Raw genomic sequence first — 57671 nt, forward strand, 5'->3', positions numbered from 1 at the left:
CAGCACTTTGCATCAAAGGGTATTGATTTGCAAACACCGCTAAGACGCAATATGACAGATAATAGACCTAAGTCTGATGTTAATCGATTGATGCGTTATCGACGTAATATTGAGACTGTTATTGGTCAATTGTCTGACTGCTTTAATATACAGAAAGTACGTGCTAGAGATTTATGGCATTTGTCTCATCGTTTAACGCGTAAGATTCTGGCGCATAATTTCTGTTTTCTTTTAAAAAAAAAACTTGGTAACCCGCCTCTTCAGTTTGAATTGCTAATAAAGTGTTGAGAGTGGGGTAACTGGGAATATTTTTTAGTGAGGTATTAATTATGAACTGGCAACTACTTAGTATGATATGGGGTATGGCAGCGACTGTTCTGATTGGGGTATTCATGATTGCTGCTTTGGTGATTGGCTTTGATGATATTCCTCATATTATTAGTGCTGCTGTAGCAGGAGCGGTGATAGCTATTCCGATTTCGGTGGTGGTGACTAAGAAAGTCAATCGTATTAGCTAATTTGAAGATTTCATATCTTTATTCATTAATCTTTATTCATTAATGGGCAAGTTATGAATGGGATATTCCATGAGCTTAGCTTGTCGGTAAAACTGTCAGTCTAAGGGTTTTATAATTAAACAAAAATAAAGCAATCCCTAAAATAAAAAGCCAACTTTAGAAGTTGGCTTTTTATTTTTTTTCAATCTAAGACGTTACATAATCATCGCATCTTGCTGAATCTGCATGGTGTCTTTATATCGTTTTAGTTTAAAATATAAAAATACACCAAACACTATATTAAGCAAGCCCGTTACCATGAATAGCTGAGGTAGGGAGAGCTTTAGTAAGTTTAGGATGACAATGGCGAAAATGGCTGAGGCCACCATAAAGATGGCATTAAAAATATTGTTAGCGCCAATTACGCGTGCTCTATGACTAATAGGCGAGTAAGCCTGCATAGCGGCATACAGAGGTACAATATAAAGTCCTCCACTAAATCCGAGGAAGAAAAGATCAGCGAAAACGCGCCAGCTGCCACTTACCTGAGACAACTCACTAATGCCTAGTAATGAGCTTGAATTAATGTTTAGAGCAGAAAGTGAAAAGTATAAGTCAATAGCAAACAGACTTAACCCAGCAATACCAAAAGGCAACAGTTTAAAGCTGACTTGATTTTTGGTTAAGGTTTTACACAGTAAAGAGCCTGCTGAGACGCCGACGGAGAATAGGGTTAATAAAAAGATAACAACCGATTCGTTGCCATTTAATATAACTTTACTAAACTCAGGCGTTTGAGTAATAAAAGTAGCGCCATAGAACCAAAACCAACTGTTACCAAGAACGATAAAGAATAATAGAGGCAAGGAGTATAGATACTTAATGGTGTCCATACTGGTGCTAAAGATATTCCAGTTGATTTTGATATCCGGCTCAACGGCTGGCATGTTGGGAATGAACTTACTAGAGAGTAGGCCTAACCCTGCAATGAGAAGTGCCATGGCACTGACCCAATACAAGTGATTGTCCATCTGGGTGAACATGCCTGCTATTATCATCCCCATTAAGATTGATAAAGAGGTGCCAGTTTGAAAAAGCGCATTGGCACCGACTAATTCATTTTTATGCATTGCCTGGGGTAGATAGGCGTATTTGATAGGACCAAAAAAAGTGGACTGAGCGCCCAATAAGAATAAGGCCACAAATAACAACCAGTATATTTCAAATATAAGACCAAATGCGGCAAATACCATGATGACGATTTCTAACACTTTGATATATAGTGTCAGCCTAGATTTTTCATATTTATCAGCCAATTGACCTGCTAAGGCTGAAAATAGGAAAAAAGGTAAAATAAATAACATGGCTGCTAAGTTATTCAGTAAACTAACTGATGCCCCTATTTTTGCAGCAGCACTATAGGTCAATAACAGTAATAAAGCTTGTTTAAAAAAGTTGTCGTTAAAAGCACCCAAGAATTGAGTGAAGAACATTGGGGTAAAACGACGACTACGGAATAGTGTAAATTGTGATGCCATAAATCGGCTTCCTAATATAATGTTAATGCCATTTGATTATTATGGTTTTTTACAGCTGGATTAAACATAGCCAAGTTTGATTTGACGCCAAGCTTGGCTATGCATTTTTTAAGTAAGCATTCTAAAATATGCTTAGATACTAAGTATAATAGCCACAATTTATCACAACTAAATTAAATTTGTTCTTTGGCTGGTTAAAATCGCATTTGCAGAGACACAATTAAAACGTTAGTCTTTCGCTAATAGAACTACTATAGCAAGTTGATATGGATAAGAGAGCAGCAATGCCGAATTTAGACGCTACCTTGTTGTTGGCTAAGCAGTCAACTGACACTCAGTTATCTTCTTATGGTCATTTCGTTGACAGTCGCTGCGGTGGTCGAAAGTTACCTTTCCGCTATTCTAAACTTGCATGTGGGTTGTCAGTATGTTTGATGGCTCAAGCTATTATGGCTACAGCAGCCCATGCTATTGAGCCTACTAAGCCTGAAGGGTTGACCAATGACAACCAGCCGTATAACCCCAACTTAGGTAAAGCACAAATTCAGTCGCAAGAAGAGTTAGAAGAAGCACTTATTGCGCTTAAATTAAAAAGAGCAGTCGAGCAGGGGATGATTGATCCCAGTGTGCTTGAAGACTACCAACGCGAAACGTTAAATTCTCCTGTACCCCGGCCTGAAACGCAGAGTCAGGTTGACAGGGTAGTTAATAGTCAAACTCCTGCGCCTCAAAAAGAGATTGAGAGTAGTGAAGCTATCTTTAAGAGAGTCTTCTCTGATAGTAGCTTGCAAACAAATAACAATGCCGGTAACAGTTTGGCTAATGCACCAGTTATGCAGTCTCCGCAGCAGATTGAACAAGCCTTATCGCAAATTACCCCTCAAGTTTCTCGCGATTTTAATAAACCAGTGGCTCGCTTAGATGCCACTGAGCCTCCTTTAGGCTTTGACTCTGAGTTAGATGCTTCAGCGCAGATTAATCCTTCTAACAAAAAAACTTTGGGCATAACCGATGAGGGGGCTACGGAGGAGCAGTTAGAGGGAACCAAGCCGGTATATGAGGCAAAAGACGTTACGGTAAATCCTGATAGCAAACAGGCGAAGGCTGCGGAAAATGCTGCGCATCAAGCGGTTAAAAACACGGCTATCGGTAAAGTTGATAACCAAGTTAAAAACTCTAATGCAGAAAGCGCCGATGAAATGGTGGCTGAGGTACAACAAAACGGTGCTGCAGAGGCCGGTATTAACCCCGAGGACTATTTGCCAGAGTATCAACACGATCCTAATCAGGATTTAACGGCTACCGTCTTTGAGGAACAGTATCAAGACGATGATGACTCTAGAGCCAAGCCTGGATTCTTTAAAGGTCTATATAACCGTTTCTTTAATGATGGTTATGCTGCATTGCCAAAAATTAAGGCCAAAATTTATTTACAGCAATCACCTACCTCAGAAGGGGATGTGCCACGGTTAATTAGAGTTAGTAATGGGACCCAACCTGCCACGAACATTAAAGCGGCGATGGAGAACATTACTGTCGAATCCATCTCCGACTTCACAGCGGTTACCCCGAAGCTGCATCAAGAAGCTTTAAATGCAGCTCAAGCCGTGGGTTATTATGACATTGAGCTAAGCTTTAAGCGGGTTAATTCTGATGAGGTGGCAGTGATTATCGAACATCTAGGTGATCCTGTAAGAATAAATACGTCCCCCATTATTGATATACGGGGCGGAGGCGAAGATCTGGCAGAGTTTAAAGCGATTCAAGAAGACTCACCGCTTAAAGAAGGTGAGATTTTTAACCACGGCGAGTATAAACAAACGAAACAAAGAATTGAAACCACAAAAGATCAATTTGGTTTCTTTGATGGACAGTGGCTGAATAAATCGGTAGATATTATCTTACCCGATAACACTGCAGATGTGGATTTGGTATACGATACTGGGGAGCGTTATCATTTTGATAAAGTAGTATTTTTCACCATTGATAAAGAGACCGGTCAGCTCACCACAGATCCTGACAAACTGCCTGTTAAAGCAGAGCTGTTACATCAATTACACAGGTTTGAGGTCGGTGATGACTTCTATGCCCCTGATGTTACAAGATTTACCAACGATCTATCTGCCACCCGCTACTTCAATTCAGTAAACGTTGAAACCATTAGACCCAATTCCAGTGGGGCTACCTTAGGTTTTGAAAACGATGGTGACGAAGATCTCCTAACAAACGGTGATGAAGCTCAACTAAATACCCAAGCCAATGGACAGGGTTCAGGCCCCATACAGTATGATGAAAATGGTGAACCTTTAGATACTCAGGCCATGAATAACCCTAACTGGGAAGATGAGTTTGCCCCCATTGAATATAAAGTGGATCAAGAGACCTCAGCCAAGCTTGAGAATATCACTGCAAAAGCAGAGCGATTATCTAGATTGCCAGATGATAGGGTGTTAGATGAAACTGAAGAGAAGGCAAAAAGCTTGTTGGGTAAAATATCCAATGCCGTTAGTGATGTAGTGAAGCAAGTTTTCCCAGATGAAAAAGACCCTTATGCCGATACCAGTGCTCTGCCTGATGATCTGAGTAAGACGGTGTTGGCAAATCGTAAAACCCCACAAGATGTGGCACAAAGCAAGTCAGTACCTCTTTATGTCTTCGTTACCGCTGATAAGCCTAGAGATGTGGATTTGGGTATTGGTTATGGTACCGATACCGGTGTACGAGCTGTGGCTCGTATGGAGCATAACTTGATTAATCGTGATGGTTATCAAGCGGGTATTAGTGTGGGGGCCTCGAAGATTAACAAGTCAGTGAACCTGCACGCCAGCCGTCCTTGGAAACACCCTTTGGATGACACTCTTAATGCCAACATTAGTTATGAGCAAGAAACCATTAACCAAGGTGAGGGTAACTTAGATTTAGAAACCAATACCATTAAAGGCGGTTTGACACGCAATATTCGTAATGAAGAGGGCTGGAATAGAACTTATTCTGTACGCTATCGCCAAGACGAGTTAGAAAGTGGTGTTACTGGACCTGATCGCGAAAACTTACCGGTTCCTTTTAACCGAGAAGGGGCACAGTTCAATCAAGAAGCTTTCTTACTAGGTTATCAGATAGACAAGACGGTGACCGACAATGCCACTAACCCGACCAAAGGTTGGCGTCAATACTACTCAATTGAAGCTGGCTCTGACAGCGTACTATCTGATACAGATATGGCCATTGCTAGAGCAGGCGTGAGTGGGGTATATAGCTTTGGTGAACAAAATAAACACCAAGTGGTAGCCAGTCTAGATGGCGGATATATTTGGGCCCATGACTTTGAAGATGTGCCTTATAAGCTGCGCTTCTTCGCTGGTGGCGATCGTAGTATTCGCGGTTATGATTACAATAGTTTGTCTGCCACCGAAAAAGGATACTTGGTAGGGGGTCAGGTGTTGGCCGTCGGTAGTACTGAGTACAACTATGAGTTTAAGCCTGGCTTAAGAGGGGCGGTGTTTGCCGATGTGGGTAACGCCTATGATACTAACTTTGAAGCTGATACCAAGCTAGGTTTGGGCTTTGGGGTACGTTGGGCCTCACCGGTAGGCATGGTCCGAGTTGACTTGGCAGCAGGGGTTCTAGAAGACAGTATCCCAGTGCGCCTGCATTTCTTCATTGGGTCGCCCCTCCAGTAATAGCATGATTGCGATGAAGATTAAGATAAAGAGTGAGATAAATGATTGAGGGAAATAAAGCGGCTTATGCTGTTGCCGTTATATTCAATATCATTTACTATGACTCGACTTTGATTCTCTTGTGAAAACAGGCCATTCTAATCCTAAATACGAGAGGTTGTTGTTAAGTTTAATAGAGGTTAATTGCTGATAAATTAAACAGTTTTAACTATTAGCGATTAACCCTGAGCTAACTATTAACCTTTGTTTCAACTTCCCTTATTGATAACAAGCTACTTAACCCATGACCACTTCGCAAACCCCTGAGCCTAATCCAAAAAAAGACCCTACTCAGCATGATGCTGAGCGGGTTAAGCACCATTATCCTTTGTCATTTCTGATAAAGCTTCTGGCGTTACTGTTGATTTTGTTTTTAATCATATGTATTACTTTTTACATAATGGCAGGTACGGAGAGGGGTACTAAGTTCATACTCGAAAGAATTATTTCAGAAACTGGGGTTAAATTACAGTACTCAGAAGGTAATCTGCGTGACGGGCTTAAGGTGAAAGACATCACCATGAGTGCTTCAGAAGATGTAGATGTGCACTTCGTGAATACTTATGTCAAGATTGGCTGGCGTGCCTTATTTGCCAGAGAAGTGCATTTGCGCGATGCTGATATCGAAACCATTGTTATTGAAAACCGTTTACCGCCCTCAGGCGATCCGTTTCAATATAAAGAGTATGAATTGCCGGTTAACTTGCGCTTTGATAAAGCTCGTATTAACCGAATTATCTATAATCAAGCTGGTAGAGAACCTGTTGAAGTAACCGATATCAAAGCTGATGATTTGTACTGGGTAGGTACCCAAATTAAGTTAGGCCGAGGCAATCTACAATATAGCGATCTCGTAAAGATTGAGAATTTAAAAGGGATTGTGACTTTAGAAGGCAACTATCCGCTAGATTTATCTGGGTTAGTCACAGTTAAAAGCTTAGATAAAGTTTATATTGATCCTATTGAGGTTGAGGCTGTAGGTAGTGTCAAACGTACTTACGGTAAGCTGCGTAGTAAATATAATAATAGCAATGTCAGAGGGGTATTTACCGTTCAGGGCTTAGATGATAATGCTCCTTTTGAAGCCAAATTAAACTGGGATGAAATTGACCTGCCATATGCTGAAGGTCAAGACATACGCCTACAAAATGGGTTGGCGACTGCGTCAGGTGTACTCTCAGATATTGAGCTTCGCATCAATAGTAGACTATTAGCCAATGACATTCCTAGCGGTTATTACCAAGGCCGAGCCAATATCATTGATACCAGCAAAATGTTGGTACACCGCTTAACTGCTAAAACTCCAGAGGGCAATCTGTTGGCAGTTGGGGTGCTTGATTGGGAAGATAGCTTCACTACCAAGGCCATGCTTTATAGTAGGGACTATAAAGTACGTAGCTTATTGCCAGAAAGCGCCGCGCCTTATGCTCCAGAATATCTAAATGGCGAACTGGCAGTGGTCTATGATCTAAAAAATAAAGATGGCTTGATGCAGATTAATGCTAAGCTAAACCAAAGGGACGGCGAGCAGATTAAGGCTAAGGCTGTGAGAGGGGTTAAGCCCGACAACCCTAGATTCAATGCCCCGTGGTATGTTGATGCCAGCTGGCAAAATCTGCGCCGTAAAGATGTGCCTAATGTTGGCGATATAGATAGCCCAAGCGGTGTGGCCAATGTCATGTTACGTGATGATCGATTATGGGTTACCGCGGATGCTGAGATTATCAAATTAAATGTTGCTCCTGCTGGTGATTATAAAGTTAAGCTCAATAAGCGCAACAATAAGATTACGCTGCAAAACCTAAACTATGATGGGGTAATGGGCAATCTTGCCGGTAACGGTAATATTTTATTGGCCACCAATAAATCACCATTGACTTGGGATATAGACGCTAAGACTAAAGGGCTAAACCCTCAAGCCTTTAGTGACACCATTCCTGTGACTAAATTGGTGGGGGATATTAGTGCTTCAGGGAAGATGATAGATATTACCCGTCGCATTAATGGTAAGGTGGTTAAGGGGCAGCGTCATGCCTTTACTATCAAGTCTTCAGATTTATCGTCAACTTTAACTGCCCAAGTCACTGCTACAGACCCAAAAACTGGAAAGAGTACTTCTGAAAATCGCCGCGTCGATGTTATTGGCTATGGGGATGGTGTGGTTGATGTCTTAAATGGAACATTACAAAACTTCGATGCTAGATTTAATGGCAAGCTTGCCACTCAAGGAGTGCCCAAAGGTAATTTTATTGTTGATGCCAATGGGACTACTGAAAATATCAATATCAAAAACTTCAGTCATAAAGGAGAGGCAGGCGACATCACGGCCTCAGGTAACGTAAATTTACGTGACGGTATTGGGTGGAATGTCAAAGCCAATACCAATAAATTTAATGTTGGCTTCTTTGCGCCCCAGACAGAAGGTATTATTAGCGGAAATCTACAAACTTCTGGCAAATGGCGTAATAATCAAACCAAGCTTGGGGATCTACGTGACTTCAATGTGAAGTTCAATGGCTCAATTGACACTCCACAATTACCCCGTGGCAAGCTGACGGTTGATGCTGGAGGTAATGCTCAAGCCATTATCATCCGTAATTTAAGTCACGTTGGTGAGGCAGGTAGTCTAATCGCCAAAGGTAAGCTGGATGTTAGCAATGGCGTAGCTTGGAATGTCAATGCTGTCATGGATGATTTTAATCTGGGCTATTTTGTCAAAGATGTCCCAAGTAATATTACAGGCCGCGTGTCGAGTACAGGGCGATGGAAAGATTCAGTACAGCGTATTAGTATTGATCAAATGGCGCTACGAGGCGAGATTGATGGTGAGCCACTATTGGCTCAAGGCAGTCTAGACGCTACTTTGCATCTGCCCAAAGATATGAATCAGTATTTCGAAAGATTAAAAGCGACAGATGCCAGTGGCCAAGTTCAACAAGTTAAGAGTGTGGTTGAAACCTTAAACGCCAATAACTTGATGATGCAGTGGGGCGACAACCAAGTTGTGGCCAATGGTAATACAGAGCTTTTAGAAGCCAAAGTGAATATTCGTAATCTCAGCCAGATTAGTAAAGACTTCTCAGGCTCTGTCTTAGGCGGCTTTACTTTAATGCAGAATAAAGGCCAAGCCTTACCGACCATTTATGTCGATTTGACGGGTAATAAATTGGCGCTTCCAGGCGTGCTATTAGCACAAGGCATGATTAAAGGTAAAATTGTTGATTTAGCCAAACGACCAAGCACCTTAGTGGTTATGGCTGATGGTTTACAGGCCTCAGGCAGTAAATTTGAAAATATCTATGCTGTATTTGATGGTACTGAACAAGAGCATAGCTTAACTGTAAAAGGCGATACCAATAATGCCAATACGGATGTGGGTATCAAAGCCACCATTAAAGGAAGCTTAGATCGTAAAAAAGGTAGATGGCAGGGAGTGGTCGGTGACGGTGAGGTATCAACCGAATATGTCACGCTAGCCCAAAGCCAACCAGCGCAGCTAATCGCCTCTTTTGGAGGAAAAACGCCTGAAATTCAGTTGGCAGCTCACTGCTGGGAAGCTGTAGGTCAGATTGGTAAGCTTTGTCTGCGCGAGAATCTGATTGCCTCTGCTGATAGGGGTCAGGTTAACGTAGCCATTCAAAAAATCGACACTTCCTTATTTGCACCTATTATGCCCAAGGACCTTAGCTGGCAAGCCAGCCTAAATGGTAAAGCGGTTGTTGAATGGGGTAAGGGTGTTGAGCCAGTAATTAATGCCACCTTATATTCTGACAATGGTAAGTTAGGCTTAGTCCAAGAAGGTCAAGATGAAGCGATAACTGTGCCTTATAAGCGAGTGTCAGTCATTGTCAGATCCTTTGAAGAAGGCTTAAAGCTGCGCACTGATATTGATAATGGTAGTGGTGCTAGAGGCTACGCTGATGTTGTGATTGATCCTTATAATGAGAACAAGCCTATCTCAGGCGCCTTGGTGCTTAACGAGCTAAACTTGGCAATTTTGAAGCCTTTCTTCCCAGGTATGCGAAAACTTGCGGGTAATATCACTATGGCAGGGGGTCTAGGTGGAACGCTGACCAGTCCGGTATTCTATGGGGATGTTAACTTAAGAGATGCCACTGTGGCCATGTTGGACTTACCTGTGAACCTGACCAACATCAATGCTAAGGCCAAGATAAGAGGTCAAAGCGCTGCGCTTGAAGGTACTTTCTTAAGTGGTGAAGGCACTGGTGAACTATCAGGAACGGTGGATTGGAAACAAGAGCTACAAGCCAAGTTACGTGTTACCGGCGAAGGTTTGGTGCTCACTCAGCCTCCACTATTGTATGCAGAAATCAATCCAGACTTCAATATTATCGTCAAGCCGATGCAGAAGTATGTCAATATCGTAGGGGCAATCTCAGTACCTACTGCGACCATTAGACCGCCAGAGGCTAATGAAGAGGTAATCACTAAGTCTGAAGATGTTGTGGTATTAGACCGACAGTTAGTCAACAGAATCGAAGATGTATTGGCAATCTCCAAACCTTGGTCGATCAATGCCGATATTGGAGTGGATTTGGGTGAAAATGTTAACTTCCGCGGCTTTGGTGCAGTGTTGCCATTGGCGGGGGCGGTACATATCACCCAAAAAGGTCAAGGAGTAATGAATGCGTTAGGCGTAGTTCAAGTCAGTCGCCGTAGTACCGTTGATGTCTTTGGTCAAAACCTTGAGTTGAATTATGCTCAAATTCGATTTAATGGCGATGTGGTTAACCCTCGCTTAAGTATTGAAGCGGCTAAAGAGATTGAAGGCCGTACCGTGGGGTTACGTGTGAAAGGCAGAGTTTCAGAACCTAACATTGTGGTCTTTAACAATGCAGGTTTGACTCAGCAGCAAGCCATGAATGCGCTGGTTACAGGACGCATCTCTAATCCAGGTGCCACTCAGATTAGTGAAGAGGGCTTTAAATCAGAGGTTACCAATAACTTGGCTGCAGCTGGTCTAAGCTTAGGGTTAACAGGGACTCGAAGCCTGACCAATACTATTGGAGATGCCTTTGGCTTAGAGCGTCTGACCATTGATGCTTCCGGTACAGAAAGCGATACTAACGTTAACGTTACTGGGTATATCACCCCAGATTTATATATCCGTTATGGGGTAGGCGTGTTCAATGCGCAAAGCAGCTTGTCATTACGTTACCAGTTGACGCGTCGTATCTATATCGAAGCCACATCAGCGGTAGAAAACGCAGTGGACGTTGTTTATAGCTTTAATTTCTAATAGAAATGAGGGGCATAAAAATAAGGGGTGACTTTTTAAGGTCACCCCTTATTTTTTGCAGTTTTATTTGTTTATTTAGTTAAGATGAGTCTATTGTTTCGGGTTAGACGCAGACGGTACTCTTCGCCTTCATGCTGAATTCTCACTTCTTTAGTTAAGGCAAATAAATGCTCTGACTGTAACATAGGAAGTTGATTGTCACGAAGATGAAGTGCTCGAGAAATGATAGTGGCCATAAGCTTATTCCTTAGTTAGAAGTTATTTGATTTCTACAGCTGAAGATAGACTGGTAGAAATATGTCTAATTGATAATGATTATCATTAACTTTGATTATTATTATTTATTACCAACAAAATTGCAAGAGTTTTATCAAAATAAATTTATACTATGATATTAATGCTGGCTAATACTGATATAGACATTAGTCTGCTGCCCCTAATAAATAACTTTTAATGAGTAACCAACTAAGGATGTAATTGTGACAAATATCGATGTGGCTGTGGCGGTAATTCACTTTGGGGAGCAATACTTATTGGGGTTTCGTAATGCTAAGCAGCATCAAGGTAACCGTTATGAGTTCATCGGAGGCAAAATTGAAGCCAACGAAAGCGCTAAACAAGCTCTTATTCGTGAGGTCCTTGAGGAGATAGGGTTAGATATAGGCACCCATAGTGTGATAAATCCTTTGGGAGTACTACGTCATCATTATGCAGATGTTGAGGTGCCTAGTAACTCAAAGAGGGTTTGTCTGCATGTGTTTCGAGTCGCATTAAGTGAGCAGCAGTTCATAGAGTTTGCTGATCAAAAGAAGGGCTGTGAAAGTCAACAGCTACAGTGGGTGAGTTTAGAGGATTTAATTGATCATAAATACCCGCTGCCTGATGCCAATAAAACCATATTACAGTGGTTGAGGTTACCCAATACAATAGCGATTACGCAAGAAGTTGGCACTGTGTTCGCAGTTGAGGATAGTGCAATTGGTGTTGCAAGTAGTATAGCTGGTGTTGCATGTAGTACAGCTAGTATTGATAGTAGTACAGCCTGTAAAGACCAAAGCACTGGCAAAGATCAGCAGTCACAGCAATGGCTAAACTATTATCAGCAAAAGCTGCCTAGGCAGGCCTGTGTCTATGTCAGATTAAAGCAATCAAGCCTAGCTCAACGTAAAGACCAAGTATTAGCCCTGCTGGCCATTCGACCAGATATCAAGTTAATCATAGATTACGAACTGGCCAATCATTTACATGAATTTAGCGGAGCAGCTATAGCGGATCAAATTATCGCTCAGCATTTAACTCAACAGGCGTGCGCCGATAAGGGTATTAAGCTGTTATCTGCATTGCCATTAACCGTAAGTGCTCACAGTGAAGCCAGTATTCAACAGGCGAATAAATTGGCACAATATAGGTTAAACCTTAATTTATCACCGGTGGTAGGCGTTTTTGTTTCCCCTGTGCAAGCAACAAATACCCATCCTGAAGCGACGGCTTTGGGCTGGGAGGGATTCTCTTATCTGGCTCAAGGTAGTGAAGTGCCGGTCATTGCTTTGGGAGGCATGGCACCAGAAGATATAGAACAAGTAAGAAATTATCAGGGTGACAAAGTAGCAGGAATACGTAAGTTTTTAACGTAACCTCACCAAAAAATCAAAATAGAACGAGGGATTTACAAACCGTAGCGTAATACTACATTTTTTGGATAGTAAAGACTGTGGCCCAGTAATATGATGTTGATATCAACTAATAAAGCATAAAAAGTTTTGCATATTATCGGCATAACTTAATGGAAGCTCAGCCAGTAGGGATTAAGCTACTGGCTCAATATGGCTTTTATCAAATTACTTATAGCTTTATATACAACTTATAACTCTCGATACTATTATGAATCAATTTAAGCACGATATCCCAGATAGAACCTTTATGAAAGCTTTGCTCAAGCACACAGGTATTGCTTTGGCTTTACTTGTTCCTTTGGCGGCTTATTCTACTTTTTCGCATGCAGAAACAGGTAAGTCTAGCCCGAGCTCATCTATTAGTGTTACAGCGCCTACTTCTGTAGACCGTGTAGATTTAAATAAGTATGCAGGGCAGTGGTATGAAATAGCCCGTATGCCTATGTATTTTCAACGTAATTGTGCGTCAGATGTAACGGCAACGTATAACTTAAACAAAGATGAGGCGGGCAAGTTGACCTCAGTTGATGTTATTAACCAGTGTCGTAAGCAAGATGGCTCGATGATGAAAGCTGAGGGTTTGGCTAAGCCGGCAAATGATGCTGGCAGTGAGCTCAAAGTTACCTTTGTGCCCAGCTGGCTAAGATGGTTGCCTGTGGGTAAAGCAGATTACTGGATTTTACAGCTTGATGACAATTATCAAAGCGCATTAGTAGGTACTCCAGATAACAAGTACCTATGGGTGTTATCACGTAAGCCTACTTTATCTGAAACTGTATTTGAAGACTATAAGAAGATAGCAAAAATGCAGGGTTATGATATTAATAAGTTAGAGATTACAGCTCACACTAATACGCCAAAGACTGTAGTCAGTAAATAAAGTTAAGCTGGATTTAGCAAAATTTGTGATTAATCCAGCTGTTAGTAACGATTGCTAGCTGACGCACTGGCTAAAATTTCCAATATGATTTAAAATCTCCCTGAATATACTAATAGATAAGTCGGCTTAAATCTGCTTTTGGTTGCCTTAAGCAGATTTAGCCCATAGCTACAGTATCCCTTTTTCATTTAGCGATTATATTGATTTCACTAACCCCTTCACTTCATTTACCCAAAGGATAATTATTGTGAGTAATGCTAATACGCGCCGTGAGTTACATAAAGTTCATTTAGCCAAATACCAACAACAAGAGAATCAGGCTTATGAGCTAGTGAACCAACTGCATAATCTTTATAACGATAAAGACGTAAAAGTTAATTTGTTTGGTGAAACACTTAATGGACTGTCAACAGCGGATCTATTAACTAAAGTTCAGAAAACAGCTGAGCGTAACGATGGTCACGCATTAAGCCTTGATGATATCGTTGCTACTGTTAAAGAAGTGGTAGACAACCAAGATATCAAAACTGCAGTAGTAGATGCAGGTCAATTACTAAAAAATAAAGTAAGCGTTGCTGATGCTCTAGCTAAAGCTGATAAATCAACCCCTGCTGCCAGTGAAGCAACTGACGTTGTACTTTATGGTTTTGGTCGTATCGGGCGTATTTTAACTCGCTTATTATTAGAAGAAGCGGCTACTGACAAAGGTTTGCAATTAAAAGCTTTTGTGGTTCGCCCAGGTAAAGACGGTGATATCGCCAAACGTGCTTCATTGTTAGAGCGTGACTCAGTCCATGGTACTTTTGCAGGCTCAATCGTAGTTGACGAAGAAAACCAAGGAATTATCGTTAATGGTCGCTTCATCCAGGTTATCTATGCCAACGATCCAAGCGAAATTGATTACACAAGCTATGGTATCAACGATGCTATCGTTATCGATAACACAGGTATCTGGAAAGATGAAGAGGGCCTAGGCAAGCACCTAAAAGCCAAAGGTGTGAAAAAAGTGTTATTAACTGCGCCTTCAAAAGGTGAGATTAAAAACATTGTGTACGGCGTAAACAATGATACTATCGGCGATGATAATATTGTAAGTGCTGCTAGCTGTACTACTAACGCCATCACTCCTTCATTAAAAGTACTTAATGATGAGTTTGGTATCGTAAACGGTCACGTTGAAACCATTCACGCTTTCACTAATGACCAGAACTTAATTGATAACTACCACAAATCAGATCGTCGTGGTCGCAGTGCGGTACTGAACATGGTTATCACCAGCACAGGCGCTGCTAAAGCTGTGGGTAAAGCTTTACCAGAGTTAAATGGTAAATTAACGGGTAATGCCATTCGTGTACCAACACCAAACGTTAGTATGGCTATCTTAAACTTGAACCTTGAAAAAGCACCTGAAAGCGCTGATGCGTTGAATGCTTTCTTCAAGAAAGTTTCTGAAAGTGATGCTTGGCAATCACAAATCGCTTATACTGACTCAACTGAAGCGGTATCAACAGACTTCGTGGGTACTAAGCAGGTAGGTATTGTTGACGCACAAGCTACTATCGTGACTGACAACCATGCCACAGTTTATATTTGGTACGATAATGAAGTAGGCTACAGCACTCAGGTATTAAGAGTAGCAGCACAAATGGCTGGTATTCATTACACCAACATCACAGCGTAATTTTCGCTTAGCTGTAGTGGGCTATAAAAGCTGTCTTTTATAGCCCTAAGCATAGAATGTCATAAGTTGTAATGGACATAATGCGGTTGTAAATACTCGGTTAAATTTTTGAGCACGCCAATAGGCTAATATAAAAAAGCACTTATTGAATGCGGACAAAAACAACATAATGACTGAGGCGATTTGCAACGATACCCGATAATCGTTATGGTTATCGGGTATTTTCATTAAAGTAACCATCGATATTAACTCTATGTAATCATAGATAATGCTGTAGAATACTGCGGTATAAAAGCGACACTATTTTTTAAAAATTTATTTTTCTAAAATATTATTTCTCTAAAGTACTATATATCTAAAATATTTTTTCTTTAAAACATTATATTTCTAAGAAGCAAACCTTCTACAATAGCTATCAGTAGAAGACTGCAATTAGCCAATTTTCGTTAGACCAATTTAAAAGAAGTTAAGGGAGCAAGCCCAATGCGATTTATTGATGAAGCAATTGTTACTGTCAAAGCAGGCGATGGTGGTAACGGCATTGTGAGCTTTCGCCGTGAAAAATATGTGCCTCGTGGCGGACCAGATGGCGGTGATGGGGGTAAAGGAGGCGACGTTATTGTGGTTGCCGACGACAATACCAACACCCTAGTAGACTATCGTTATACCCGTCGTTATGATGCGGGCCGTGGTCAAAATGGCCAAAGTAAGAACTGCTCTGGTAAAGGCGCAGACAATATCTATCTGCGTGTGCCTATTGGTACCACCATTGTCAACAATGAAACTGGTGAAGTCGTAGGTGATTTGACTGAGATAGGTCAAGAAGTATTAGTAGCCAAAGGCGGAGACGGTGGCCTAGGCAATACTCACTTCAAAAGCTCTACCAACCAAGCACCACGTAAAGCCACCTCAGGATTTGAAGGTGAGTTAAAAGAGCTTAAGTTTGAACTAAAAGTTGTGGCCGATGTGGGCTTAATTGGACTGCCAAACGCAGGTAAATCTACTTTTATTCGACAAGTGTCTTCAGCTAAGCCAAAAGTTGCCGATTATCCTTTCACTACCTTAGTACCCAACTTAGGTGTGGTGGATGTTGGCCTACATCGCTCATTTGTTATGGCTGATATTCCAGGTTTAATTGAAGGGGCTTCAGAAGGGGCTGGCTTAGGTATCCGCTTCTTGAAGCATGTGGCACGTACCCGTCGTTTGCTACATATCCTAGATATTAAGCCCATTGATGGCAGTGACCCTGTAGAGAACGGTAGAGTGATTTTAAACGAGCTTGAGCGCTTCTCACCAGAGCTTGCTAATTTACCGCAGATTTTAATTTTGAACAAAATTGATCAGGTGCCCGACGCTGATGAGCTTGATGAGCTGTGCTTACATATTGTGGCAGAGCTAGGCTGGACCGGTGCAGTATTCAGAACCTCAACCCTAACCGGTGAGGGTGTGGATGATGTTAAATATCATCTGATGAATGAGATTGAGCGTGAAAAAGAGCGCGAAGAAGAAGATCCTTTATTTGCTGAAGAGCAAAGAGAAAGATTTGAGCGTCTTGAAGCTGAAGTACGACTCAACACAGAAGAGCAAAAAGAAGCCTATCGTGCGGCCCGTCGTGCGGCCCGTGAAGCTGCTTTCAATGCCGATAATGAAGATGATGATGACGATGGCGTAGAGGTCATTTACGCCCCTTAATACATACCCCTCATCCTCTGCAGTCTTTTTTATCGAATTGTGGGTTATATTTCGGTAATAAGGTAGAGGGTGAGAGGGTGCTTAAATCTTCAGCAGTTTTTTTATATTTTGTAATAGTTCAGAGTGTTAACCCAGCATATTACTATTCTATTCATTAGATTTTGGGAAGAATTATGAGTGCTAATAATAACCAGAAAAACTCTAAAGTCATTAAGCCAAAAAGCAGTATACCCAAGCCAATTGACTCAGACCCAGCAGACAGTCGATTTGTCACCAAGAATCGATCATTTAATCTAAAACGAGTCATTGTAAAAATTGGTTCATCTTTACTGACCAACAATGGTAAGGGACTAGATCGTACTGCAATCTATGAATGGGCCAGTCAGATTGCAAAGCTGCATAATGAAGGCAAAGAGGTGATCTTGGTCTCATCTGGTGCAGTGGCTGAGGGCTTAGTTAGAATGGGACTGGATGAACGTCCTAAGAAGTTAGAGGCGTTACAGGCCTGTGCGGCCATTGGGCAAATGGGGCTTATAGAGACTTGGTCATCAGCCCTAATCCAAAGCGGAGTCCGCAGCGCTCAGATCCTGTTGACCCATGATGATTTGTCCAATCGTGAACGCTATCTAAATACGGCTAATACTCTACACAAGCTTTTGTCATGGCGAGTACTACCTGTTATTAATGAGAACGATACCATAACCGTTGATGAGATTAAGTTTGGGGACAATGATACCTTAGGTGCAATGGCTGCGGCTATGGTAAGTGCCGATCTTTATATCATATTAACCGATCAAGACGGTGTGTTTACTGATAACCCTCGCGAAAACCCCAATGCAAAAATGATTCGTCAAGAGCGCGCCATGGCAGATTATTTGTTTGATATTGCGGGAGAAGGCGGTAAGCTTGGCAGTGGAGGTATGCTGACCAAGATTAGAGCTGGGAGATTGGCTGCTATGGGTGGCTGTCCAACGGTCATTGCTAATGGCAGTCTTGATAAAGTCATTACCCGTATTGTCGAAGGTGAAGCCGTAGGTACGCTACTGCAGACCAACCAAGCCGACAAAATCATTGCTCGTAAGCAGTGGCTGGCGGCGCATTTAAGAATGGCTGGGACTTTATTTATTGACTCAGGAGCTGTGAACGCTATTACCGTACAAGGTAAGAGTTTATTGCCGGTGGGCGTGGTGGATATTCATGGGGATTTCGATGAGGGCGATGTGGTTGCAGTAGTCGATGAGACCACCAAGGAGCGTATTGCAGTAGGTCAAGTAAACTTCTCTTCAGAGGAGGCCAGACGTGTGGCTCGTAAAAGAACCCAAAGCTTTGACAAGATTTTGGGAGAGTCTGAGGAACGTGTGGTAATGATACACCGTGATGACATGGCTATTTTAAATAAATAAGCGCATAAGATGTGGAGAGCTGTATAACCTGATACCATTGCTAGGTAATAAATACCATTGATAGGTAATAAACAGTTCCACCTATCCATTTTAATTATAATTTAGGACTTTAAAGAGATAATAATGTCTATAATGAATTCTGATTCTGTTAACAACCCTCACAACTTTGCTCCGCTGAAGAATGATCGCTTACTTAAAGCGTTACGTTTTGAAGAAGTGGACATGACGCCTGTATGGATGATGCGCCAAGCCGGTCGTTATCTTCCAGAATACAAGGCTACGCGAGCAGAAGCTGGGGATTTCATGAGTCTGTGTAAAGACACTGCGCGTGCGACAGAAGTTACGATGCAGCCTTTACGACGTTTTGATTTAGATGCGGCCATTTTATTTAGTGATATTTTAACCATTCCAGATGCCATGGGTTTAGGCCTGTATTTTGAAACTGGAGAAGGCCCAAAGTTTAAGCGTACATTGCGTACCGAAGCGGATTTTAACCAGCTTGAACCATTTAAGGCTACTGACTCTTTAAGTTATGTTATGGATGCCGTTACCAGTATCCGCAAAGAGTTAAATGGCTTGGTTCCTTTATTTGGATTCTCAGGTAGTGCTTGGACTTTAGCAACCTATATGATTGAAGGTGGTAGCTCAAAAGATTATCGCTATACCAAAGGGCTACTTTATAGTAAGCCTGAGTTTTTGCATCAAATCTTAGATCATGTTACTACGGCCATCATTGATTACTTAGATGCACAAATTGTGGCCGGCGCGCAGCTTGTACAGTTGTTTGATAGTTGGGGTGGGGCATTAGCACACCGCCAATTTGAGGAGTTTTCGCATAAGTACAATAAGCGTGTGGTTGCTGAGCTTAAACAGCGCCATCCTGAAGTCCCTGTGGTAGTATTTACCAAAGGCGGCGGGTTATGGTTAGATATCCAAGCAGATTCTGAAGCGGATTGCTTGGGCCTAGACTGGACCATGCCATTAGACAAAGCTAGAGCTATTTTAGCGGAAAGCAATAAGCAAATTGCGGTACAAGGTAACTTGGACCCAGCCACACTTTATGGTTCGCCAGAGTCGATCCGTCAAGCAGTAAAAAATATGCTTGATGATGCTTATGCTGGTGGAGTAAAAACAGGTTATATAGCTAACTTAGGCCATGGCATTACCCAGTGGGTAAATCCAGACAATGCTAAAGTATTTATTGATGCGGTACATGGCTATAAACTATAAATAGTACCGCTAGCTATAAATATAGCTTGCTTTAAAACTAAAGTGATAAAAAAATAGGCTTATTTATATAAGCCTATTTTATAATGAGTTATTTAATAGAGAATTGACCTAAAATAAATTTAACTAATTACTACTAATATAGTCAGCTTTAATACATTGAATAGCTGAAGCGGATAACGTAAACTTTATAAGTTGCATCATTGAATATAAAACAATGATTATATTTAATTGATCTATATTTAATTTATCTAAGTTAGATTAAGTAGTAAGAAGGACTTTATTTAATCGGCTTTTAATCAATCAGATAGGATGGGATATGTTACAAGCAGCCATTATTGGTGGAACGGGATACACAGGCGTTGAGCTTATAAGATTATTATCTTCTCACCCGAAAGTGACTATCAAATGGTTAACTTCAAGAACAGAAGCCGGCAAGCCTGTCGCTAGTATTTTTCCAAGCTTAAGAGGCATATCTGATTTAACTTATAGTGACTTAGGAGAAGGGACGTTAGAAGCCCTTACTTCTTGTGATGTGGTGTTTTTTGCAACCCCTCATGGTGTGGCCATGCAGCAAGCTGAAGCGTTAGTAGCAGCTGGTGTAAAGGTTATCGATTTGGCTGCTGACTTTAGACTACAATCATTACAGTCTTTTGAGCAGTGGTATAAACATAAGCATGCTTGCCCAGAGCTACTAAAACAAGCTGCTTATGGCTTGCCAGAGATTAACCGTGAAGCCATTAAGAATGCAAAGGTTATTGGCAATCCGGGCTGCTATCCAACCACTGCAATCTTAGGTTTAAAACCTATTATCGAAGCTCAAAACGCTAAGGGCGAAGCGGTTATAGAATCCCGAATCATTATTGATGCGAAGTCTGGTGTTTCAGGAGCAGGGCGTCAAGCCAAGCTGAATCTAAACTATGCTGAAACCACAGATAATTTTAATGCTTATGGGGTGACAGGTCACCGTCATCTACCTGAAATTGAGCAAGGGGTTCATCAGTTACTACAAAGTAGATTTACCCACAACATTCGTTTTCTACCTCACTTAGTGCCTATGATTCGAGGTATGTTTACTACCATTCACTTGGGGCTTACGGATGCTGGTTGTGAGCTGGATTTGCAGCAAATTTATGAGCAAGCCTATCAAAACGAGAAATTCATTGATGTTTTACCAGCGGGCGAGTTCCCTGACACACGCAGCGTAAGAGCAAGTAATAGACTTAGAATCGCAGTACATCAAGATAATAGCACTAAATCTGCCACTATTTTGGTGGTACAGGATAATTTGGTTAAAGGGGCAGCAGGGCAGGCGGTTCAATGTATGAACGTCATGTTCGGATTTGACGAGTCTTTGGGTTTAAATCATGTTCCTGTGGTTCCTTAATTAGATATTTATGAGACTTGGTTACTTAGGGTAAGGGTCTATATTTTTATCTTAATTATTTTTTAGTTATAAATTACTTTTAGAATCAAAGATTTAAGGGTTGCTTGATAGTGCGATAATCTTATTTATTTAAGTTTTATTAGTAATCTATGACATAAACATTACATTGAAGCTAATGTGTTGTTAGTTATTAGTTGGAGATTTAGGTATAATACCTTGCCTTAAATCAGCCTTAGAACATGGCGGCTTAACTAATTGCCGATTCACAAGATACGAGTCTAGAATACATGTCCACCGAAATCAGCAAACCCACTGTGAAAAATGTGAAGCGATCATCTCAAGCTGTGATGAGTCCGCTGATATTGGTATTATTTGCGAGCGCAGTATTATTGACTGGCGTTATAGCCACTGCCTTTGGCCATAAATTTGGTTATTATCGAGGCTATCAGGCATCGCAAAATGATACGAAACTTAAAGGTGAAGCACAGCAACTAACTGCTGAGGATATCAAAAAGCTTAAACAGAACGTTCAATCATTAACCAGCCAATTAAATACGGCAAAACAAGAACGTGATATTAGTCTTAATAACTTAGGGCAAATGCGTCAAGATATTCAAGAGTTAGAAGTTAAGAACTTACAACTGATTCAGCTAAATGAGGTTTATGCTGATAGGGTAATAGAGCAAGGTGGCTTACCGTTACAAGTGATAGGGGCGATGATGGAGCCATTACCAGAGAATGCCTTTGAGTATCGCTTTGATGTGGCAATGTTGGCCAAAGATGGTCATCAACATCGCCTAAAACCAACTTTAACTTTATTGGACGAAGACAGCTTGGTTGAGGTCCCTCTAGAGCCAAGTACTTATGATATTAAAGGTGTTGCTCGTATTAGAGGCCGTTTTGTGATGCCAAAAGGATTTAGACCTAAGCAGGCTAAGTTGACTCTTGAATCTAATGGGCAGGAAGTTGAACAGATTTATAATTGGCAATTGTCTAGTCCAGTAGAGAAGATGCCACTTTCATTGTCGGAGGTTCCAGAAACCGATCAGCGCCCTGTCAAAGCGGGTTAAGGTAATACAGAATAACTCACAGTTATTGTTGATTGAACCAAACTTTTTACCAAATAGATTATTATGAAAAAAAGTACCGATATCACTATCATCTCTCAGTATAATCCGCATAGCTCAGCAGATTGGCATCATCCCGCTACTCTGCCTATTTTGCATCCTATCAAAACCCTGCCTTCTAAATTAATAGATGATGAAGTGGAAGAGGATGGCGAAGTAGAGGTAATGGTTGCTGATCCTGAACTTGCTGAGCCACCCATGTATGCCGTGGTCATGTATAACGATGACTACACTCCAATGGAATTTGTAGTGTACATTCTACAATCTGAATTTCGCCATGATACTACTAGAGCGGTTGAGATTATGCTAAATATTCATAACCAAGGTCGCGGTATTGCGGGTATTTATCCAAAAGATATTGCCGAAACCAAAGCCAAAAAAGTCAATCAAACCGCTCGGAAGGAAGGTTACCCTTTATTAACCCAAATTGAACCTCATCAAAGTTAATATTTCAGCTTTAATCGTAAATAATTATCTCCCCTAAAATCTATTTCTTCAGGCCTATATTTTGGCCAACTCCCCGATAACTCATTGAAATAAAGGCCTAAATCTTTGTTTGTTTTGAGTATCCGCAATCAATAACTTAACTAATGCGACTTGATATTTAGGGCATGCAACCCTATTTAGTTAATATGTGGCTAAGATCTAAGTTACAAAAAAACTGTGATATAAACAATATCATATCCATAAACTACCCAAACTCCCTGTTAACTTGTTATAGTTAACTGGCTTTCATAAATACTCTTATAAAGATCTTAGCAAATAAAAAATTACAATATTGACAGGACACCTCTATGTTAAGTCGTCATCTCGAAGTTTCCTTGCGTCTAGCCATGACATTGGCCCGACAAAAGTCACACGAGTATCTAACAGTTGAGCACTTATTGCTTGCTTTGTTAGAAAATAATAATGCCGCCACTACTCTGAAAGCTTGTGGGGCAGATATTGCAAGCTTACGCTCAGATCTTGAAGCTTATATCGAAAAACACACGCCAACCTTAGATGCTGATTTAGAGCAAACGCCTCAGGCTACTCAAAGCTTTGATCGCATCCTACAGCGTGCTATTTTCCATGTACAATCTATTGGTTCAGGTAGATTGGTACAAGGTTCAGACATTCTAGTGTCTATGTTCTCAGAACATGACACTTATGCAGTATATTTACTAAAAAAACAGGGCGTTAGTCGTCTTGAATTGACCCAGTACTTATCTCATGGCAATGAGGGAGATGAAACTCGGGATTCAGGTCCTGAGTCTGAGGCTGGGGAAGGCAAAGGAGCGAGACTAAAAAAAGATCCGCTGACTGAATTTGCTCAAAACTTAAACAAAAGAGCGGCAGAAGGCAAGACAGATCCATTAATTGGTCGCAGCAGCGAAATTGAGCGCACAGCTCAAGTACTGTGTCGTCGCCGTAAAAACAACCCGTTGTTAGTAGGCGATCCTGGGGTTGGTAAAACCTCTATTGCCGAAGGCTTAGCTTGGCTAATTATTAATAATAAAGCTCCTAAGCCGCTACAAGGCTGTGTTATTTATAGTCTAGACATAGGCTCTTTAATAGCCGGTACTAAGTATCGTGGCGACTTTGAGAAGCGTATGAAAGCGCTGCTTGATGCCTTAAAAGCCAAGCCGAATGCTATATTATTCATTGATGAAATCCATATGATTATTGGAGCAGGGTCTTCAATGAGCAGCAATATGGATGTGTCAAACTTAATTAAGCCGGCGCTGGCCAATGGTGAATTAAGATGTATCGGTTCTACCACCTTTACTGAATATCGTCAGGTTTTTGAAAAGGATCATGCTTTATCGCGTCGTTTCCAGAAGATCGATGTGAACGAGCCGAGCATTGACGACAGTATCGAAATTTTACGTGGCCTAAAACCGCGTTATGAAGAATTCCATAATGTGGAATACACCGATGCTGCGTTAGTAAGTGCGGTTAAGCTATCTGCTAAGCATATTCATGAGCGCTTTTTACCCGATAAAGCCATTGACGTGATTGATGAGGCGGGTGCTTATAAGCGTTTAGGTATTACGCCGGAAGCGGATCAAGTGGAAGATGAAAATCAGCTAATTGATGAGCTTAACAATACCAAAAGCTCAGATTTCGAGTCTGATATTGAGGCTGAAATTGAATCGGACGAACGTAGTTTGGCTCAGGAATTAGAATCTAACCTTCATAAAGAAGAGTCATCAGAAGCTAAAACCTCGGACAACTCAGATAGCAGTGAAGAGTCGGAGAGCGAAGAGTCGAAGAAGGCTCGTCCTGCGCCAACGGTTATTGATGTAGAAGATATTGAAGCGATTATCTCTAAATTGGCTCGTATTCCACCTAAGTCTGTGTCTAATGATGACAAGTCATTGTTACAGCACTTAGAGCGTGATTTAAATCGTCTGGTATTCGGTCAAGATGAAGCCATTAAAACCTTATCTGATGCGATTAAATTATCAAGAGCCGGTCTGAAATCTTCAGACAAGCCGATTGGATCCTTTATGTTTGCTGGTCCAACAGGGGTTGGTAAAACGGAAGTTTCTAAACAGTTGGCTAATCTATTGGGTATTGAGCTGGTACGCTTTGATATGTCAGAGTATATGGAGGCGCATACAGCTTCACGCCTAATTGGTGCTCCGCCAGGTTATGTGGGCTTTGATCAAGGTGGCTTATTAACCGAAAAAATCAATCAGCATCCGCATTGTGTGTTGTTGCTAGATGAGATTGAGAAAGCTCACCCAGATGTCTTTAACTTGTTACTACAAGTGATGGATCATGGATCGCTAACCGATAACAATGGCCGCGTAGCTAGCTTCAAGCAAGTTATCTTGATTATGACCACCAACGTTGGGGCTGAAAACATTAGCCGTGCCTCAATGGGCTTTACGAAGCAAGATCATAGTAAAGACAACACTGAAGCGTTGAATAGAGTGTTTACTCCTGAATTCCGTAACCGCTTGGATGCGATTATTCAGTTTAACCCTCTAGATCCGTCAATTGTTATATCAGTGGTAGACAAGTTCTTAGTTGAGCTTCAAGCACAGCTGGATGACAAGCAAGTGGTATTAGAGATTGATGATGCGGTGCGTGAGTACTTAGCAGACAAAGGTTATGATCGTCTGATGGGAGCTCGCCCAATGCAGCGCTTGATTCAAAATGAAATCAAGAAACCACTGGCTAACATGGTGTTGTTCGGTGACTTATCAGAGGGCGGGGCAGTTCATGTCACCTTGAGTGATGAGCCCTTTGAAAGTCCGCTTGATAGCGATGATAAAGCTGCTGCTGAAGGTAGCCGTATCCTACTAACCGTGGTAGAAAAACACGGACAGCGTGGTGTTGAATACGCTGAAGGCTAGGTCTTGACAAGATGCTGCTGATATAATCGTTGTAATTTTATTGTGGTATTGCAAAAAAGAGGTTAGCCCAAGGTTGACCTCTTTTTTTATCCTAATATTAAGGTCTATAATGACCCTGAAATTTATAATTATATAAAGAGTATCCTTATGCAGTTATTTGACTCCGATCAACCGCAAAAAAGTGAAGCTGAAAAGCAAGCCATATTAGCACGAGTACAAATGCCTGAAGACTGGAAGTTGGCACTGGCAGATGAGCTGACCTCGCAGAATATGGATAATTTACGAGATTTTTTGAGGCAGGAGTATGGCTCTGGTAAAAGTATCTATCCTAAAGCCAGTCAAATGTTCAATGCATTTAATCTCACCCCATTGTCAGAGGTGAAAGTGGTGATTTTGGGACAGGATCCCTATCATGGACCAGGGCAAGCTATGGGTCTGTCATTTTCTGTGCCTAAGATGATTCCGATGCCACCCTCACTACGTAATATTGTGAAAGAAATGGCAGATGATATTGGTACCGTTCCGCCCAAGCATGGCGATTTAACCCATTGGGCAAAGCAAGGCGTACTGCTGTTAAATGCCTCTTTGACGGTGCAAGAGGGTAATGCCGGTAGCCACCAAGGCAAAGGTTGGGAGCAATTTACCGATGCGGTAATCGATGTGGTGAATGAGCAAACCTCAAATACGGTGTTTATCCTGTGGGGCAGTAAGGCTAAGCTTAAGGGCAAGTTCATTGATACTGAAAAGCATTTAATTTTATCGGCGGTACATCCCTCACCGTTAGCAGCCAATAGAGGCGGCTTCTTTGGCTCTAAGCCATTCTCAAAAGCCAATGAGTATCTGGTGCAACATGGCAAAAAGGCTATTGATTGGCAATTGCCACAATAATTTTTTGGGAGTTTTAAGCTTTGCTTTAATTTATGCTTATGCTTTGTTTTAATGTGCAACCTGTGTAATAAACGCTGATTAAAAGCCAGATAAATGATTGATATAAAAAGGTTACCACCCCAGACTAAGCCCAGTAGTTATAGCGACTATTTGGCCACTGCCGACTATTGGCCACTCAGTGACGTTGAGTTTATGCAAGCAGCTTTAGCTTTGGCCAAAAAAGGGGCAGCTAGAGAAGAGGTTCCTGTGGGGGCAGTGCTGGTGCATGAAGGCCGTATTATTGGAGAGGGTTTTAATCAGCCCATACTGAGCTGTGATCCCACTTCTCATGCCGAAATAGTGGCGCTTCGAGAAGCCTGTAGTGGCATACAAAACTATAGATTACCGGCGAATACGACGTTATATGTTACTTTAGAGCCTTGTACTATGTGCCTTGGAGCATTAATACATGCAAGGCTAGCAAGGCTAGTATTTGCCACACAAGAGCCGCGGGCAGGTATGGTGGGCAGTCAGTTGAACTTAACGAAAATGGATTTTTATAATCATAAGATCGAGGTAAGCTTTGGTTTATTGCAGCCGGATAGCCAAAAAATATTAAAATCTTTTTTTAAAGCAAGGCGCAATAAAAAAAAGAACAAATAGTTTAATAAAACAATTAGCTTAAATAAAAGCGGTTTTATAAGATAAATAGGGAATAGAGCTGCTGATAAAAATTAACGCTAATTTTGTGTATAAATCGTTAATATTATCTAGTGGTGTGCTTCTTTATTTGTTATAATCTTGCACTATTTGCGTTTACGGAGTTATTAATAGGTTTTTACTTAAGCTATTATCCAAAGCTTTACTCCCAATAACGCTAAAAATTGAGCATTTAATTGGCTAAAATAGCCAGTTATAATTAGTAAAAAAATAGCCAGTTTTAACTAGTAAAACTAGAGCTAGCTAATTTAGAACTAGCAAACTTAATGCAGCAGTAGGTGATAAAAAGATGAGCTTTCCTGTTATTACAATTGATGGCCCAAGTGGCGCAGGAAAAGGCACACTTTGTTTGAAGCTGGCTCAAGCATTAAATTATCGCTTGCTGGACTCCGGAGCGCTTTACCGTATTGTTGGCTTAAAAGCTTTTGAAGCGGGTTTGTTGGCGGAGCAAGAATTGACAGCGCTAGATGAAGATAATATTGCCACATTAACTGCGCAATTAGATATTGAATTTATCCCACGCGATAGTGGTGAAGTTGATATTGTAGTAGATGGTACTAGTGTCGCCGGCGAGATAAGAAATGAAACCGTGGGCGGTTATGCTTCACGAGTGGCTGCTTTACCCAAAGTAAGGGCAGCACTATTAGCGCTACAACAGAATATGGCTAATCACTCAGGTCTTATTGCTGATGGCCGAGATATGGGAACGGTAGTTTTTCCTAATGCAGATGCCAAAGTATATTTGACGGCCAGTGCAGAAGCTAGAGCTGAGCGCCGAGTAGCACAGCTGGAGCAAGCAGGACAGCATGCAGATTACGAAGCTATCTTAAATAGCATTAAACAGCGTGATGAGCGCGATGAAAAGCGCAGTGTTGCTCCTTCAAAGCCAGCTGAGGATGCTTTGTTATTAGACAGCTCCAAATTGGATGCTGAAGAAGTTTATATAAAAATTAAAAAATTCTGCCAAACCAAGGGTATTTGTTTTAGCGAATAAGCTAAAGTTAGCAAATTAGGCAGTAAACCAAATAGCCATTCACTGTAATGGATCGGTTTGGTTTTTCCCCTATAAATTAATCGTTTTTATCAAATGAGAATCAAAAGAGTAAAACCAGCGTCAATCTTTTATTCTCATTAACTTGAACCGTACTGTGCTGGACAGGATACGGCTATATTAAGGTAATCATAATGGAATCATTTGCTGAACTATTTGAAGCGAGTCTAGAAGAGCAGGGTCTTGATATTGAGCGTGGCTCAGTTATCAGCGGTGCTGTTGTAGCAATCGATAGCGATTGGATTACAGTTGACACTGGTTTAAAGTCTGAGGGTGTGGTAGCTCGTGAAGAGTTCTTAGACGAAAATGGCGAGCTTGAAGTAGCAGTGGGCGATAGCGTTGATGTTGTTGTTGAAGCTGTTGACAACGGTATGGGTCAAACCTTACTGTCACGTGAAAAAGCAAAACGTGTTGAGACATGGAATGCGCTTGAGAAATTATTTGAAGGCGATGAAATTGTTAAAGGTATCATCTCAAGCAAAGTAAAAGGTGGTTTTACTGTTGATGTTGGTTCAGTACGTGCTTTCTTACCAGGTTCATTAGTTGATGTTCGTCCAATCCGTGACACTACGCACCTTGAAGGCAAAGAACTAGAATTCAAAATTATTAAACTAGACCAGAAACGTAACAACGTAGTTGTTAGCCGTAAAGCGGTTATGGAAGCTGAAAACTCAGCTGAGCGTGAAGAGCTACTTAATAAGCTTGAAGAAGGTATCGAAGTTGAAGGTATCGTTAAAAACCTAACTGACTACGGTGCATTCGTAGACTTAGGTGGTATCGACGGTCTACTACACATTACTGATATGGCATGGCGCCGTATTAAGCACCCATCAGAAGTTGTTGAAGTGGGTCAAGATCTTAAAGTTAAAGTACTTAAGTTTGACCGTGAGCGCAACCGCGTAAGCCTAGGTCTAAAACAACTAGGTACAGATCCTTGGGATAACGTAAGCGGTACTTACCCAGTAGGTAGCATCGTTAAAGCTCGCGTAACTAACCTAACTGATTATGGTTGTTTCGCTGAGATCTCTGACGGTATCGAAGGTCTAGTACACGTTTCAGAAATGGATCACACTAACAAAAACATCCACCCATCTAAAGTAGTTCAGATTGGTGACGAAGTTGACGTTATGATCCTAGATATCGACGAAGAACGTCGTCGTATCAGCTTAGGTATCAAGCAAACTCTACCAAACCCATGGGAAGAGTTCGATAAGAAATATGACCGTGGCGATAAGTTAACTGGTACTATCAAGTCAATCACTGACTTCGGTATCTTTATCGGTCTTGACGGTGGTATCGACGGTCTAGTTCACCTATCTGATATCTCTTGGAACGAAGCTGGCGAAGAAGCTATCCGTAACTACAACAAAGGCGACACTGTTGAAGCTATGGTTCTATCAGTTGACGCTGAAGCGAATCGTATCAGCCTAGGTATCAAGCAGTTAAGCTCTGATCCATTCAACGAGTACCTAGTAGCTAACGACCGTGGTTCAATCGTTACTGGTACTGTTAAAGAAGTAGATGCTAAAGGTGCCGTAATCACCTTAGCTGACGAAGTTGAAGGTTACTTACGTGCCTCTGAAATCCAGCGTGACAAAGTTGAAGATGCTACTAAGCACTTGAACGAAGGCGACACTGTTGAAGCGAAAATCATCAGCGTTGATCGTAAGTCACGTGGTATTAGCTTATCAATCAAAGCTAAAGACGAAGCTGAAGAGCGTCAAGCTATTAAAGAGCTTGGTAGCACTCAAGCAGCTCCAGAAGCACAGCCAAAAACTATTGGTGACTTAATCAAAGAGCAAATGCAAGAAGACTAATCTTTGATAAATAACTAATAGCTATAAGCTGTTAAAAAAAAGGAGTACCTTCGGGTACTCCTTTTTTGTACTCAGTTTTTGGGAATTATTTGCTATTTTTTTATAAATTTGAATAATAGTTCCACAGATGCCGTAACTTATGATTTAATATCAATATGCTATGAGATGTGCTAATTTGTAAAGCATAAGGTATGTCTTAGTTTTGCAGTGCTATTTTGTAGTTCGCTAAAATAGCCATTATGATATAAGTGATGGTATTTGCTTATAAGGTTGTTAGACGACTTTATAAGGTTGTTAAAGGACTATATCTTTAAAGGTATTTCAACTAATAATTAAGGTCACAAGGATATGACAGAAGTTATAAATAAATCAGATTTAATTCAGGATGTTTCTGCGCGTTGCGACTATATCTCTGATACAGATGTCGATGAGGCAGTTAGAGAGATTATTGATCTGCTTTCTGAAAAACTAATTGAAAACAATCGCATTGAAGTTAGAGGGTTTGGAACTTTCTGTTTACATCATCGGGAGGCTAGACAGGGCCGTAATCCTAAGACAGGAGAGACGGTTATGGTGCCACAAAAATCCATTCCTCATTTTAAACCGGGCAAAGCGTTACGTGAAGGTGTTAATGATAAATGGATGTAAACGTAATAGGTTTAATGATATCCTGTAACTCTTACTTTTTAAATGTTAATTACATTAGGTGTTTGACTTGAAAGCTCGATTTAGACGATCATCACGCTTTACCCGTAACACTACTATTTTCTTGACTCTTATCGCCTCACTGCCATTAGTTGCTTATGCAGCTGGTGGCAGTTCCGCTGATATTGCTATCCAAACCTCTGCTTACAGTGTTCACGTTGTGCTACTGATAGCCTTCGTTGTACTGTCAGTATTTGTCTCTTTTGTCTGCTCGGTATCTGAAGCTGCGTTGTTAACTATGACGCCCTCTTATGTGGCCTCTATTGCAGAAGAGAATCCAAAAAAATCGGCGATGTTAAAAGAAGTCAAAATTGATAAAATTGACCAGTCAATTGCCGCTATTTTGACCCTAAACACAGTAGCCCATACAGTGGGCTCATTAGGGGCGGGTGCTCAGGCTACGATAGTCTTTGGTAGTCAGTGGTTTGGTGTGTTTTCGGTGGTGATGACACTGATTATATTAATTGGTTCGGAGATTATCCCCAAAACCTTGGGTACCGTGTACTGGCGTAGATTGTCTGGACCAGTTGCTTATTTTGTTAAGGGCACTATATTTTTATTATATCCGCTGATTTGGTTCTCAGAAAAGATTACTAAGCTCCTAACCCGAGGTAAGAAAGCTCACACTTTTAGTCGTAATGAATTTGCTGCTTTGGCCAGTGTGGGTGAGCAGTCGGGTCAAATAGATCCTTTAGAGTCGCGTATTATTAGAAACCTACTAGCCTTTGGGGCAATTAAGGTAGAGGATATTATGACGCCAAGATCGGTGATGCATGCCTTTGATCAGTCGATCACAGTTGCTGAACTATTGGCAAACCGACCTAAGCTGATGTTTTCTCGCTTGCCTATCTATGATGAAGATTTGGATAAAGTCACGGGTTTTGTTTTAAAGTCAGATATTTTATTGGCAAAAGCCAATAATCACATGGACAAGCCATTAGAAAGCTATAAGCGTGAAATCACCTTCGTATTCTCTAAGATGAAGTTGTTTGACTTACTAGACTTAATGCTAAATAGCCGTATTCATATTGCTATTACAGTGGGTGAGTATGGCGAGGTTAAAGGTTTAGTAACGTTAGAGGATGTATTAGAGACGCTGCTTGGCTTAGAGATTGTGGACGAAGTGGATAGAGTAGAGGATATGCAGGCCTTAGCTCGTCAAATGATGCAGCGCCGTTCAGCACGCTTAGGTATGTTAGTCGAAAATGATGATGACAATAATGAGCAATGATGGATGAGCAGAGATGAGTATAGATAAAACAACTCATTTTAATTTGTGACTAAATATTACAAGCCGTTAATAATCAACTAGGATAAGCCTACTTTAAATGTAGTAGTATAGATAACATAGGCTAAGACATTTACAACAACTATAGCGATAGTCTTCAGCTTAAATTCACGAATATTATATTAAGGAAATTATGATGAAGAGTTTATTTGGCTCTAGAAAGTCTTTAGCTGGTGCTTTAGCTCCAGTAGCTATGATTGCTGCAGTTAGCTTTGCGGCTACTTCCGCTCAAGCAGCAATCAATGAAGCTGCTGTTCAAAATTATGCTACTCAGATGAAGCAAGCAGCCAACAGCAAAAATGTCAGTAAGGTGTCAAGCTTAGTGGTAGATGAAGCTTTGATTTCACTATCACGTCGTGGCAAAACCACTAGCTTAGATAAATCAGCTTACTTAAAGCTTCTACAAGACAGCTGGTCTAAGTCTAGTAACTACAGTTATGATATTTCGATATCTAATATAGTGATCAGTGGCGAGCAGGCCAAGGCCGATGTTAAAACGGTAGAAACTTGGGTGAAAGATGGTGAGCAGCGCACTATGAGCACCACCTCACGGGCCACACTGAAATCTGACAATAACAATGCTGTACTTTTACGAGCAGTGTCACAAGTTACTATTGAATAACACAGCCTGATTGTTCGTTTTGAAAAAGTTTGTAATATTTACAAACTTTTTCGTTTTTTGTATTGATGAAAATGCTGATATACTCAAGCGTTGAGAAGCTGCCCACTAGTTAAGGTTATTAGTGATACCCGTTACTATTAAAAGCTACTATACTTTGCAGCAAGAAATTTTCTATCTCTTTTGAAAGTCTACTTTATAAATTATAAAACTGTTTATTCACTTATCACTCTGGGTTGTCATTGTCATGAATTTTAGAAATACCACTATTCAATTTTGTAAGCTACCTTTAGTTATTGCTATAGGCTCAGTTATTCTAGCTGGCTGTAACAGCACAGCACCAGTACAAGGTACACAACAGGTGATTCGTGTCCCCGTTGCACAAAATGAAGCGGTATCTAATGTTCCTGCTACCCGAGGATATAGCACCTCTTTATTAGATGATGAAAGCTTAGCAGAGTTAGAAAACTTACTAGAAGCCACCGATATGAAAATGGTGGAAGACGATAAGCTAGCCATTCAGCAATATGGTAACTTGTGGGATAGAATGCGTGCTGGATTCCGCATGAACCAAAACTATGGTTATGGTCAGCAGCAAAGAATTGATGCTCAGAAAAACTGGTTTATTAGCCGTCAAGAATATATCAATCGTCTAACGGCACGTGCGAGTCGTTATTTGTATCATACTGTGCGTGAAGCTGAGCGCCGTAACATTCCAACAGAGCTGGCTTTATTGCCTGTCATTGAAAGTTCTTACGACCCAACAGGAACCAGTAACGCAGCGGCTGCCGGCCTATGGCAGTTCATTCCAAGTACTGGCCGTATCTATGGTCTAACTCAAACCCCAACTTATGATGGTCGCCGCGATGTTATTGAATCGACACGTGCAGCTTATGACTTCTTAACCTCACTACACAACCAGTTCGGCAGTTGGGAGCTGGCTTTGGCGGCTTATAACGCTGGTCCAGGTCGGGTTCAAAAAGCCATTGATGCTAACCGTGCTAGAGGCTTGCCTACTGACTACTGGTCGCTTTCACTGCCTACTGAAACCATGCATTACGTACCTCGCTTCATGGCAGTGGCGCAAATTGTTAAAGATACCAATCAATACAGCATTTATTTACCGGCCATTGCCAACCGTCAGCATTTTAGAAGTGTACCAGTCAACTATGGCGTAAGTTTGATGGAGGTATCGCAGCTAACTGGGGTGAGTTATGATGAGTTAAAAGCTCTAAACCCCTCTTTGAGCAGTGGCCGAGTAGACAGTGCAGGACCAAACCGTGTCATTATTCCTAACCAAATTAACGTGGTAGTGGACTCTAAGCTAAGTAGTCTAAATGGCAGTGGCGGCACTATTATGGCTAGCAACACTAACAATAGCTCTCCTTATAGTATTCCTGATTCACAATATAAGGTACTGTCAAAGTCGCCTGACGGTTTAGCAGAGTTTGCGAGTAAGGCACGTGCTCCACAACAAACCAGTAGCTATATTGCGCCAACTCCTTCATTCTCACCAGGGGTGACTATAAGTGAGCCACCTATTAGTGCCAGTGAAAAGAAAAGAATTGAGTCGGAGCTTGCGGCATCAAATACGTTGCCAACTACTTCTGCTCAGTTGACTAAGAACGTTACCATTGTTCAAGAGCCGCCTTTATCGGCCGAAGAAAAAAGCTTTATTTCACAACAGATTCGTCAGCAGTCTCCAGAAGTGGGGGAAGTGGTCAGTTCAGTCGATGGTAATATCAAACTTGAAGCCATTCAGACTCAGCAGTCTATCTTAGAGGCGCGCGGCGAAGAGAAAAAAATCAGCTTTGATCGTCCAAGCTCTTCACAGCAGCAAACCACGCCACCAAAGCCAAGTGGTACCCGTAGCACCTATACTGTACAGCGTGGTGATACCTTGGTTAATATTGCCTCACGAGCAGGCTTAAACTGGCGTGATATTGCAGATTGGAACCAAATTAATCCTAACTCAACCTTATTGGCAGGCACCAGTTTATATCTTTACAATGCTAAGCCAATCAAACCATTAGATACAGCGGTAGCTAAACCCGATGCCACTCAAGCTGACGCTCAACCCAATACCTATATTGTACGTCCAGGCGATACTTTAATCGGTACTGCAAATCGTGTGGGCCTAAGCGTGTCACGTTTGGCAAGTTATAATGGTCTGCCAACCAACGCCCAGTTGCGTGCAGGTCAAAAGCTGTGGTTGATCCCAGGTATGGTAAAAACCAGTGAAGCTAGCAGCTCAAGCAGCTCTTCATCAGCTTATAGTGGTAAGACCCAGTCTTATACAGTGCAACGTGGAGAAGGTCTGATAGGGCTTGCGTCACGCTTTAATATTCCAGTGACTACATTGGCAGCAATGAATGACATGAGTCCAAATGAGCAGTTATTGGTAGGGCAGCGTCTAACAGTACCGGCAGACACAACCAGCTCAAGCTCATCAAGTAGCAATAAGAGCAGCTCTTCAAGTCGCTATAGCGGTGAAACCACTCGTTATACTGTAAAATCGGGTGAGACGCTAATTGGAATTGCCAACAGAATTGGGGTTCCTCATACCCAAATTGCTGAAATCAATAACTTCTCAGCGACCACTCAATTACAACGGGGTCAAAGCATTAAGTTACCGGTCGGTAAAGATCAAGTGGCTCGTAGCTTGAATAATCAGACCATAAAATATAAGGTTCAGGCAGGGGATTCATTAACCAACTTGGCTAACCAATACAATCTATCTGTTGCGGATCTCGCTAAGGCCAACAACCTAAGTGTCACCTCAAACTTGTTGATTGGTCAGGTTATTACCATTCCAGGTAGTGATTCAGCGGCCACGAGCAGCAGTGCAGCGAGCAGCAGTTCCTCTACCAAAAATACTCGCACCTCGAGCAGTTCTTCTAGCTCAAAAGCGAGTTATACTGGCACTTATAAAGTAAAAGCGGGAGATGGTTTAATCAACTTAGCCCGTGAGTATGGGGTGTCTACTGCAGAGTTGGCTGAGGCAAATAACATTAGTCCGACAGCAGGACTATTCGTTGGTCAAACTTTAAAAGTTCCAAGTAGCAAAGCCAACACCAGCAGCTCCTCTTCAGGATCTTCTTCTAGCTCTAACTCTAGCTCAAGTTCAGCAGCTGCAGTAACGACTAGTGGCAATTATACGGTGAAATCTGGTGATTCATTGACTCGTTTGGCCAATCAACATGGTATGAGTGTTAGTCAGCTAGCCAGTGCTAATGGCTTGCAAAACAATGCTCAGCTACAGGTCGGTCAAAAAATCACTATTCCTGCCACTACCACTAGCTATAAGGTCAAATCTGGTGATAGCTTAATTGGCTTAGCTAAGAAGTATGGTATTAGCCCAGAGAAATTGGCAGAGATGAACGGAATTAGCAGCACTGCCATGTTACAACTGGGTCAGACTCTTAAGGTACCTGTTCAATAACATAGACAGTAAGTTGCTTTTAGCAGTTAAGATATTAAGCTTTTAGCGACTACTGCTTAGTAATGCATTGTCCATAAAAAAAGAGCTCAGTTTGAAACTGGGCTCTTTTTTTGCTTTGTAATAGGCTAAATATAATTAGGACTAGATGCTTAGCTAAAGGGCTGGTTGCTAGGCTTGATAGCTAGCCTTAAACGGCCGGTTGAACTCCTAGAAGCCTAAACAGTTTGCATCTTCAAGGATTCTAAGTAGCTACGAATATTGGTTACATAGTCCATGCACTGCACATAGCGAGAGTTCTGACTGGCATGATCTGACATGTAAGCATATACATTTGACCAGCTATTTGGGTCTTTGCCGTCTTTCTCGATTTTTCGCTGAATGCTTTTTATGGCATTAGGGCCCATGTTATAAGAGGCTAAAGCAAACCATAAGCGATCTGGATTAGGCACATCTGCAAAGGTCTCTTTCATTTGCTCCAGATAACGAGCACCACCGCCAATGCTTTGATACGGGTCTACTCGGTCTGATACTCCCATAGCTTTAGCGGTATTATTGGTCAACATCATAAGACCCCGAACCCCAGTGGGTGAGATGGCATTGGCATCCAAATGCGACTCTTGATAACCCATGGCCACTAACAGCTGCCAGTCATGATTATAGGCGCTGGCTTGCTGCTGAAATGAGGACTTATAACTGGGCAAATTAGCGGTTAAAGTCTGTTCAAAATGCTTACGGTTATAATCATCTTTTAATAAAGTTTGATCATAAAAATTGGCAATTTTGGTGGTATTAATCAACTGACCATCATCACATAAGAAGTGACTGGCTTTTATTGCCAGAGGGTCAGTGCTGCTTCTAAAGCTCCAATTGGTCTTGGGATGAAGCCCATTGGCTACTAGGGTGCTGTCAAAGCCACAGCTAATATTAATAGAGGCTACACCAGATTCTGTGCTTAGCTTGGTGCTGGCTGTGGTAAGAGCCATATCCGCTTTACCTTCACGTACAGCAGCTAATGCTTCAGCATCGGAATCATATTGTTTTACTTGTATATCAACGCCTAAATCATGAGCGTAGGTGCGAGCAATATCATAGCCAAACCCATGTTCAAAGCGATCTGTTGAAAAATAGGTACTACTTCCTTTTACCGAAGCTAGGGTTAAAGTTTGTGAGGCCATAACGGTCTCATAGGCTTCTGCTTCAGTAGTAAATAACGCTGTGGTCAAACTCTTCGCTGGCAGAGATAATAGAGCGATGCCAGAGATTTGCGCTAGCATTTTGGTCTTAGCAAACTTCTTGTTCGCTGTAGGACGTTTGGAATTAGGTATACTGTGATATAGAGGGGTTAAAAATTGACGAGCACTTTTGGAACTGTTTGAAGGTGTAGTAAATACATAAGAAGCGATAGTTTTATTGTCTTTGCGATTTATCCAATTCGATAGTCGTTTCATGGATGACTCCGTTGTCCAACTATCCATACCGTGTAGAGCTTAATACACCATTGTACTAAAGTCTCTTTAAGCCACAGTCATGAGCAATATAGACGCTATATAAAGCTTGTAACCATAAATTAGCGATAAAGCTATCTAGGGCTATTAAGCATCAATAAAGGTGGGCAAAAACACAAATAGCCATTATTATTGATCCTATAGCGTTTGATTTATCAAAGACGATACTGGTGTGAATCTAAAACTTGTATCTTCCTTAAAAATCAAAAATATTGCTAACAAGACGAATTAAAGCACCCCTAAGCTAAATACCATAATTAATATTGCTTTATGATAAAACCCTCTAAATAAAAATTAGCAGCTGCATTAACTTGTCAAACTGCTAACTTCATAAGTATTGGGTTTATGACCTAGTATTGATGACATTTAAGTAAATAAATCTCTTTAGATATCATCCCCACTAGATGGATTTAAAATTTACTAAATCCGTTGTCATCTCTATTAGGTTTACTTTTAATTATTGATTTAGGCACTGACCATATAAGCTAGATTTAATTAACTTATGATCAATGCCGGCATTAATAATCACTAACTTGCTGAAACAAAGCCTCACTCAACATTTTATTTCCTGATAAGTGCTGTATTTTATAAAAAGTACTATATTTTATAAAAAGCACTTTATTTTATAAAAAGCACTTTATTTTATAAGAGCTACTATATCAAGATTAGTGCTGAGGTTTAGTTTTATTTAAACCAGTCAAAATTCGCACTTGCGATAGTTTGTTAAATTTGGCGGTCCTATCTTAATTATATGGTGCTATTAAGGGCTAAATTCAATATTAAATCATCATTTGTTGCTAAAAAAACCAAAACTTACCAACAATTGTTGACTTAATTAGAGGGCCGCATTTAGAAAGGCGATAATTATACTAAAAAATAGTCTTTGGGTATATATTATAATTTTAATCAGATTATTTTAATTTTTTAATATAACTACAAAAACCCTTTTAGTATAAAGCTTTACTAGGCAGGGTTTGGGTCATCGATAAAGCTAACTTGTATTCCTAAAGTGCTTGCAATCACCTCTCCAAGTGCTTGGATACCGCCCCTCTCTGTAGCATGATGACCACAGGCTAGATAATCAATTCCTAGTTCTCGGGCCGAGTGGGTGGTACGCTCTGAGATTTCTCCAGAGATATACAATTGACAGCCCATATTAGCAGCTTGTTCAATCATGTCTTGGGCCCCGCCAGTACAAATACCTACTTTTGAAATTACTGAGTTGCCAGCACTAATATGCATTGGGCTTCGCTGTAGTTTTTGATTAACTTTTTTAATAAAGTCATCAATGGCGATGGGGTCACACTGGGCGATATTACCTACGGGATGCTTCTCTTCTGGGTATAAAGCTCCGGTAATTTGCAAATCTAAAAGATCAGCTAGCACCGCATTGTTCCCAACGACTGGATGAGCATCCAGCGGAAGATGGTAGGCCAATAAAGAGATGTTGTTTTGGAGTAGGCTACGAATACGTTTGCCTTTCATTCCCGTTAGTGGCTCAGGCTCTCCTTTCCAAAAGTAGCCATGATGTACCAATAGAGCATCGGCATTTTGTTCGATAGCCGCTTCAATAAGGTTTTGGGTGGCGGTAACACCGGTAACAATCTTCTTGATAGGGGTGTCGGCATCTACTTGTAAGCCATTAGGACAGTAGTCTTTAAACTCTGTGGCTTTTAAGTAGTCATTGCACCACTGTTCGAGGGCTATTGGGCTTAGTTCGGTCATTACAAACTCCTTAACTAGAAATGATATGTTTAGAAATTCTGGGTTTAGAAATACTGGTTAATAAATTTTCTATCAAATGATAAAGGACTTAACTTGGAATTATTTTATAAAATAAGCCGTTTAAAATGGGCTTAGTAGGCTGTAAGTAACATGAATTGAACAATATAGCGCTTAAAAATAGAAAGGGATGTGCCAGTAATTGGCTAACAAATGTTAAACTAATACCATTTTAAGTGATTTTTAATTTTTTAAACTGTCTAAATATTCACCATTGCCTTAAAACGTAAAACACTGGCTACTGCTAAAATTATTTAAGCTAAAGTTATCTAAAATGTATTTGAGGTCTGGTGTTCGTGCCATTTGCACGCTTTGACATCGAGGAGTGATATGTCTGCATCATCAAAAACCAGTGTTGTCTGGAAGATTCTACCCTGGTTATTATTAATTGCTGTATTAGCAGCTTTTATTTGGGTTTATATTGAACAAAAAACCAGTCAACAACCCGCTTGGGAGCCTCCTCGTAGTGAGACTGGCTCCATTCCACTGAACACGGGTAGAGACTCTGATAAGCCTGAGCCTATTGTGTCATATCACAATGCGGTTGCGAAGGCATCACGCTCGGTGGTTAATATCTATACCACGCAGACCATTCAAAATCCTTATATGAATGATCCTATCTTGCGCCGCTTCTATGAGTTCCATGGCCAAAACCCGCATGCGGGTCAAGAAACCAACTTAGGCTCAGGGGTCATCGTCTCAAAAGATGGCTATATTGTAACCAATGCTCATGTGATTGCCAAAGCGGATGAGATCGTTGTGGCACTTAACGATGGTCGTAAGGCTGTGGCCAAAGTCGTGGGTACCGATCCTGATAGTGATTTGGCAGTGATTAAAGTAGATATGACGGGCTTGGAGCCTTTGGCATTTAGAGAAACTCCTATCGAAGTAGGGGATGTGGCCTTAGCCATTGGTAACCCTTTCGGTGTGGGGCAGACCGTTACTCAAGGTATCATCTCGGCTACGGGACGTACTGGCCTAGGGGTAAATACTTTTGAAGACTTTATCCAGACCGATGCGGCGATTAACCCAGGTAACTCGGGTGGTGCCTTGGTAGATGCTCGCGGTGAATTAGTGGGGATTAATACCGTAATCTTCTCCCGCTCAGGCGGCTCAATGGGGATTGGATTTGCCATTCCAACTGCGCTAGTTGAGCAAGTGATGAATGCCATCATAAAAGATGGTAAAGTCAGTCGTGGCTGGCTAGGTATTGAGGTGCTGTCTCAACTGCGTGACCCTTCACAACTTGAAACCACCACGGGAGTTGTGGTACGTAATATTATCCCAGGTAGTCCTGCTGCTAAGAGTGGACTGAAAGTAGGCGATGTGATTCTGTCTATCGATGGAGTAGAGATGACCGACTCTAATACCCTGATTCAGCATGTGGCACGCAAAATGCCTAACAGTGTATTGCAAGTGCAAGTGGTGCGTGGCTCGAAGAACATGAACATTCAGATTGTGTTGGCGGAGCGTCCTACCCAAACAGATGGGGCCGCACCTTTAGAGATGCCAATGGAGCCTGAGATGTTACTAGAGCCAGAAAATGGCCCGCCTATGACAGATGAGCAGCGTGCGCAGCTTAGAGAAGAGTTAATTGAATTGTTTGAAAATGGGGCGAGACCAAAAGTAGACCCCTTACCGCAATAATTGTTGAAGCTATGAGTATAAAAACAGTAAAGCTATAACTACAAAAAAGTCCGCCATAGTGCGGACTTTTTTGATTTATGGTTTTGTATAGTACATTGCCAAGCGTATAGGCAATATATTATAGCCTAAACTATTACTTTACTTCTTTTAGATGAATCATGCCTTTTACCTGACAGCAGCAGGCGAGGATTTCTCCTTGTTCAATCATGGCTAGAGGCGGCTCGGCATAGGTAATCGGATAAGAGGAGGCGGTTAACTTCACGCGGCAACTGCCACAGTAGCCTTCACGGCATTGATAGTTGATATCATGTCCGGTGCGTAATAAGCCGTCTAACAAGGTCTCATCGTCATGAAGATAAAAGCGAGTCTTTGAGGTAAATACCCAAGTCATAGTGTGAAGTCACTTAGTAATGGTTTATTTATCGACGAACCAGTCTTAAGATTGGTTCACTATATAGAGAAATGCTTCCTAGCTTAGATAAAAAAATAGGGCAAAAAAGCGTGCGGTCATTTTATAACAACGGCACGCTAATTTTGAAAGTCATAAAGCATGTCGTACTGATGGTGCTGACATGCTTATCACCTCTGTCACAGATTACAGTTCAAAATCATCAAAGTCACTGTCTGATAAGTCAGAGTCAATCTGACCCACTAGGTAGGAGCTGATCTCAGTCTCTTGGGGCGCAACTTGTACGTTGTCCGATGACAACCAAGTGTTGATCCAAGGGATAGGGTTGCTCTTAGAGTCTGGGAAGAGAGCAGGCAGACCCACAGCTTCCATACGTAAGTTGGTGATGTACTCAACATACTGACACAAGATGTCTTTGTTCAGACCAATCATAGAACCATCTTTGAACAGATAGCCGGCCCATTCCTTCTCTTGCTCAGCCGCTTTACGGAAGATGTCGATACTCTCTTCGTAGCACTCTTCAGCAATTTCAGCCATTTCTGGATCATCTTTACCTGAGGCTAAGATATTGATCATGTGCTGAGTACTGGTTAGGTGTAGCGCTTCGTCACGAGCAATTAATTTAATAATCTTAGCGTTACCTTCCATTAGCTTACGCTCAGCGAAAGCGAACGAACAAGCGAATGACACATAGAAGCGAATGGCTTCTAGCACGTTAACTGCCATCAAGCATAGGTATAGCTGTTTTTTTAGTTTTCTTAAGTCAACATACCTCTCTTCGCCATTGACCATATGAGTGCCTGCACCAAACAAGCTGTATAGCTGTGAATGCTGATACAAGTCATCATAGTAAAAAGCAATGTCTGAAGCCCGTTGTAGAATGTGCTCGTTCTGCATAATGTCGTCGAAGACTATGCCTGGGTCGTTGACGATGTTACGAATAATGTGGGTATAACTGCGTGAGTGAATGGTCTCTGAGAATGACCAGGTCTCAATCCAGGTTTCAAGCTCAGGGATAGACACCAGTGGCAATAATACTACGTTTGGACTACGACCTTGAATCGAGTCAAGCAAGGTTTGATACTTTAGGTTACTGATAAAGATGTGTTGTTCATGGCTCGATAAATTGCTGTAATCGATACGGTCTTTTGAGACATCAACCTCTTCTGGACGCCAGAAAAATGACAACTGCTTTTCGATAAGCTGTTCAAAGATAGGATGCTTCTGTTGGTCGTAACGTGCCACGTTTACCGGCTGACCAAAGAACATCGGCTCTTTGAGCTGATCATTTGGAGTTTGGCAAAAGATTGAGTATGTCATGATTTTACCTTTTTCACCTTTCATTTTTTTGGGTTTGTTTAACTGTTAATTTTTAAATTTTGAAGCCGTTTTTATTTGGGTAGGGTGCGCACCCTACGAAACTTGTCAATATTTATCTTAGTCTGTAGGTATTACTCATTCATCAGAGTTTTTACGAATTTAGATGATTGACCATTCCAACCACATTTTGAACAAACTTCGTTTACGAATTGATGATTACAATTTGTATAGCCGTAAATATTGTGGCTGCAATCTGGACATAAATTATCTATCTTAGAAGTGGCTGCAAAATAGAGCGACTGACATTCATCGCATATTTTCTTTTCTTTATTTAATGTGTTGTCCATAATGCGCCTTAATAACTTTTGCAACCTTTTAGAGTAGCGAGTAGAGTGGGTTAGTTTCGCCGAGTTCTAGTAGAGAATACGGGTGAAATGTACCCCACCATTTAATATAGCAATTTTTTATATATCGTTAGTGGGTTATTAACCCACCCTACTACTCAATAAGCCAACTATTATTATTAGAAATATTTTTAATCAAGTTAAAATAAAAGCTGTCAGAATGTTGTTTATAATTTCGACCGGTATCTAATTTAATGGTATCGATTAAAGTGCTTAGTTGTTGCCAAGTTAGATGACATATAAAGTCTTCAGGTTTATTGCTATTGATAGAAAATGAACCTTTAAATAACATTGGTTGATGATATCGTTTACAGTCGTTAGGAGAGTCACTAACCACTTCTATCAAAATACAATAATCTTTATTGTCTTCAGCGGTAAATCTCAATTCAAGTGAACCACCATCTCGATAAATCATAGCACTAGCTGAGCTTTTATAATTAATCATTATCTTTATCTCAGTATTTTATGATTTGTCGTTAAACAAAGAGGTAGGGTGCGCCCCTCGCACCTATTTAATCTTAATATTTTCATTGGTGCGTGAGACGCACCCTACGGCTTATTAGCTTACAGTAGGTTGGTGTCGAGGTACGAGACCCAACATGGTTTAATATTTAAATCGTTGGGTGTCGCTAGCTTCACCCAACCTACAAGATTATTTTGGAGGCAAGTTGTAGGCTGAGGCTTCAGCCCAGCAGATCGTAGTATGTATAAAAGCTGGGTTAAAAACCTAGACTATGCTTGCTTAATATATACGTCTACACATTCCTTCTATTTCAGGACAGTTTAATATAAGTGGATTTAGTTCAAGACATTCATCCATCTGCCACAAAAATCTAAATTCCTTCTGATTTTCATAGGGTTTTGAAGGTTTTACAAAGCCTATTGGACCAGGCGGTGGTTCGAGTCCAGTATAATGGCGATCTCTATATATTACTTTGCCCATAACCCCATTTTTAATATTTTGGGTTGAGTTTAAGTTCTTTGAAATAGTAATGAAAAACTTCTTAGGATTATGAATTTTTACACAGTATTTACCAAAAGTATCTTCAAAATTTTCAGGTAAGAAATTGATAGTAGTACATAGCACATAAGCATCGTTTATAATTTCTGTATGGGTACAGTTATTAATACTAATATTTTTATTACCTTCACCAACCAATATTCCAGTTCTTCTAGCTATTTCAACTAAATCAGGATCGTTACTATCTCCAACAATATGACCTGAAAGGTATGTTTGGTGTCCTTCTTGTTTATCTCCACGTTCAGAATCTTCATAATTTCTACACTTTTCTAAAGTGCTTAAGTATACCTTACCCCTGATAAAGTCTTCAGCGTGCGACTCTTCTGTAAAAAATCTGTAAACAGGACCTACGTAGTCATCACGATACAAAATATTATCTGGTAGATATAGAGAATTTATAATTTTCATTTCCGTTTGACTATACCTCCTAAATTTATTTATGTTTTTTATGAATAATAATGTACATTTCAATATAGCTTATATAGCTTAGCTGATGACCTTCGATCCATACTTATAAGATTGAATTAGATATGTCAAATATATTGATGTAGCATGAAAGTAGAGGTTTAGCCCCGATATTAGCGATATCATTCCAAGAACAAAACCGCTCTTCGCCGAGGGACGAGGCACGGACATAGCCATTAAAAATAGACTACCCATGCCTCGCATATTTCTCCCCTGTTAAAAAGCTCCCATCCTGAGGCTCATCTTGTGCACTTAAAGCTTACAAGCACCGCTGGCACAGCCGTCATCGATATCGGCCTGAGCATCGTTGGCCCCATCACGAGTGTTGTGATAGTACAGAGTCTTAACCCCGAACTTATAAGCCATTAGTAGGTCTTTTAATAGCACCTTCATTGGCACACGGTTGCCCTCAAAACGAGTTGGGTCATAGTTGGTATTGGCAGAGATACTCTGATCAATAAACTTCTGCATAACCGCTACCAGCTTTAAGTAGCCGTCATTATTTGGCATCTGCCATAACAGCTCGTAGTTGTCTCTTAAGTTTAAGATATCAGGCACTACTTGCTTCAAGATACCGTCTTTTGATGCTTTTACCGATACCAGACCACGTGGCGGCTCAATACCGTTAGTTGCGTTGGCAATCTGACTTGAAGTCTCAGAAGGCATTAACGCTGATAGAGTAGAGTTGCGTAGGCCATGCTCTTTAATCTCACTACGCAAAGCTTCCCAGTCTAACTGCAATGGCTCATTGCAAATCTGGTCTAAGTCAGACTTATAAGTATCAATCGGTAGGATACCTTGTGAGTAAGTGGTCTCATTGAACGCAGGGCAGGCGCCTTTTTCTTTCGCCAACTTGTTTGACGCTTTTAGTAAATAGTACTGTAGCGCTTCAAAAGTCTGATGGGTTAGACCTAGGGCTGAGCCGTCTGAGTATTTCACCCCATTTTTGGCCAAGTAGTAAGCGTAGTTAATGACACCAACGCCTAGGGTACGACGACGCATACTGCCATTTTCAGCCGCTTTCACTGGATAGTCTTGGTAATCAAGCAACGCATCTAGGGCACGTACGATTAGCTCTGCTGGCTCTTCAATGTCTTGTAAGTCTTCGACTTCACCTAAGTTCACCGCAGATAAAGTACATAGAGCGATTTCGCCCTTTTCATCATTGATGTTGTCTAGTGGCTTAGTTGGTAGAGCAATCTCCATACATAAGTTTGACTGGCGGATAGGGGCCACGCTTGGGTCAAACGGACTGTGGGTGTTACAGTGGTCAACGTTCTGGATGTAGATACGACCGGTGCTGGCACGCTCTTGCATTAATAAGCTGAATAAGTCGGCGGCAGGCACTTGGCGCTTACGGATATTCTCATCTTGCTCATACTTGGTGTATAGCTCTTCAAACTTGTCTTGATCTGCGAAGAAAGCTTCGTATAGACCTGGCACGTCTGAGGGTGAGAATAGGGCAATGTCTTGGCCTTTAATCAAGCGGGTATATAGAGTGCGGTTGATTTGCACCCCGTAGTCCATGTGACGTACACGGTTGTCTTCTACACCGCGGTTGTTCTTCAGTACCAGTAGTGACTCTACTTCTAAGTGCCACAGTGGGTAGAATAGAGTAGCTGCACCGCCGCGGACGCCGCCTTGCGAACAGCATTTCACTGCAGTTTGGAACAGCTTGTAGAAGGGGATACAACCAGTGTGCTGTGCTTCACCACCACGGATAGGGCTACCTAGGGCACGGATGTTACCAGCGTTGATACCGATACCGGCACGCTGTGATACGTAACGTACGATGGCACTGGTGGTAGCGTTGATAGAGTCTAAGCTGTCACCACACTCAATCAGTACACATGAGCTGAACTGACGTGATGGGGTACGAACACCTGCCATGATTGGGGTTGGTAGTGAAATCTTGAAAGTAGAGGCAGCGTCATAAAAGCGTTTGACGTAGTCCATACGCTCAGATTTATCGTAAGAGGCAAACAGACACATACCCACTAGCACGTATAAGAACTGAGGGCTTTCATAAACCTTCTTGGTAACACGGTCTTGTACCAAGTATTTACCAGCCATTTGCTCAGCAGCAGCATAGGCTAGGGTCATGTCACGCCAGTGATCGATATATTCGTTTAGCTCATCAAATTCTTCACGAGAGTAGTCTTGTAAGATGTGCTCATCATATTTGCCAGACTCAGTTAAGTTCACCACATGATCGTATAGATGTGGTGGCTCAAATTGATTGTAGGCAATCTTACGTAAGTGGAAAATCGCCAAACGGGCAGCCAAATACTGATAGTCTGGCGTGTCTTCTGAAATAAGATCCGCTGCGGCTTTGATGATGGTCTCATGAATATCACGAGTCTTGATGCCATCATAAAACTGGATATGCGATTTCAATTCTACTTGAGAAACGGAGACGTTATCCAATCCTTCTGCGGCCCAAGTGATGACCTTATGGATTTTATCTAAATCGATTGGCTCCAGGCGGCCGTCTCGTTTTGTTACTTTAATATTATCCATATTTGTCATTTCTGTCTCCGCTAGTTATTGCTAAGTGATACGATGATATCGTTTCAGTACTGAAAAATACTACCCGGTACCTATAGTGCCTGTGTTTTGGATAAAACACAAGATATAGGGTGGTTTCTATAATATAGGCACAATATAAAGGAAAAAAACAATTTTTGCTATCTTGACAAAGCGGCAGTTACTAGTTCAATTGCGAGAATTAAGATGAACAATTAGCCATGAAAAATACTTGCAAATTTGCAACTACTGATAGGCTATTGCTTAGCGGTTATGTCAAGGAAAATTATTAGCAAAAAAAGCTGGAAAAAACTTTTTTTACTAAATTGTAAATGAGAGTAAATGGGTTTAGCTTTGTTCAGCTAAAACTTTTAACCTGTAAATTAATTCATTTTGAGCGGTTAAAATAAAACCTAAATAAAACGCAAATAAAAAGAGCAGGGATGCCTGCTCTTTTTTTTAACTATATTTTGAAGCTATGTTGTGAAGCTAGATTATGGAAGCTCAGCCGTGGCTAATGTATAAAATAGTGACTCAGTTAAGGTGCTATTGACTAAAGATATTTACACCACGGTGCGAACGGTTTTTGCTTTATCCAGTGCTGCATAAAGCTCGTTCACTTGCTCGGCTTCAGTGAAGTATAACTTAGCACGCACTGAGGTAAAACGGCCGGTACTTGATTGTTTTACAGTTAGGCTTTCGGTGTCAAATTCAGGGAACTGAGTGCCTAAAATAAGCTTAACTTCATTTAGTAGAGTATCATGCTCACCTTCATGACCAATAATGCTCATGGGGTAGTCCATTGGGAACTCCCATAAGTGTAGGTTTTGGATGTCGGTCTTTTTGGCAAGAGGGTTTCTGTGTAGAGTTAAGTCGCGAGTCATATCGATTTTTTTGTTAGCCATAATTGGCATCTCCCATTGTTTTTGAAGTATAAAAAAAGCTGAGAACCCCCAGCTTTTTTTAGTGAATAAGTAATGGTGTGGCTAATACTTAGTCATTTTCTAAAAATGAGCGTAGGTGCTCAGAGCGTGAAGGATGGCGTAGCTTACGTAAAGCTTTGGCCTCAATCTGACGGATACGCTCACGGGTAACATCAAACTGCTTACCGACCTCTTCTAGAGTATGATCGGTTGGCATATCAATACCAAAACGCATACGCAGTACTTTGGCTTCACGTTCGGTTAGATTACTCAACACATCACGAGTGGCTTCTTGTAGGCCGGCTGAAGTAGCATCTTCAACTGGGCTTGAGATGGTTTGGTCCTCAATAAAGTCGCCTAGGTGTGAATCTTCATCGTCACCGATTGGTGTTTCCATAGATATGGGTTCTTTGGCAATTTTCAAGACTTTACGAACCTTGCCTTCGTCCATCTCTAAACGTTCGCCTAATTCCTCAGGAGTGGGTTCACGGCCCATCTCTTGTAGCAACTGACGTGACACACGGTTTATTTTGTTTATGGTTTCAATCATGTGGACCGGGATACGAATAGTACGAGCCTGGTCAGCGATTGAACGGGTAATGGCCTGACGAATCCACCAAGTAGCGTAAGTTGAGAACTTATAACCACGGCGGTATTCAAACTTATCTACCGCTTTCATCAAACCAATGTTACCTTCTTGAATTAAATCCAAGAACTGTAAACCACGGTTGGTGTATTTTTTGGCAATAGAGATTACCAGACGTAAGTTGGCTTCAACCATTTCTTTTTTGGCACGGCGGGCTTTTGCTTCCCCAATGGCCATACGGCGAGCGACTTCTTTCATCTCGCTGATTTGCATGCCAAGTCTGTTTTCATGGTCTTTAATACGGCGCTGTAATACCACTACGTCGTCAACTACTTTGGCTAAGCTATCGGCAAATTTAGGATTGCCTTTTAGACGATCGGTTAACCAGTCAACGTTGGTTTCGTTACTTGGGAAGGTCTTACGGAACTCTGCACGTGGCATTTTTCCGCGGCGAATAACCAAACGCATGATTTGACGCTCTTGCTTACGCACATCATCATAAACATCGTGCATGATAGCCATCACGTTGTCAGACATACGGTTATTTAACTTCAATAGCATAAAGCGGTCGGCCATCTTGGCATAAGCTTCTTCAGCTTGCGGACTACCACGGCCATACTCTTCTAAAGCTTGTTTGGCAACAGCAAATAGCTCGCGAATCTCTTCGACACGCTGACGCACAAGTTCTGGATCTAGGCCACCAGCTTCTTCTGCTTCTTCCTCTTCTTCTTCAACGTCTTCTTCCTCATCATCATCCACATCTTTGGCTTTAGATTTGGTGGTGATGACAGGTACTTTTTCTTCGTCTTCTTCAACCGGCTCAAGCTCTTCTGGATCTAAAAAGCCAGTGATAACGTCAGAAAGCTTCTTCTCGCCAGCTTCTACTAGATCATATTCATCAAGGATAAATTGCACAGTGCCAGGCCAGTAAGCCATAGCGTGCTGCACATCACGGATACCTTCTTCAATACGCTTAGCGATAACAATCTCGCCTTCACGGGTTAATAAGTCAACGGTACCCATTTCGCGCATGTACATACGTACAGGGTCAGTGGTACGACCTGGTTCTGTTTCTACAGCGGCTAATACAGCGGCTGCTTCATCAGTGGCCATTTCATCATCATTGGCCCCATCGTTCATCAAGATATCATCAGCATCCGGTGCTGATTCAAAAATTTTAATACCAACATCCGTAAGCATTTGAACGATGTCTTCAATTTGGTCGCTTTCGGTAATTGAGGCGGGAAGTTGGTCGTTCACCTCAGCATAAGTCAAATAGCCTTGCTCTTTACCCATTTGAATTAGGGTGGCTAGTTGAGAGGTAGATTGAGAGGCTGCCTTATCGGTCATAATATCTCGCTTGCAATAGAAGATGTGGGTTAAAGGTAGAGTGGGGGTGCATTCGCTTTTTAGTAGGCCAGATTGTTGTCTTATTGTTGTAGTTTTTGCAAAAGCTATATACTGTAAGTTGAGCAACCAAATCTGCAGCCAAAGAGTAAAAGATTTTAGTCCGATATTATAACATAATATCCAAATCAGCACCGCAAATACGACCTTCAGTGATAAAAACTAACGCTGATATGGGTTCAGTATTTGCTTAGGTACTACCCGGTGATACTAATGATATGGGGCCATTGCCCATTTTTTAAAGCCTTAGAGCCTATTGTATGGATAAACAACAGCTTAATAAAGTTTCAATACGCCAAATAAACCCCTTTAATCCATCTTATTTGATTGTTTGGCCTGTTGCTGCTTCGACCAATTTATTAAGGTCTGACGTTGGCGGTTTAGATATGAGGTGATAATAATACTCTTAGATTGTGACATTTGCTTGGACAAGGCTTGTAACAGTAGTTGTACCAACAAATCATCGAACAGCTCATCGACATCGATGATACCGCGCTTATTTAAATTGGACCAAAAAGGAAACCAACGCTGGGCCAAGGTCTGCTGCATGTTAGCCGGTAGATTGGCTAGGATAAAGTGGGCAGCGGCATTGGTGTCTTTGGGCAGATGAGGCGCTAGAGTATTTATGGTCTCAGTAAGCTGCACCAAGCTTGGGCTGTCAAAATCTTGCCAACTCGGTAGAGGCGGTGCCTTGATAGCCCCTTTAGCAGGCGACCTAGTAGTAGAGACATTGATAGGGGGTGTGACGGGCGCTTTAGCGGAAGCTTTATTGGCATCAGCAGCCTGCTCATTTTTTGGTTTTGAGCGCTGCGGATATAGTTCAATATCTGCCACACCAGACTCTTGCCATATGCGTGCAATGGGGTCTTCTTGCATCAAATTGGGGGAAAACAACAAGCACAGCTCCAACATGCGGCTGACTGTCATGTCGCTGTCGAAGTCTAATAACACATCATGAGCTGAGCTCTTTTGACCTTTTCGGCCGCCCAGTTTTTGGTAGATGTCATTATTCAGCAGATACTTAAAGCTTGAGCCTTTTGGTAAGTTGTTGGTCAGCTGTCTCACTTGAGACATCAGTTTCGCTTTGCCCTCAGCCAAGCTTAAGTCATATCTCTCACTTAAGTAGGCAAAAATATATTGCGATAAAGGCATGGCGTTTTTGATTTGCTCACGCATGGCCTCTACCCCTTGTAAAGACACGTAAGTATCGGGATCATGGCCACCAGGCAGGGTCAAAAAGCGCAGCTCTTTGTCATCACTAAGTACCGGCAATGCGACCTCAAGGGTACGCCACGCTGCTTTTTGACCCGCACTATCCCCATCAAAACACAAAGTTAGGGTAGGGTTTAATTGTAATAAGCGCGAGATTTGGCTCTCATTAATGGCCGTTCCCATTGAAGCTACTGCGCCGTAGATGCCTGCTTGATATAGAGCAATGACATCCATGTAGCCTTCGACCACTAGCCAGTCATTGGCTCTATGCTGCCTAGACTCATAATAGCCATACAGAACGTGCTGCTTATGGAATATCGGTGAGTCACTAGAGTTGATGTATTTGGGATTTACTTCATTGTCCAAGGCACGTCCAGCAAAGGCTATCACCCTGCCTTGATTGTCTCGGATCGGGAAAATTACCCGATCACGCAGCAAGTCATAATCACGCCCTTTTTCAGAATTGCGTACCAATCCCAAAGCTTTTAAGCCCTCTATATCCCGTGGGAAAGCTTGCTCTAAATGCTGCCAACCGCTTGGGGCATAGCCGAGCTTAAACTCTTCAATAGTGCTGTCGGTTAGACCCCGCTCTTTAAAATAAGCCATGGCCCGTGAGTTATTACGTAAGTTATGTTGATAAAACTCACTGACACTCACCAATAAGTCATACAGGTCGCCCTCTTGGCTATCTTGCTGACTATTTTGAGGCTGATTGTAGGGAGAGCCGGACTGATAATCGGGAGCAGAGCCCATACTAGGGTCAAAGGGGGCAACGTCTTCAGGGTAGAAGCCTGAGTTCCAGTCAGCAGGGGGCGCAGAGTTATAATAACTGGCCTCATCAAAGTAGCCGGCACTGTCATCAGAGACAGGGGCTGACTCAAAGTTATTTGTGCCACTGACATTGGAGGAATTGTTGGTGTTAGACCCATTATTAGGCTCAAAGCCGACGCTATTGCCGTTTAAATTGCCAGAGCTGCTTGTTGTAGAAGCGTCTTGGGGCTGTTTGATAGGCGGCTGAGGCGGTGGTGGCGCGCTTTGTTTTGGCGCTCTTTTATAGCGTAAATTTTTGTTATCTTCTTTGGGTATCTCAACCCCTGTCTGACGTGACAACTCTTGAACTGCTTCCATAAAGGTTTGGTTTTCGTAGTCGCGCAAAAAGCTGATGGCGTTGCCACCCACGCCGCACCCAAAGCAGTTATAGACGTTTTTTTGGGGATTGACATAAAAAGAGGGGGTTTTTTCACCGTGAAAAGGGCAGTTGCCTTTAAATTCTTTTCCGGCACGTTTTAAGGTGGTGTGCTTGCCAATAATCCCTACCAAATCGGCTTGGCTATTTAGTTGATCAAGAATATGGCTAGGGATGCTCATAATTGCGTTTGGCCTTACCAGATAAAAACGGATTCTTTAGACGCATAAGCCACTTTAAAGGGGTTAGCTTATAAAGTGGCTCAAAGGGATTGCTTTAACAACGTAGTTTTAGCTAAGCACTCATTTATTCATTAGGGCTGCTATCAGGATACATCTCTTTTGGGCTAGCAATGCGAGGCTGTGGCTGAGTGCTTGTTGTATCTTCAGGTAAGCCTAGACCTAAGTTAACGCCGCGGCGACCGGTATTGATCGTCGGTAAGTTTTGCTCAGATAAAGTGGCATCGTCTGTAGGCAGCTGTAATTGAGCAGCTTTATGAATGACCTGCTGTTTGGTGGCTCCGGTATATTGAGTGTTTTGTGCTGCCTCGGAGTCTGAGCGCTTGTCTGAGCGACCCAGCTTGCCGTAAGTCATTCTGCTTAATAGGCTACCAGCACGATTGTTGCTAATACGTACCTTACCATCAGCAGTTAACCATTCAGGATAGTTGATTTGTAGCAAGGTTTTGTACTGCTGTGCCAAATCATTTAGACCCAATTGCTCATTGCTATAAGCCAAGATCGCAATGGCTTCGGGAATTTGTTGGCTTTGAGGATAGTATTGGAATACCCATCTTGCACGGTTAGCAGCGGCAACATGAGCTTCGCGTTTAATATACCAACGCGCGGCTGTTAGCTCACTCTCAGCAAATTGGTTGTAAATATAGATCATGCGCTGCGCTGCATCTGGAGCATAGCTACTATTTGGGAACTTAGTCAGTAACTCTTGGAAGTTGCTAAAAGCCAAACGATAGTAAGAAGTATCACGATGGGCTTGCTGTAATTTTGCCGCATTTAATAAGCTACTAGTACCGGTTTGCATATTGGCTACACCGCGGACATAGTAAGCATAATCTACTTGAGGGTTGCGAGGATATAGCTTAATAAATTGTTCAGCACTGGTCACCGCTAAGGCGTATTCGCTTGACTGGAACTGGCTGTACATTAAGTCTAATAAAGCTTGCTCGGCATAGGGGCCAGTAGGGTAGAAAGTACGCAGCTCAGATAATTGCTCTGAGGCATAGATATAGCGTCCTTTTTCCATCGATTCTACCGCTTCTTTATAGTACTGGGCATCCGACTTCTCTGCAGAAGCTACCGCGTCAGTGTCTTTGCCAGTAATATTTTTTAGAGTCTGACAACCAGATAAGCTAAGCATACCAGCGGCTAATAATGCCAAAGTGAACTTAGTCTTACTAGAAGAGTGAGATGAATTAGGGGTTAATGCAGTAAATAAAGAAGTTGAAGCACGCTGCATGGAAATCTCCGCAGAATATTTTAGTAAATTTTAGTGGCTCTAGTGTAGCACGCTACACTAATATTTTGGTATAGGATTATAGAGTGAATGCTACCTTAATGTTGTTAGCGCTTTAGTTGGAACAGTTATCAGGCGTTATTGAGGATATAATTAATAGATTTGTGGGACTAAACTGGCTATTTTGAAGGGTCGGCTCTCAAGCTAAAATAAGGAGAATTAGCCAAACCATGCTACACTTAGCTTATTAATAAAAAATTTAATTTGGTCCAAATAACTATGTCTTCTAATATGCCTTCAAATAAGTCTTCTAATACATCTCCTAGTATGTCTTCTAATAACCTATCCTCTAATCTGCCTTCTGAGGCGTCATCAGTACCTTCGGAAAATAGCCCAAACCCGCGCAACAATCAAGCAGGATTTGTAGATAATATGGCTCAGAGTGGTACGGAAGGTCAGTCAAACCCGCCTAGCAGTACTATAGCTAATAATACTATAGAAGATAAAACTGAGGTTAAAACTACAGAGGATAAAGCTACAGAAGATAAAGGCCACTCTATGCCAAGCTCGACAGTCGAAAGTTTACAGTCATTTCAATCATCATCAACAGCAGATTATGAAGTAGATTATGAGGCACACAATGAACTGGAAGATTTCGATGAAGACGAAGAAGATACTGATAATCAAGCCTTAGAGGTGCATGCTGAGCATATAGTGACTAAAGACGAAGCTGGTCAGCGTATTGATAAGTTGGCGGCAGAGCTTTTTGCTGATCACTCTCGTGCTCAGCTGCAAGAATGGCTAAAGTCGGGTAACATGACCATTAATGGTAGTGTCGAAAAACCGAAATATCGGGTTAAGGTTGGAGATAGCTTGCTACTACAAGCTAAACTTGAACAACATGGTAGTGATCAGCCAGAAGACATAGCTTTAGATATTGTCTATGAAGATGACAGTGTGCTGGTGGTAAATAAGCCGGTGGGTATGGTGGTCCACCCTGGCGCTGGTAACTGGACAGGAACCTTGGTCAATGGGCTATTGTTTCATTATCCCAATCAAGCACATTTGCCAAGGGCTGGCTTGGTTCACCGTATTGATAAAAATACTTCGGGATTATTGGTCATTGGTAAAACCAAAGCGGCGCAGCTTGAGCTACAAGAGCAGCTAAAAGATAAAACGGTCTATCGTCATTATCAATGTATTGTTGCAGGTGATGTGGCAAGTCTAACTCGTCAGCGCACAATCGATGCCCCAATAGGTCGTCACCGCACCCAGCGTACCAAGATGACGGTAACCAGCGTCGGTAAGCCAGCTGTGACCCATATTATGAATATTACCCCGTTAAATGAAAATTATAGTTTGCTTGATGTGCAATTAGAAACCGGCCGTACCCATCAAATTCGTGTCCATCTAAGTCACATAGGCCATCCCATTATTGGCGATGATGTCTATGGTAATCGTCAACAACTAAGAGCAGGATTGACCCAAGAGCAGCGTGATGCCATTCAAAACTTCCCGCGTCAGGCGCTGCATGCGTATCAATTAGGGTTTGTGCATCCAGAGACTGGCGAGGATATCGAAGTCACAGCGCCTTTACCGGATGATATTGTTGAACTGGCAGAAATCTTGAGCGAGTAGCGTTTATGATGTTCAATCCCATTACCCCAAGTTCAAGCCAAAAAAAACCGTTTCAAGTATTGGCTCATACCGATGAGATATTAATCATTCAAACCAATGCTGGAGTTGACTTGGCTACAGCTGCTGACAAACAACCCGCTACTGAGAAACAAAAAGCTAAGCTCAATAGTTATGGCCGCTTTAACTTGGGGCTGCATGTCAATGATGATCCGGCCCAAGTACTGCATAATAGAGCGCAGTTACTACAATTAATCAATGGATATCTGGCTGAGCAAACTGATCAGCAGAAGACAGATTCTGCTGTTGAGGCTATTTATTGGTTAAGTCAAATTCACAGCAACCAAGTGATTCGCATTGAAGATGAATATTTAGATAACTTGTCTTTAACTCCCCCTGCGGCAGATGCTTTGGTCACTGCCCAGTCGTGTCAGGCGCTGGCCATTATGACTGCAGACTGTGTGCCCATTGTGATTTATGATCCAAACACGCAGCAGGTTGCCGCTATTCATGCCGGCTGGCAGGGGCTGGCTAATGGGGTAATATTTGAAGCTTATAAAGAGCTTACTAACCTTACATCATTAACGCCTAATTCAGTGTCTGTAAACTTAGAGGTCAAACCCATCCAAGCTTGGCCTTTACAAGCTTGGATAGGTGCTTGTATCTCTCAAGCCTGTTATGAGGTGTCTGGTGATGTGGTAGATAAACTGCTGCTTGGCTGTGAAAAGATGGGCATGGAAGCAGAGCAAATCAGACCACAAATTGTCGCTGCGCATGAAGATGCTAATAAAGCTTGGTTAGACCTGCCTAAATTGGCGCAGTTGCAGCTTGAGCAATTAGGTATAGCAGTTGAGCAACCTACAACTTTGAGTGATGAATCAAAAGCTGGTCCTGCTTTGGCCTGTAGTTATGAGGACAGCAGTTATTATTCTTATCGTAGAAAGACTCATTTAGGTGAGGGCAATACTGGCCGTATGGCGTTACTAGTCGTTAAACTTAAGACTTAAGCTTATTGTGTTGTAGATTGTTGGCTAAATTTGCAAATTGGGTCTAGGTTAGGTTAAATAGGCCCTTTATCTAATATTAGGATGCTTACCACTCATGACTGATAAAGCTAGTATTGTAAACTCCAGTACGCTGGATGAAGCGCTGAAGATGGCTGTTGTCTATCATAGTAACTATGGGCATACCCGTAAGGTTGCTCTAGCTATAGAACAAGGTGCTCGAGACTATGCCCAAGATAAAGTAGAAGTCCGAGCGTTAGATGTAGATGATATGGATTGGGAATTTGCCGATGCTGCCCAAATGATGGTCTTCGGTAGCGCAGTCTATATGGGCAGTGTTACTGCTGAATTTAAGACCTTTATGGACAGTACCTCTAAGCGCTGGTTTCATCGTAAATGGCATGGCAAATGGGCAGCAGGATTTGCTAACTCTGGTGGGCTGAGTGGCGATAAGCTGGCGGCCTTACAGCAGATTTTTGGCTTTAGTATGCAGCATGGTATGAACTGGGCGGGCTTCCCAGTAATGCCGACTGGTCATAGCGAGCAAGACATCAACCGTTTATCCAGTTTTATGGGTTTAATGACCCAGTCCGGGAACGCCTCACCAGAGATCACACCAGGCGAGGGTGATATCAATTCAGCCAAGCTGTTTGGGGAGCATCTGGCACAAACCTTGATTAATCAGCCGCCAAAATTGCCAGTAGACGAAGAAAGTTAGTCTTAAGTTATTGGTGAACCTAAAGTTTTTGATTAACCTTAAGTTATTGGTTGGAGCTAGAGACCAGCGGTAATTTTTGGTTGTCAGTAGCAGCCGGGTTTGGAATTGATGCGCTATTGACGATTAACGGGCTAGGAAAATCAGCAGTAACAGGAATGGGGCTCTCTGCCATTTGAATGTTTTGACACCCTGTCATAAAGGTTGTCAAAGCAGTTAGCCCTAGTAATAATATAGATTTTTTTGGTATTAAAAACATAGTCACTCACTATAGTAAATCGTTGAAAGATGTTGCAGGATAAAAAAGCTTTAATCCAGCAGTAGCTGAACATAGTAAGTATTAAATGAGATAAAGTGCAATGGCTTTCTCTTAGTCTGATAAATAAAAGTCTGATTAAATAAAAAATCTCAGTTTTAGAACTGAGATTTTTTTGTTTTTTATAACTAAAAAAGAGTGTAAGTAAAATAGGGGAAATACTAGCTATTTGGCGCTAGGGACCCAAGTTGGAGA

At 41.7% G+C, this 57671-nt stretch carries 41 protein-coding genes (1 of these 41 running past the window's edge); 26 read left to right on the plus strand and 15 right to left on the minus strand.

The features are described from left to right. Nucleotides 1-288, plus strand: a 288-nt coding sequence (locus G561_RS14250) for a transposase (protein ID WP_037031964.1), incomplete at its 5' end; no start/stop codon positions are given. 41 nt (nucleotides 289-329) lie between these two features. Beyond that, nucleotides 330-518: a hypothetical protein gene (locus tag G561_RS0107560; RefSeq protein WP_028858998.1), complete on the plus strand. Its 189-nt coding sequence runs from the start codon at nucleotides 330-332 to the stop codon at nucleotides 516-518. Nucleotides 519-712: 194 nt separating this feature from the next. Here the strand turns inward: G561_RS0107560 and G561_RS0107565 are convergent, their stop codons facing one another. Then, nucleotides 713-2035 (minus strand): MFS transporter, encoded by a 1323-nt coding sequence (locus tag G561_RS0107565; RefSeq protein ID WP_028858999.1) that lies wholly within the window; start codon nucleotides 2033-2035, stop codon nucleotides 713-715. Between the two features lie 266 nt (nucleotides 2036-2301). Between G561_RS0107565 and G561_RS0107570 the strand changes: the two genes are divergently transcribed. Further along, on the plus strand, nucleotides 2302-5715 hold the full coding sequence (locus G561_RS0107570) for an autotransporter assembly complex protein TamA (protein ID WP_028859000.1): 3414 nt from the start codon (nucleotides 2302-2304) through the stop codon (nucleotides 5713-5715). 283 nt (nucleotides 5716-5998) lie between these two features. Beyond that, on the plus strand, nucleotides 5999-11014 hold the full coding sequence (locus G561_RS0107575; protein WP_028859001.1) for a translocation/assembly module TamB domain-containing protein: 5016 nt from the start codon (nucleotides 5999-6001) through the stop codon (nucleotides 11012-11014). A 71-nt stretch (nucleotides 11015-11085) separates the two neighbouring features. On the opposite strand, the gene hemP is transcribed toward G561_RS0107575, so the two are convergent. Then, complete coding sequence (gene hemP, locus G561_RS15180) at nucleotides 11086-11250, minus strand: hemin uptake protein HemP (RefSeq protein WP_007395225.1); 165 nt, start codon at nucleotides 11248-11250, stop codon at nucleotides 11086-11088. Between the two features lie 243 nt (nucleotides 11251-11493). On the opposite strand from hemP, the gene G561_RS14255 reads away from it, so the two are divergent. From G561_RS14255 to G561_RS0107675, 18 genes are all read left to right on the plus strand, one after another. Continuing rightward, nucleotides 11494-12648: an NUDIX domain-containing protein gene (locus tag G561_RS14255; RefSeq protein ID WP_051584441.1), complete on the plus strand. Its 1155-nt coding sequence runs from the start codon at nucleotides 11494-11496 to the stop codon at nucleotides 12646-12648. 286 nt (nucleotides 12649-12934) lie between these two features. Next, entirely contained in the window at nucleotides 12935-13567 is a 633-nt protein-coding gene (locus tag G561_RS14260) for a lipocalin family protein (RefSeq protein ID WP_227674093.1), read from the plus strand. Between the two features lie 238 nt (nucleotides 13568-13805). Continuing rightward, nucleotides 13806-15248, plus strand: coding sequence for a glyceraldehyde-3-phosphate dehydrogenase (locus tag G561_RS0107600; RefSeq protein ID WP_037031968.1), 1443 nt, complete (start codon nucleotides 13806-13808; stop codon nucleotides 15246-15248). A 483-nt stretch (nucleotides 15249-15731) separates the two neighbouring features. Next, nucleotides 15732-16940 (plus strand): GTPase ObgE, encoded by a 1209-nt coding sequence (gene obgE / locus G561_RS0107605; protein WP_028859003.1) that lies wholly within the window; start codon nucleotides 15732-15734, stop codon nucleotides 16938-16940. A gap of 173 nt (nucleotides 16941-17113) precedes the next feature. Continuing rightward, nucleotides 17114-18343 (plus strand): glutamate 5-kinase, encoded by a 1230-nt coding sequence (proB, locus tag G561_RS0107610; RefSeq protein ID WP_028859004.1) that lies wholly within the window; start codon nucleotides 17114-17116, stop codon nucleotides 18341-18343. A 123-nt stretch (nucleotides 18344-18466) separates the two neighbouring features. Continuing rightward, nucleotides 18467-19573, plus strand: coding sequence for a uroporphyrinogen decarboxylase (hemE, locus tag G561_RS0107615; protein WP_037031969.1), 1107 nt, complete (start codon nucleotides 18467-18469; stop codon nucleotides 19571-19573). Nucleotides 19574-19889: 316 nt separating this feature from the next. Continuing rightward, on the plus strand, nucleotides 19890-20957 hold the full coding sequence (gene argC, locus G561_RS0107620; protein ID WP_028859006.1) for an N-acetyl-gamma-glutamyl-phosphate reductase: 1068 nt from the start codon (nucleotides 19890-19892) through the stop codon (nucleotides 20955-20957). 287 nt (nucleotides 20958-21244) lie between these two features. Continuing rightward, nucleotides 21245-22027, plus strand: a complete 783-nt coding sequence (locus G561_RS0107625) for a hypothetical protein (protein WP_028859007.1) — start codon at nucleotides 21245-21247, stop codon at nucleotides 22025-22027. A 63-nt stretch (nucleotides 22028-22090) separates the two neighbouring features. Next, the gene (gene clpS / locus G561_RS0107630; RefSeq protein ID WP_028859008.1) at nucleotides 22091-22531 is read left to right on the plus strand and encodes an ATP-dependent Clp protease adapter ClpS; all 441 of its coding nucleotides are present in this window, start codon (nucleotides 22091-22093) and stop codon (nucleotides 22529-22531) included. Between the two features lie 347 nt (nucleotides 22532-22878). Next, a complete protein-coding gene (locus G561_RS0107635) occupies nucleotides 22879-25431 on the plus strand; it encodes an AAA family ATPase (protein WP_028859009.1) in 2553 nt (850 codons plus the stop codon). A gap of 147 nt (nucleotides 25432-25578) precedes the next feature. Further along, nucleotides 25579-26319, plus strand: coding sequence for a uracil-DNA glycosylase (locus G561_RS0107640; protein ID WP_037031970.1), 741 nt, complete (start codon nucleotides 25579-25581; stop codon nucleotides 26317-26319). A 93-nt stretch (nucleotides 26320-26412) separates the two neighbouring features. Continuing rightward, nucleotides 26413-26961, plus strand: a complete 549-nt coding sequence (gene tadA / locus G561_RS0107645; protein ID WP_115342946.1) for a tRNA adenosine(34) deaminase TadA — start codon at nucleotides 26413-26415, stop codon at nucleotides 26959-26961. A gap of 346 nt (nucleotides 26962-27307) precedes the next feature. Beyond that, nucleotides 27308-28012 carry a (d)CMP kinase gene (gene cmk / locus G561_RS0107650; protein ID WP_028859012.1) on the plus strand — a complete coding sequence of 235 codons (705 nt, stop codon included), beginning with the start codon at nucleotides 27308-27310 and terminating at the stop codon, nucleotides 28010-28012. 191 nt (nucleotides 28013-28203) lie between these two features. After that, entirely contained in the window at nucleotides 28204-29886 is a 1683-nt protein-coding gene (gene rpsA, locus G561_RS0107655) for a 30S ribosomal protein S1 (RefSeq protein ID WP_028859013.1), read from the plus strand. Between the two features lie 348 nt (nucleotides 29887-30234). Next, complete coding sequence (locus G561_RS0107660; protein ID WP_028859014.1) at nucleotides 30235-30534, plus strand: integration host factor subunit beta; 300 nt, start codon at nucleotides 30235-30237, stop codon at nucleotides 30532-30534. A gap of 67 nt (nucleotides 30535-30601) precedes the next feature. Continuing rightward, nucleotides 30602-31822, plus strand: a complete 1221-nt coding sequence (locus tag G561_RS0107665) for a CNNM domain-containing protein (protein WP_081794413.1) — start codon at nucleotides 30602-30604, stop codon at nucleotides 31820-31822. A gap of 190 nt (nucleotides 31823-32012) precedes the next feature. Further along, nucleotides 32013-32501, plus strand: a complete 489-nt coding sequence (locus tag G561_RS0107670; protein WP_115342947.1) for a hypothetical protein — start codon at nucleotides 32013-32015, stop codon at nucleotides 32499-32501. Nucleotides 32502-32745: 244 nt separating this feature from the next. Beyond that, nucleotides 32746-35940, plus strand: a complete 3195-nt coding sequence (locus G561_RS0107675) for a lytic transglycosylase (protein WP_028859017.1) — start codon at nucleotides 32746-32748, stop codon at nucleotides 35938-35940. 215 nt (nucleotides 35941-36155) lie between these two features. Here the strand turns inward: G561_RS0107675 and G561_RS0107680 are convergent, their stop codons facing one another. Both G561_RS0107680 and G561_RS0107685 read right to left on the minus strand, forming a co-directional pair. Further along, entirely contained in the window at nucleotides 36156-37388 is a 1233-nt protein-coding gene (locus G561_RS0107680) for a transglycosylase SLT domain-containing protein (protein WP_028859018.1), read from the minus strand. 1020 nt (nucleotides 37389-38408) lie between these two features. Next, a complete protein-coding gene (locus G561_RS0107685; protein WP_028859019.1) occupies nucleotides 38409-39170 on the minus strand; it encodes a Nif3-like dinuclear metal center hexameric protein in 762 nt (253 codons plus the stop codon). Between the two features lie 387 nt (nucleotides 39171-39557). On the opposite strand from G561_RS0107685, the gene G561_RS14265 reads away from it, so the two are divergent. Then, nucleotides 39558-40874: a S1C family serine protease gene (locus tag G561_RS14265; protein WP_037031972.1), complete on the plus strand. Its 1317-nt coding sequence runs from the start codon at nucleotides 39558-39560 to the stop codon at nucleotides 40872-40874. A 133-nt stretch (nucleotides 40875-41007) separates the two neighbouring features. Here G561_RS14265 and yfaE read toward each other — a convergent pair whose 3' ends face one another. The 9 genes from yfaE to G561_RS0107735 all read right to left on the minus strand — a co-directional run bounded on the left by yfaE (nucleotide 41008) and on the right by G561_RS0107735 (nucleotide 53809). After that, nucleotides 41008-41265 (minus strand): class I ribonucleotide reductase maintenance protein YfaE, encoded by a 258-nt coding sequence (gene yfaE / locus G561_RS0107695; RefSeq protein ID WP_028859020.1) that lies wholly within the window; start codon nucleotides 41263-41265, stop codon nucleotides 41008-41010. Nucleotides 41266-41469: 204 nt separating this feature from the next. Continuing rightward, entirely contained in the window at nucleotides 41470-42603 is a 1134-nt protein-coding gene (gene nrdB, locus G561_RS0107700; protein ID WP_081794416.1) for a class Ia ribonucleoside-diphosphate reductase subunit beta, read from the minus strand. Nucleotides 42604-43101: 498 nt separating this feature from the next. Next, nucleotides 43102-43452, minus strand: a complete 351-nt coding sequence (locus G561_RS0107705) for a hypothetical protein (RefSeq protein WP_028859022.1) — start codon at nucleotides 43450-43452, stop codon at nucleotides 43102-43104. Nucleotides 43453-43749: 297 nt separating this feature from the next. Next, on the minus strand, nucleotides 43750-44436 hold the full coding sequence (locus tag G561_RS14270) for a hypothetical protein (protein ID WP_051584443.1): 687 nt from the start codon (nucleotides 44434-44436) through the stop codon (nucleotides 43750-43752). Between the two features lie 309 nt (nucleotides 44437-44745). Beyond that, nucleotides 44746-47022, minus strand: coding sequence for a class 1a ribonucleoside-diphosphate reductase subunit alpha (nrdA, locus tag G561_RS0107715; RefSeq protein ID WP_028859023.1), 2277 nt, complete (start codon nucleotides 47020-47022; stop codon nucleotides 44746-44748). A 560-nt stretch (nucleotides 47023-47582) separates the two neighbouring features. Then, nucleotides 47583-47903 carry a DUF493 domain-containing protein gene (locus tag G561_RS0107720; protein WP_051584450.1) on the minus strand — a complete coding sequence of 107 codons (321 nt, stop codon included), beginning with the start codon at nucleotides 47901-47903 and terminating at the stop codon, nucleotides 47583-47585. Between the two features lie 109 nt (nucleotides 47904-48012). After that, a complete protein-coding gene (rpoD, locus tag G561_RS0107725; RefSeq protein WP_028859025.1) occupies nucleotides 48013-49878 on the minus strand; it encodes an RNA polymerase sigma factor RpoD in 1866 nt (621 codons plus the stop codon). A 366-nt stretch (nucleotides 49879-50244) separates the two neighbouring features. Further along, entirely contained in the window at nucleotides 50245-52515 is a 2271-nt protein-coding gene (gene dnaG, locus G561_RS0107730; protein WP_028859026.1) for a DNA primase, read from the minus strand. 124 nt (nucleotides 52516-52639) lie between these two features. Then, nucleotides 52640-53809: an outer membrane protein assembly factor BamD gene (locus tag G561_RS0107735; protein ID WP_028859027.1), complete on the minus strand. Its 1170-nt coding sequence runs from the start codon at nucleotides 53807-53809 to the stop codon at nucleotides 52640-52642. Nucleotides 53810-54085: 276 nt separating this feature from the next. Between G561_RS0107735 and G561_RS0107740 the strand changes: the two genes are divergently transcribed. The 3 genes from G561_RS0107740 (at nucleotide 54086) to G561_RS0107750 (ending at nucleotide 57163) form a co-directional block, all read left to right on the plus strand. After that, nucleotides 54086-55444 carry an RluA family pseudouridine synthase gene (locus tag G561_RS0107740; RefSeq protein ID WP_028859028.1) on the plus strand — a complete coding sequence of 453 codons (1359 nt, stop codon included), beginning with the start codon at nucleotides 54086-54088 and terminating at the stop codon, nucleotides 55442-55444. 5 nt (nucleotides 55445-55449) lie between these two features. Beyond that, nucleotides 55450-56448, plus strand: a complete 999-nt coding sequence (locus tag G561_RS14275) for a purine nucleoside phosphorylase YfiH/LACC1 family protein (protein ID WP_081794415.1) — start codon at nucleotides 55450-55452, stop codon at nucleotides 56446-56448. Between the two features lie 94 nt (nucleotides 56449-56542). Beyond that, nucleotides 56543-57163 (plus strand): flavodoxin family protein, encoded by a 621-nt coding sequence (locus tag G561_RS0107750; RefSeq protein WP_028859029.1) that lies wholly within the window; start codon nucleotides 56543-56545, stop codon nucleotides 57161-57163. Between the two features lie 43 nt (nucleotides 57164-57206). Here the strand turns inward: G561_RS0107750 and G561_RS0107755 are convergent, their stop codons facing one another. Then, nucleotides 57207-57371: a hypothetical protein gene (locus G561_RS0107755; protein ID WP_155954114.1), complete on the minus strand. Its 165-nt coding sequence runs from the start codon at nucleotides 57369-57371 to the stop codon at nucleotides 57207-57209. 270 nt (nucleotides 57372-57641) lie between these two features. Then, on the minus strand, nucleotides 57642-57671 hold the final stretch of the coding sequence (locus tag G561_RS0107760; protein ID WP_051584445.1) for a PD40 domain-containing protein. Its footprint extends 1302 nt past the window's final position; the window shows 30 of its 1332 coding nt (coding positions 1303-1332); its start codon lies beyond the right edge, outside the window; it ends in the stop codon at nucleotides 57642-57644.

The organism is Psychrobacter phenylpyruvicus DSM 7000 = NBRC 102152 (assembly GCF_000685805.1).
GTDB classification, from domain to species: Bacteria; Pseudomonadota; Gammaproteobacteria; order Pseudomonadales; family Moraxellaceae; genus Psychrobacter; species Psychrobacter phenylpyruvicus.

Bases quoted from the DNA above. Each gene is read 5' to 3' on its own strand.
- rpsA (WP_028859013.1), top strand. From the start codon at position 28,204: ATGGAATCATTTGCTGAACTATTTGAAGCGAGTCTAGAAGAGCAGGGT.
- G561_RS0107720 (WP_051584450.1), bottom strand. From the start codon at position 47,903: ATGACTCGCGACTTAACTCTACACAGAAACCCTCTTGCCAAAAAGACC.
- cmk (WP_028859012.1), top strand. From the start codon at position 27,308: ATGAGCTTTCCTGTTATTACAATTGATGGCCCAAGTGGCGCAGGAAAA.
- nrdB (WP_081794416.1), bottom strand. From the start codon at position 42,603: ATGACATACTCAATCTTTTGCCAAACTCCAAATGATCAGCTCAAAGAG.
- G561_RS0107705 (WP_028859022.1), bottom strand. From the start codon at position 43,452: ATGATTAATTATAAAAGCTCAGCTAGTGCTATGATTTATCGAGATGGT.
- obgE (WP_028859003.1), top strand. From the start codon at position 15,732: ATGCGATTTATTGATGAAGCAATTGTTACTGTCAAAGCAGGCGATGGT.
- G561_RS14260 (WP_227674093.1), top strand. From the start codon at position 12,935: ATGAAAGCTTTGCTCAAGCACACAGGTATTGCTTTGGCTTTACTTGTT.
- G561_RS0107675 (WP_028859017.1), top strand. From the start codon at position 32,746: ATGAATTTTAGAAATACCACTATTCAATTTTGTAAGCTACCTTTAGTT.
- G561_RS0107670 (WP_115342947.1), top strand. From the start codon at position 32,013: ATGATGAAGAGTTTATTTGGCTCTAGAAAGTCTTTAGCTGGTGCTTTA.
- G561_RS0107685 (WP_028859019.1), bottom strand. From the start codon at position 39,170: ATGACCGAACTAAGCCCAATAGCCCTCGAACAGTGGTGCAATGACTAC.
- hemE (WP_037031969.1), top strand. From the start codon at position 18,467: ATGTCTATAATGAATTCTGATTCTGTTAACAACCCTCACAACTTTGCT.
- G561_RS0107570 (WP_028859000.1), top strand. From the start codon at position 2,302: ATGGATAAGAGAGCAGCAATGCCGAATTTAGACGCTACCTTGTTGTTG.
- G561_RS0107680 (WP_028859018.1), bottom strand. From the start codon at position 37,388: ATGAAACGACTATCGAATTGGATAAATCGCAAAGACAATAAAACTATC.
- tadA (WP_115342946.1), top strand. From the start codon at position 26,413: ATGATTGATATAAAAAGGTTACCACCCCAGACTAAGCCCAGTAGTTAT.
- G561_RS0107565 (WP_028858999.1), bottom strand. From the start codon at position 2,035: ATGGCATCACAATTTACACTATTCCGTAGTCGTCGTTTTACCCCAATG.
- proB (WP_028859004.1), top strand. From the start codon at position 17,114: ATGAGTGCTAATAATAACCAGAAAAACTCTAAAGTCATTAAGCCAAAA.
- G561_RS14275 (WP_081794415.1), top strand. From the start codon at position 55,450: ATGATGTTCAATCCCATTACCCCAAGTTCAAGCCAAAAAAAACCGTTT.
- G561_RS0107625 (WP_028859007.1), top strand. From the start codon at position 21,245: ATGTCCACCGAAATCAGCAAACCCACTGTGAAAAATGTGAAGCGATCA.
- G561_RS0107735 (WP_028859027.1), bottom strand. From the start codon at position 53,809: ATGCAGCGTGCTTCAACTTCTTTATTTACTGCATTAACCCCTAATTCA.
- G561_RS0107575 (WP_028859001.1), top strand. From the start codon at position 5,999: ATGACCACTTCGCAAACCCCTGAGCCTAATCCAAAAAAAGACCCTACT.
- G561_RS14265 (WP_037031972.1), top strand. From the start codon at position 39,558: ATGTCTGCATCATCAAAAACCAGTGTTGTCTGGAAGATTCTACCCTGG.
- G561_RS0107560 (WP_028858998.1), top strand. From the start codon at position 330: ATGAACTGGCAACTACTTAGTATGATATGGGGTATGGCAGCGACTGTT.
- G561_RS14270 (WP_051584443.1), bottom strand. From the start codon at position 44,436: ATGAAAATTATAAATTCTCTATATCTACCAGATAATATTTTGTATCGT.
- hemP (WP_007395225.1), bottom strand. From the start codon at position 11,250: ATGGCCACTATCATTTCTCGAGCACTTCATCTTCGTGACAATCAACTT.
- dnaG (WP_028859026.1), bottom strand. From the start codon at position 52,515: ATGAGCATCCCTAGCCATATTCTTGATCAACTAAATAGCCAAGCCGAT.
- G561_RS0107750 (WP_028859029.1), top strand. From the start codon at position 56,543: ATGACTGATAAAGCTAGTATTGTAAACTCCAGTACGCTGGATGAAGCG.
- nrdA (WP_028859023.1), bottom strand. From the start codon at position 47,022: ATGACAAATATGGATAATATTAAAGTAACAAAACGAGACGGCCGCCTG.
- G561_RS0107740 (WP_028859028.1), top strand. From the start codon at position 54,086: ATGTCTTCTAATATGCCTTCAAATAAGTCTTCTAATACATCTCCTAGT.
- clpS (WP_028859008.1), top strand. From the start codon at position 22,091: ATGAAAAAAAGTACCGATATCACTATCATCTCTCAGTATAATCCGCAT.
- rpoD (WP_028859025.1), bottom strand. From the start codon at position 49,878: ATGACCGATAAGGCAGCCTCTCAATCTACCTCTCAACTAGCCACCCTA.
- G561_RS0107640 (WP_037031970.1), top strand. From the start codon at position 25,579: ATGCAGTTATTTGACTCCGATCAACCGCAAAAAAGTGAAGCTGAAAAG.
- yfaE (WP_028859020.1), bottom strand. From the start codon at position 41,265: ATGACTTGGGTATTTACCTCAAAGACTCGCTTTTATCTTCATGACGAT.
- argC (WP_028859006.1), top strand. From the start codon at position 19,890: ATGTTACAAGCAGCCATTATTGGTGGAACGGGATACACAGGCGTTGAG.
- G561_RS0107660 (WP_028859014.1), top strand. From the start codon at position 30,235: ATGACAGAAGTTATAAATAAATCAGATTTAATTCAGGATGTTTCTGCG.
- G561_RS0107635 (WP_028859009.1), top strand. From the start codon at position 22,879: ATGTTAAGTCGTCATCTCGAAGTTTCCTTGCGTCTAGCCATGACATTG.